We start from the raw sequence: 57,671 nt of genomic DNA on the forward strand, positions 1-57,671 counted from the left end.
AAATTCGGTCGCCTGAACGAATGCCTGCAACTTTACTTGGACCACCTACAATAGGCCTAATGACCACAAGGCTATCTCTGTACATTCTAAAACTAATACCAACACCAACAAAATCACCTTTCATATTATCAGCAACTTGTTCTATTTGTTGTTTTGGTATGTAAACAGAATGTGGGTCGAGTTTTTCAAGTATATTGTTTACCGTAACATCAACAATACTATCTGTATTGACATCATCCACATATTCATACTCTATATAATCTATTAGACGATTAAGTTTATCTTTTTCTGAATTTGTAGAAAAGAGCTTCTCCCCTGTATCACTGTAATTTAAATTACCTCCAATATAAATACCAGCGGCTAAAGTTGCAGCTAAAATTAAGGGCAATAAATAACTTCTCTTTTTAAACATTTAGTCGTCTTCTATATCAGCCATATGCAGCAGTTCTACTCCTGCTTTTTCTAAAAAATCTAGGCCTTCACAATCTTTATATGCATTTAAATACACTACCCGTTTAATCCCAGCTTGATGGACAAGTTTACTACACTCCTTGCAGGGAGATAAGGTAATGTACAAGGTAGCTCCCACACAGGATTGCGTTGACGAGGCGACTTTTAAAATGGCATTAGCCTCGGCATGCAAAACATACCATTTTGTATACCCTGATTCATCTTCACAGTAATTTTCAAATCCAGTAGGTGTCCCATTATATCCATCTGATATAATCATTCTATCTTTTACAATAATCGCGCCAACTTGTTTGCGTTTACAATGTGAGAGTTTACCCCATTCTAAAGCCATTCGCAAATAAGCTCGATCATAACGTCTTTGTTTCTTATCAACCATAGATATTGAAGTCAAAAAAAGCAACGTACTTCGTTGCCACCTTATCTTAAGGCTAAGATAACGGCTTTATCCTTTAATCACAACAAGTTAAAGAGATAAGAAAATAATTTTAACACTTCAAGGGGTGTATAAAAAAATAAGATTGTCTTAACCCACAAGGCATGTTTCTAATAATAAAGGGATTACCACACCAATAACAATGGAGGCAACCACTAAAATCCAATCTCTTTTGTTAAACCTAAAAATGGTTTGTAGGATAAATGCTGCTAGAAGTACCAAGAAAACCACAATCAACTGTGCTGCTTCGATTCCTAACGCAAACTCCAAAAGCGGCACGATCTTATTGGAACTAGATTCTACTATTTGTTTAAAATAGGTAGAAAACCCAAGACCGTGAATCATCCCAAAAAATAAAGTGACAAAAAAATGCAGTCCAAATGATTCTTTATAGTTCTTCCTACCTGCAGTAAAAACATGAAATAAAGCCGTGATAAAAATGGTAATTGGAATTAGACATTCCACAAGGCTTGAATTTATATGAATCACACCGTAGGTCGCCAAAATAAGCGAAAGGGTATGTCCTATAGCAAACAAAATAACTAGCCAAAAGGCTCGTTTCCAATTCGCAAAAGTGTAGGGCACGATTAGTGCTATAAAAAATAACAGATGGTCGTACGCATTAAGGTTAAAAACGTGGTCAAAGCCAAGCTTAAAATAGAACCAAAATTGATCCATATTGATAGGTTTTTGGGTTTCTCAAACTTACAATTAATTTAATGCAATTCAAACTAAGGAATATCATTTAAGCCTTCATTTTCCCAATACAATTTCTTGAACACTATTTTAGATGATTCTAAGGTGTTTTTGGAAGTTTTACATCCCGCGCTCTTGTTGGATTTGTTCGTATGCCATTTGTACCTGCCTGAATTTTTCTTCGGCACCTTTTTTAATCGCTGGATCATCGGTAATCACCTTATCTGGGTGGTATTTTTTAACCATTTTACGATAAGCAGTCTTCACATCCGAATCACTAGATTCTGGTTCCACTTCAAGTATCTTATAAGCATTATTTGTACTCTTTACAAACATGGCCATAATGCTTTCAAAATCTCTTGGATACACCCTCAAATAGCCAGCGATTTCTTTAATTTTACTTAATTCTGCTTCAGAGATTGCACCGTCTGCATTGGCAATCCCAAAAAGGAAATGTAATAATTGAAGTCGAACTTCATAACGGGTTCGTTGGTTGAGGAAAGCGCAAATTCGTGGAGCAGAAACCACGCGCTCCTTCACGACTTCATTAAAAGTTCTAAAAATGGCATTCGCTTTATCTTTGCCATAGGTTGAAATAAAGTAATTCCTTACGTAGTGCAGTTCGTTTTGATTTACTGTCCCATCGGCTTTAATGACGATGGAACACAAAGAAAGTAGGTTCAACTCGAAATCTGCTGGTGATACCTGTCGCCTATCATTCATGATGGTTTGTACACGCACTCCCCCACCACTTATTCGATCGATAATACTCCCAAGAATAAATCCAGCAACAAGTCCAGGTAAGCCAATAAAAAAATATCCTCCTAGGGTGAAAATCAATTTAAACATCCAATCTTATTTTCAATTGCCAAATATAAGATTAAAAATTATCAGGGTAAAAAAACTAGGGATTCTCAAATCCATTACAAATATAATATCACCTTTGGATCTAAACCCTAGCCTTTTCGGTAAATTCTTAAGTGAAAAGTGTAGGTTTTTAATTATCTTTACGACCTATATTTTGAGACAATTTTTAATTTAAAATAAAACAACTATGTACCCAGCGGAATTAGTTAAACCAATGAAAGATGACCTGGTAAACGCAGGTTTTGAAGAGTTATTGACATCGGAGGCTGTCGATCAGGCAATGAAAAAACAGGGCACTACACTTGTAGTAGTAAATTCAGTTTGTGGTTGTGCTGCAGCTAATGCAAGGCCAGGTGCAAAAATGAGCTTGATCAACGGTAAAAAACCTGAAAATCTATATACAGTTTTCGCAGGATTTGATAAAGAAGCTACAGACAAAGCACGATCCTATATGGTTCCTTTCCCTCCTTCTTCACCATGCATGGCGCTTTTTAAAGATGGAGAATTAGTCCATATGTTAGAAAGACATCATATTGAAGGAAGACCAGCAGAGGTAATTGCAGATAATTTAGCTGAAGCGTATAACGACTTTTGCTAAACTCTAATAAGTAACGTTCTAAATCTAACCACGTATTATACGTGGTTTTTTTAATTCAACAATCATGAGCAGTAGAATCTTATTTGTTTGTACAGGGAACTATTACCGAAGCAGATTTGCTGAAATTTTATTCAACACCTTATCCGAAAAGCAGCAACTAAACTACCATGCTTTTTCAAAAGGTTTACGGCTTTCTAAAAACAATAAAGGTCCGATATCTAAACATTGTATTGCCTATTTCAAGGAGCAATACCCTGAGATGACATATGACTTAAGAATGCCTATGCCATTTGACAAAGGGGATTTTGATTATTACCACAAAATAATCCTTATGGATCGCACAGAGCACCATCCGATGATTGAAAAGCTATATCCCAACAAACAACACAAAGTCGAATACTGGGATATTGTTGATGATTATATAAAATCGCCAGAAGAGGTTCTTCCCATACTTGATAATGCAGTTATAGCACTGATAGATGAATTAAAAAACAACTAATATAAAAGTATACCATGAGAAAAATAGTAGCGTATCCACTCTCAGTTATCTATATAGTGTGTTTTGCACTGCTTCTTGTTATTTTCCACCCCATACAGGTAATCTGTCACAAAGTATTTGGCTATAATGCACACATGAGATCTGTTGAAATTCTCAACCTACTGCTCATGCGCAGTCTGCTAATCTTAGGAAACCGAGTTCACTTTAAAAACCCCTATAACATTTCAACAGAAAAGCCGTGTATTATTGTAGCCAACCACCAAAGTATGTATGATATCCCGCCATTGGTTTGGCATATGCGCAAGCACGATCCGAAGTTTATCAGTAAAAAGGAACTCGGTAAAGGCATCCCTAGTGTATCCTATAACCTTCGTCACGGAGGAGCGGCTTTAATAGATCGTAAGGATAAAGAGCAAGCTTTTAAAGAAATTCTAAAACTAGCAAAGAATGCCAGTAAAAGCGGGCGCTCAGTGGTTATCTTTCCAGAGGGCACTCGGTCCAGAAATGGTATGCCTAAAAAATTCCAACAAGGCGGCTTGAAGATCTTACTCAAGAAGATGCCAGAGGCTATACTAGTTCCAGTAAGTATTAACAATTCATGGAAGACACTTCGTTATGGAAAGTTTCCCTTTGGAATTGGCTATAACTTGGAATTCGAAGTTCACCAACCTATCTTAAATAGGGACATGCCCGCTGAAGAACTAATTAATAAATTAGAACAGACAATTTTTGCAGCCGTAAAGTCATAGATATGGACAATACACAAATCACAGAAAAAACCATCACTTTTGTCAAGCATACTCTTAAAGATGCCGAAGGTGGACACGACTGGTTCCATATTCAAAGAGTCTTTAAAAACGCCATGCTAATTGCTAAAGATTACTCCCAGGCATCTCCACTAATAGTAGCATTAGGCGCATTACTTCATGATATTGCAGATTCAAAATTTCACAACGCAGACGAGACTATCGGACCTAAAATGGCTGAAGAGTTTCTCAACTCCTTAGGAGTAGAATCAAAAGTGATTACTCAAGTAATTGCGATCATTAATAACATCTCATTTAAAGGAGGCAATTTTAAACAAAATTACCATTCTTTAGAGCTTGAAATCGTGCAAGATGCCGATCGTCTTGATGCGATAGGCGCTATCGGAATCGCTCGTTGTTTTAATTACGGTGGTTTTAAAAACAGAAAACTCTATGATCCACAGATCGCCCCCAACCTTCACATGACCAAGGAACAGTATAAGAATAGTACAGCTCCAACGATCAATCACTTTTACGAAAAGCTTTTGCTTTTAAAGGAAAGAATGAATACCGAAACTGGCAAAAAGCTTGCCCAGCAACGTCATGATTTTATGGAGTTATACTTAGAGCAGTTTTACGCAGAAATTGATGGTGAACGTTGAGTGAAAAACCTTTTTAATTTCCGGTAAAGTTAGCTTTTCTTTTTTCTAAAAATGCCTGAGTCCCTTCTTTAAAGTCCTGAGTAGCAAAGCAGGCTCCAAAGGTTTCTATTTCTTTAGGATAGCCTTGATCTGAGAAACCAGAGTTAACAGCAGAAATTGCCGCAGCCGCCGCTACAGGAGAATTGTTTAAAATTTTAGTTGCAATTTTTTCACACAAAGGAAGAAGTTGTTCTAAAGCTACCATATGGTTGATAAGTCCCCACATAAGGGCCTGTTCTGTGCCGATCATTCCGGCGGTGAGAATCATCTCTAGTGCTCTTCCTTTTCCAACAAGTTGTGGCAAGCGTTGGGTTCCACCATACCCTGGTATCAATCCGAGAGAAGTTTCTGGTAGCCCCATCCTAGCATTATCACTAGCTACCCTAATATGACACGCCATGGCTAGCTCCAAACCTCCTCCTAGAGCAAAACCATTGATCGCTGCAATAACAGGAGTGCTGAGATTTTCAATTAAATTAAATAACAATTCTTGTCCTTTTGCTGCCAATTGAGACCCCTGGTAAACAGAAAAATCAGCAAATTCTGAGATATCAGCTCCTGCTACAAAAGCTCTATCTCCAGCTCCTGTAACAATAATAACTCTCACTTCGGGGTCCTGATCCAAATCCACAAAGGCTTGGTGCAATTCCTCAATAGTTGCTTTGTTGAGGGCATTTAATTTTTTTGGTCGATTAATAGTTACCGTCCCAATATGTTGATTATGTTCAATAGTGATATTTTCAAAATTCATGCTAAAATCATTTAATTATCGTTTCGTTAGTTTCCTTAAATTTAGGAAAAGTAATTGTAAAAACCGTTCCTCTACCCTGCTCAGAATCCATTTCAAGCTTTCCACGGAAGGCTTCCACAATATTTTTTACCATCCCTAAGCCAAGTCCCATACCACTAGTTTTGGTGGTAAATTTCGGTTCAAAAATCTTTTTATGGTTTTCCTTTGCGATTCCTACTCCGTTATCCTCAACTGTAATTTTAATGTCATCCCCTTGAGTAAAAACTCGTACAGAAATTTTTGGCTGCTTATCCTCTGGAACGGATTGCAAAGCGTTCTTTACCAAATTAGTCATCACACGAATGAGCTGTGTACGATCTAATTTGGCAATAATTTCTTTTTGATCACTACTAAACTTAATGGATTCTTCATTAAAAATTTCAACCGAGAGATGAACAACCTCTACCACGTTAAGCATTTCATTTTGCTGGGCTGGCATATTGGCAAAACTACCAAAAGCAGAAGCGATATTACTCATTGTATCAATTTGCTGAATCATAATTTTGGCAAATTCATCAACCTTTTCATTGACATTAACGTCCTGAGGATCAAATTTTCTTTGAAAACTTTGAACACTTAAACGCATAGGTGTCAGCGGATTCTTGATTTCATGAGCTACTTGTTTGGCCATCTCTCGCCAGGCTTGTTCCCGTTCACTCTTGGCTAGCAGCGCAGCACTTTTATCCAACTCATCGATCATGCCATTATAAGCCTCCACTAAAGCGCCGATTTCTTCACTAGGTTGATCCAGGTATATCTTTTGATTTTGCTTTGTCAGCCGGATCTGATATAGTTTATCCCCAATGGCCTTTAGAGAACGAGTGATATAAGTAGATATCAGATAAGCTAACATCACTGCAATTACTAAAAGTATAACATAAACAGCCGATAGTCGCATTAAAAATTGCCCTAACTCCCCTTCATTAAAGGTGTCGTCCTCGTAATATGGGATGTTTAATACTCCTATTGGCTTGAACTTAGGGTCTAGAATATAACTATAAGAGGAACGGAAACGATCTCCTGCAGCCTTGGTCCTTTCCACATAGCGTTTGGTCAAACTGTTCGCCAGGCCATGAAGTACGCTTTTATCCAAATCCTTAACCCCATTATCATAAGCCATTCTGGGCTTAGAACTAATAAGGAGGTTCCCTTGGAGATCAAAAATATTAAAGTTAATATCCAACACATCAGAGGCTTCAAAAATGGCATTTTTGTACTCTAGTATATACCGTAGATTTTCAGTCTTTACTTCCCATGTTGTATTTTTTAGTATGTAATCTATCTGCGCATTAAGTTGCTCTTCTTTACGCTCTAGGTAGACTCTGTGATAATCTTCTGCCTGTCCTTTATATTGAAATATGGTAACTCCCGCAATCAACACCGATGCGAATACCACAATAAAGATCATTGTAATAAAGATGCGTGTTCGAAGCGATAGTTTATTGTACACCTTAAAATTGATTTTTATTCCTAAATATAACAATAATTAAGCCAGCTTAGCTATTCTTCTCTCGTATTCGTTTATACAAACGAATTCCCAACATCAAGGCAATGGCTAGTAGAAAAATACCAATCACTCCGAAGACCCAATTCAGACTATCCTTTAGGATAACAAGAAAGACCACCGAGAACAAAATAATCGTAGTAACCTCATTCCATATCCGCATAAATTTGGAACTATATTTAACTTGATCGTTTTGAAGCTGCTTAAAGATTTGGTGCGTTTTAAGATGATAAAGTATCAGTATAAAAACAAAAACTAACTTGATGTGCATCCATCCTTGAGTAAGCCATCCAGGGATAATTAGTAGTAGTAAAACTGCAAACAAAACAGCCAGCACCGCAGAAGGCCAGGTGATAATATACCAGAGCCGTTTGGCCATAATTTTAAGTTGATCCCCTAAAATTTCTTTCTCTGGTGAAGGTTTAACATAGGCCTCGATCTGATAGATAAACAAACGAGGAATATAAAATAATCCCGCAAACCAGGTAATAACAAAAATCAGGTGCAGCGCTTTAATATAGTTGTAATATTCAGCCATAAGTTTTATGGTTCTAAGGGTTTGGTCACTAGTTTATGTCGGATTTCTCGATTTAAAAAATAGGCTGTAACCACCGTGGAAAGCACATCCGAGAGTGGAAAAGAAATCCATACGCCTATCTCCCCATAATAGCTGGGTAATATGAGAATTAAAGGTATGAAAAAGATTCCTTGTCGTGTGAGGGTTAATAAAAAAGCAGGCAATGCTTTTCCTACTGCTTGAAAATAAGCCGAACCAATTAGTTGAATAACAACTATGGGAGTGGCGGCAAACACCCATCGCATGGCTTTGGGTGCATCATTTAGTACCGCAGAATCATCAGTAAATACCGATGTAATAGCCCCTGGAAACAACATAATTAACAAGAAAATACAAAAGCCCAGTAACATGGCGTATTTTATGGCTGTGTAAATTGTTTCTTTGACCCTATGATATTTATGCGCCCCATAATTAAATCCTGCAATAGGTAAAAATCCTTGTGTAATACCCAAAACAGGGAATAGTGCAAACATCAACATCCTTCCAATAATAGCATAAACGGTCACAGAAGAGGCACCTCCTAAGTTGTATAATATATTGTTTAATAGTAGATAGGTCACACTAACAATCGCTTGTCTAGCTAGGGTAACACCTCCAAGGGCAGCGATTTCAGAAACCGTATTTCTCCTTAAGGCAAAATCTGTAATTCTAAGTTTTAATTCAGAATTCTTCGATAGAAAATACCAAAGAATATAACCCAGACATAAAACATAAGAAGCTGTGGTTGCCCATCCCGCTCCTAACATCCCATAATCCAAAACATTTATAAAGAGATAATCCAACAAAAGGTTTCCAACAGAGGGAATTATCATGGCAATCATGGCAAATTTAGGTTTACCTTCCGCTCTTATAACTGTGTTGCCCATCATACAAAGAGCCAAAAAAGGAACACCGTATAAAACCACTGTATAATATTCCTTTGCTGGATCAAAAATAGCCCCTTTTCCTCCAAAACTTGGGATAATATCATCTATAAACCAGAGCCCAACAACTACTAACACAACAGTGAGCAGAACCGTTAGGGTAATTTGGTTCCCAAAAGTAATAAGAGCCTTGGAGCGATTATCTGCCCCAAGAGCACGCGAAATAATGGAAGACCCTCCAATACCAATGGCCATCCCGAGAGCAGCGATGAAAAAAGAAACTGGTAACACCACATTAATTGCAGCGATGGCAATAGAACCTATCCAATTCCCAACAAAAATGGTATCCACTAAAATATTCAAGGACATCACCAAAATACCGATGGAGGCTGGAACAGCTTGTTTAACTAGTAAACTACCGATACTCTCCTCCCCCAAAGCTTTCGATGAATTCCCACTCATACTGCTATGCGTTTTGCTCAGCTAATGCCCACTGATCAATCCAACGCCCTAGAACCTTAATCCAATCCTGGTCATCGTTTAAGCACGGAACCACATGAAGTTCCTCTCCGCCATGTGCTATAAAGTCTTCCTTAGCTTGGATCCCAATTTCTTCAAGGGTCTCAATACAATCGGAGACAAAGGCAGGAGTAACTACTGCTAGTTTTTTTATTCCTTGCTCAGGCATTTGGTCAATTGTTTTATTGGTTGCTGGCTTAAGCCAAGGATCAATCCCTAAACGTGACTGAAATGAGGTAGAATAACTTCCAGGTTTTAAGCCAAGATATTCTGCCACCTGTTTGGTGGTCTGATAACATTGATGCCTGTAACAAAACTGGTGAGCAGGTGAAGGCGTTTGACAACAACTACCATCAATTTTACAATGGGATTTAGTAATATCAGATTTACGGATATGTCGCTCTGGGACACCGTGATAGGAGAACAACAAGTGATCCCACTCTCGGGTCTGTAAATAGCGTTGTATCGAATTTGAAAGTACGCGTACATAATCAGGATGGCTATAGAAAGCTGGGATGCTCGTAAATTCCATTTCAGGAAAATGAGCTTGACGTAACTCCTCAGCTAAAACCAATATCGTTTCGGTAGTAGCCATGGCAAACTGTGGATAAAGCGGAATAAGCAACACCTCCGTAACGCCCTGATCCTTTAGCGCTTGAAGGCCAGATTTTATGGCAGGGTTTCCATAGCGCATTGCCAAAGCGCTTGGAATTGAGGTGAACTTATCTACCCCTTCCTTTAAACGCTCGGAAAGTACAATTAAAGGTGAACCTTCATCCCACCATATTTTTTCATAGGCCTCTGCCGACTTTTTAGGTCGAGTGTTAAGTATAATGCCTCTAACTATAAAACTGCGTAACCAATATGGAAAATCAAATACGCGTTCATCCATTAAAAACTCATCCAAATACCGTTTTACATCTTTGGGATCAGTAGAATCTGGTGATCCCAAGTTGATGAATAAAACTCCCTTCATATCTATTTTTCTAAAGAATTCTTTGCAAAAGTACACAATTGCAATTCATAAAAACCGTAGGTCAGCTTAACTTTGAAGATAATACTATTTAAAAAATCGATTGTACTTTTTTAAAATAAAAACTACCCCAATAAAAAGGACTCAATCTCTTTTTAAACAATAATTTATTCCCCCTAAAAGGTGAGCAACAAACAAGGGTTCGCTAAAAGACTCTTTAGTATGTCCACCCCCAGTATAGAAGACTCTTGCTCCCTCGAATTCATGATACCATGCAATAGGGTGGTGTGTTCCATTAGTTCCTCCTTCATAGGTTGATTCATCCAAATTAAGAAGCACCTGTATATCATCACTGATGTTTCTAAAATTATACCACTCATCTATCCGTTGCCACGTAGTGGTAGGAAGCATCTTAGTGGAGGCGTGATCGGAATCTATTACTTGCATTTCAGCTTTTCTAACATTTGGGTTGTTGGGATGCCCCATAAAATAGGCTCCAATCATTCTTCCATACCACGGCCAATTAAACTCAGTATCAGTGGCGGCATGAATCCCCATAAAGCTTCCTCCATTATGCATAAAATCTTGAAGTGCCTTTTGACCAGAAGGACCAAGGACATCATTGGTGGTGGATAAGAACAACACCATTTTATAGTTTTTTAGATTCTCGCTATTAAAGTCCAGAGAATCCTCTGTATGGGTGACTTTGAAATCATTTTGTCGGGCTAATTTTTCGAGCAGAGTGACTCCAGTTTCTATTGATTGGTGACGAAATCCACTAGTTTTAGTAAACACTAGCACCTGATCTTTTGTATTTGACTGAGTTTGCTGAGCGAACCCGACAAAGAAAAAGCATAAAGTAAGAGATAGTAAGAATGTTTTTTCCATAGATAAATTCATTTTAAGTAAGTGCCATTGTGTATTTTTTTGGCGTGGTTCCATATTTCTTTTTAAAAGCTGCAATAAAATGACTTGAGGTACTATAACCGACCTTTAACCCCACTTCATTGACATTCATCGTCCCTGCCTCTAACAGCTTTCTGGCGTAATCCATTTTATAATCGAACAAAAAGCTATAAACAGAATCACCATAAACCTGTTTAAACCCTTCCTTTAGTCGTTTTAAATTAAGTCCAATCTCATCGGCCAATTCTTGAAGCGATGGCGGTTCGGACATTCTTGAAAGTACAATATCTTTAGCCTTGCGTATACGCCGGACATTATCTTCGTCAGCTAAAAATGGACATTGTTCGAAATCAGTATCTTCTGGCTTATTAAAATACAAGGCCAATAATTCATATATTTTTCCTTTTAAATACAACCTTTCTATAGCACTATGCATGTTAAAATTTAGCATCTGGCTAAGGACAACAGACATAGCAGGATTAATCTGCATGGTTCCGTAATACTTCTTATCGATATTTTCTTGATCTAAAAAGTGAATGTAATCCGCCTCATCGGAGAATAAGGCATGGAATTTTTTGATTGGGATGACAATAGATAGTATCCAAGTTTTTGAGTTCACCTCTAAGTTAATTGGTAAATCTCGCTGTGGGTTATACAACAACAATGCCTCGTCTTCTTTGATGTCTATGGCATAATTCCCTTGGTTATAATGAAAAATAGCACGTCCTTTCAAGCAAAAATGAAACTGAATATAATTACTGTCAATTTGCTTGCTAATATGCTGAATATCATTAGATTCATTTTGTGTCTTTAGTACTAAAAACCCTTCTTCAATTCCAATTTCTTGCATAGTCCTTTTCGCGTTACTTTTTAATTTATTTCAGTTCGAATGTCGCGCTTTTTTATTTAGAATCGTTCTAAACTCAAAAAGCCTTCACACTCTACAACCCCTCAAATATAAGGTTATTAAGCAGAAAATAACCCAAAAAAACTATGTATTTCTTAAAACGACACAAAAAGTACTTAGAGCGTTACTTTGTTACTATCTTAAGGTTTACTTTTGTAATCGATTTTCGGAAAGTGAATGGAAGCTTACAATATTTCTAGACATAATACATTTTACGCTATAGGTATCAGTTATAAAAAAGCTGATGCTGCAATTCGAGGTAAATTTAGCCTGAACGAAACAGCCAAGATCGGTTTGCTTACCCAAGCCAAAAATGCTGGGATGGATGGGATAATGGCAACCTCTACTTGTAACAGAACAGAGATCTACGGATTCGCTCAACATCCGTTTCAACTCATTCAATTGCTATGCGATAATTCCAATGGAAGCCTTGAAGATTTTCAGCGTATTGGATTTGTGTATAAAAACAAAGAAGCCATAGACCATCTTTTTAAAGTTGGTACTGGGCTTGATAGTCAAATTCTGGGAGATTTTGAGATCATCAGTCAGATTAAACAAAGTTTCACGATTTCAAAGAAACTCGGACTTACAAACCATTTTTTAGAACGCCTTTGCAACTGTGTTATTCAGGCCAGCAAACGCATTAAAAATGAGACAGAACTTTCATCTGGTGCAACTTCTGTGGCATTTGCTTCAGTGCAATACATCCTGGCTCGAGTACCGGAGATTTCAGAAAAAAATATCTTGCTATTTGGTACAGGTAAAATTGGGAGAAACACCTGTGAAAACATGGTAAAGCATACCAGAAACAATCACATTGTTCTGATCAATAGAACCAAAGATAAGGCTGAGAAGATTGCAGGAAAGTTTAATTTGATTGTCAAAGATTATAGCAACCTTCAAGAAGAAATCAGCCAATGTGATATCCTAATTGTGGCCACAGGGGCTCAAAAACCTACCATAACCAAACAATTAATTCACTCTAAGAAAGAATTATTAATCTTGGACCTCTCTATTCCACAGAATGTGGACCCCAGTGTACAGGAGATGCCAAATGTTACTTTGGTGCATCTGGATCAATTGTCGCAAATGACCAATGAGACACTTAAACGAAGAGAGCAGTTTATCCCCCAGGCTGAAGAAATTATTAAGGAGGTCACCGAGGAGTTCCGCAGTTGGTTGGAAACCAGAAAATTTGCACCCACCATTAAGGCTTTAAAGAAAAAGCTTAACCACATGAGGGATGCAGAGATCGATTTCCAGCGTAAAAAAATTAATGGATTTAACGATCAACAAGCTGAAATTATCAGTGATCGTATTATTCAAAAAATAACTACGCAGTTCGCCAATCACCTAAAAGATAGCTCGGACACCTCAACAGAAAGCATTGAACTTATTAAAAAAGTGTTTCAATTAGAAACCCTATGAGAAAAACTATAAAAATTGGAACTCGCGATAGTGAATTAGCACTATGGCAAGCGAATCGTGTTAAATCATTATTAGAGGCGGATGGTTATCAGACTGAGATAGTTGCTGTAAAATCTCAAGGAGACCTCTTACTCGATAAGCCCATTCATCAATTGGGCATCACAGGCGTTTTCACAAAAACCCTAGACATAGCTATGTTAAACGGAACTGTGGATATCGTTGTACACAGTATGAAAGATGTGCCTACAGAGCTTCCTGATGGTATAGTAAAAGGAGCTGTTTTAAAACGAGCCAATCCTAAGGATTTATTGATTCAAAAAGAAAAATCTAAGTTACTTCCTAAAAAAGCTACCATTGCCACTGGAAGTTTAAGAAGAAAAGCTCAATGGCTTAATAAATACCCTGAACATAAGGTAGCTAACATTCGAGGGAATGTTCAAACACGTTTACAAAAACTGGAAGACAGTCCATGGAATGGAGCCATTTTCGCAGCCGCTGGACTTGAGCGGATCAACCTTCGTCCAGAGACAACCATAGAACTGGATTGGATGATTCCAGCGCCAGCTCAAGGAGCTATGTTGGTGGTCGCATTAGAACATGACGATTACTCCAGAAAAGCACTTGAGGGCTTAAACGATTATCAAACAGATATCTGTACTACAGTGGAGCGCGATTTTTTAAGAACCCTTGAGGGTGGTTGTTCAGCCCCTATCGGAGCCCTAGCTACAATAGACATCGATTACCTAACGCTTGTTGCAGGCTTGTTTTCAATTGATGGAAAACAAAAAGTTACCATCGAGAAAAAGGTATTGATCGAAAACTGTGATGGCTTAGGACATTTAAGCGCTTTAGAGGTTCTAAAACAAGGTGGAGAGGAAATTATGAAAGTGATCAGAAAAGATTTAAAACTCTAAAAACCTTTCAAGGCATCCATCAATTTAGGGATTAAGATTAAGGTGGCTACTATCTTAAAAACGTTAAGCAAAATTCTTAAAAAGTATCATGATAGAAATATTAAGCACAAAAGAACTCCATATTACGCAAAGGAATATTTTACAAGAAGCTGGTATTGTTTGTCATGAACACAACTTTATACAGATTGAACCAATTGACTTTAAGCCTGTCCCAACTATTGAAAATGCCATATTTACATCTCAAAATGCTGTAAGGTCCATTTTGGATAAAAACATACAAATCACCAATTGTTTTTGTGTAGGCGATAAAACAGAAGCGCTTTTAAAGCATCACAATTTTAACGTAGTTGAAAAAGCTTATCAGGCTAGTACATTGGCTAAGAATATTGTGACGAAATACAAAGAGCGTTCCTTTGAGTTGTTCTGTGGAAATCTTCGTCGTGAAGAACTCCCAGCCTTACTTAAAAAACATCAAGTGGAATTGCATGAAACTCAGGTATACCAAACTAAACTTACCTCAAAAAACATGCTTGGAAGCTTTGATGCTATTTTATTCTTCAGCCCAAGTGCTGTGGAAAGCTTTGCCCAAAGAAATTTATTTGACAACACCATTGTCTTTTGTTTAGGTAAGACCACAGAGGCTGAAGTAAGAAAGCATACCAATAATCTCATTACTGCAAACAGAACGACCATAGAAAATGTTCTAGTTCAGGTAATTAAACATTTTAATGGACTTTAAAAGTATACTATTATGATAAAAAACGATCTTTTCTTAAAAGCTTTAAAAGGCGAATCGGTAGAAAGACCGCCAGTTTGGATGATGAGACAAGCAGGAAGATACTTACCTGAGTTTATGGCTATAAAGGAGAAATACGACTTCTTTACCCGATGCAGAACCCCAGAATTAGCTGCAGAAATTACGGTGCAACCTATTCGGATCGTAAAGCCGGATGCAGCCATACTTTTTTCTGACATCCTAGTGATCCCTCAGGCGATGAATATAGATGTGGAGATGAAGCCTGGTTTTGGACCTTGGGTGCCAAATCCTATTCGATCTGCCAAAGATGTGGAGCAAGTTGTTATACCTGAGATCAATGAAGAATTGGGTTATGTAATGGATGCAATTAGGCTTACCAAAGAAATGTTAGACGATCAGGTTCCTTTGATCGGTTTTGCTGGATCTCCATGGACCATTTTATGTTATGCAGTAGAGGGACAGGGATCTAAGAATTTTGATACTGCCAAAGGATTTTGTTTCTCACAACCGGAGGCTGCCCACGCCTTACTTCAAAAAATAACAGACACCACCATCCTCTACCTAAAAGAGAAGGTTAAAAACGGTGTTAATGCAGTTCAAATATTTGACTCTTGGGGAGGTATGCTCTCTCCAGTAGATTACCAAGAATTTTCTTGGAAGTATATCAATCAAATCATTGAGGCCCTCTCTGAGGTTACTGAAGTTATTGTATTTGGGAAAGGCTGTTGGTATGCTTTAGGAGAGATGTCTAAGAGTAAGGCATCCGCCATCGGAGTAGATTGGACATGTTCACCTGAAAATGCGAGAAAGCTAACTGGAGGACAGATTACCTTACAAGGTAACTTTGACCCATCACGATTGTTATCTCCGATTCCAGATATCAAGAAAATGGTTCATCAAATGATTGATGCATTTGGTAAAGATAAATATATCGCCAATTTAGGCCATGGAATACTACCTAACATTCCTGTGGATCATGCAAAAGCATTTATAGACGCAGTAAAAGAATATCAAGCCAAATAAATGGATTTTGGTCGTATCATAAAGTCCCTCTCCCCAAGTCTAATAGCGGCCATTATAGGTAAGGTAATTACAAGCCCTGTGATGTTTTATTGTTTTGTTAGGGCTACAAAAAAATGCGTACAGTTGTGCGATAAGCAATTTGGCAAAGCACATCATAAAAACAACAAGGCCAATGCGTATCGCCATGCACTTTGGAATATGCTTATAGCGCATCATTGCCTTAAGGTAGGAAAAGGCCTTAATGTATCTTTAACATGGGCCAAAGATATTACCGATTGGCACGAAAAAGCTTTTGTCAACAATCCATTGGAAACACATATGGATTTACACAATAACAAAAAAGGTCGCCAGTGGTTTGAGGAGTTGCATACCAAGGAACCATCAGGTGTAAATTATGACCTTATGGATAAGTATCTGATGGAAAAATTACAATACGCTAAAAAACTAAGCAAGAACATACCTCAAGACGAGAATTTTGAACAGCAACTCATTTATATTGAAGATTATAAAGCTTAGCTTGTTTCAAGTAATACGGTTAAAAAAGCACTTATGAAAGATAAATTCTACCAATACATTGTAAAGCTTCAAGACACCATAACATCCAAATTGGAGCAAGTAGACACCCAAGCAAAATTTCGGGAAGATCTATGGGAGCGACCTGAGGGAGGTGGTGGAAAAACCAGGGTTATTGAAAACGGAAAAGTGTTCGAAAAAGGAGGTGTTAACATCTCTGCTGTACATGGTCCTTTACCCAAATCCATGCAAGCATATTTTAAGGTTGATGATTGTGATTTTTTTGCCTGCGGACTGTCACTGGTTTTACATCCTAGAAACCCCTTCACTCCTACAGTTCATGCTAATTGGCGTTATTTTGAGATGTATGACAAACAAGGAAACACTATTGATCAGTGGTTTGGAGGTGGTCAGGATTTAACGCCTTACTATCTTTTCGAGCAAGATGCAAAGCATTTTCACAACGTATGCAAACAAGCCTGTGACAAGCACGACGCTGAATTTTACAATGAATTTAAAACCAAATGTGATCAATACTTCTGGAATTCACATCGCAACGAAGCACGAGGGGTTGGAGGATTATTTTTCGATTATTGTAAAGCAGAGCATGGAAAAAGTATTGAAGATTGGTTTAATTTTGTAACTCAAGTAGGCGATAGTTTTTTAGATGCCTACATTCCAATTGTTGAAAAACGAAAAGACCTCGTTTATACACTACAAAATAGAGATTGGCAAGAAATTAGAAGAGGACGCTACGTTGAATTTAATCTAGTACATGACAAGGGAACCTTATTCGGATTGAAGACCAACGGAAGAATAGAAAGTATCCTTATGAGTTTACCTCCACACGTTCAATGGGTATATGACCATAACCCTGAGAAAGGAAGTGAGGAAGAAAAATTAATAGCAGTTTTAAAAAACCCTAAAACTTGGGTATAGGCTACTAATATCGTCCTAACCTAAAGGTAAGAATCATTAAAAAAAACACTGATGTATCCATTAAGAAGAAATAGAAGATTAAGAGCATCACAAGCCATAAGAAGCTTAGTTCAAGAGACGACTCTGAGTCCCAATGATTTCCAAGCACCACTGTTTGTGGTAGAAGGAAAAAATATTAAAGATGAAATTTCATCCATGCCTGGATATTACCGATTTAGTTTAGACCTCTTGGTAGAGGAAGTAAAACTAATTTGGTCTCTTGGGATTAAGTCTGTTTTGTTATTTGTTAAGGTTGAACAAAACCTAAAAGACAACAAAGGAACCGAGGCTATTAACCCAGATGGACTTATGCAGCGGGCTGTAAAAACAGTCAAAGACGCAATCCCTGAAATGCTAGTTATGACTGATGTTGCTCTTGACCCCTATTCTATTTTTGGACATGATGGTATTGTAGAAAAAGGTAAAATACTCAATGATGCCTCAGTAGATGTACTTTCCCAAATGGCCTTATCACATGCCCAGGCTGGTGCTGACTTTGTGGCGCCAAGCGATATGATGGATGGTAGAATTTTGTCCATCCGCGAGGCTCTTGAGCATGAAGGGTTTTACGATACTGGGATTATGAGTTACAGCGCTAAATATGCTTCAGCCTTTTATGGCCCATTTAGAGATGCTCTTGATTCCGCCCCAGTAGATACAAAAGATATTCCCAAGGATAAAAAAACCTATCAAATGGATATCGCAAATAGAACAGAAGCTATTAGAGAAACACAAATGGATATCGATGAAGGTGCTGATATTGTTATGGTTAAACCAGGCCTCTGTTATTTAGACATCGTGCGCGATCTTAAAAACACCTTTGATGTACCCATTGCAGTTTATCAGGTTAGTGGTGAATACGCTATGATCAAAGCAGCAGCACAGCGAGGTTGGCTCGATGAAAATGCGGTGATCCTAGAGCAATCCATGGCTATTAAAAGAGCTGGGGCAGACCTTATATCCAGCTATTATTCCAAAGATGTTGCGAGGCTGATTTCTGACCTTTAATCTTTTAATTAAGATTCCTTAAAACCATTTTATACCAATTAGGAATTAGTAAGATAATGCCTTACTAATTCCTAAATGTTAGTCTTTTAAGAATTTTGCAGTAGCTCCTTTGGTTCCATCTGCGATAGCGACCACATACAGTCCAGGAGGAAAAGTAGAAACATCTATAGCTTTATTATACCCATTACCATAGGCTACTCTATTACCTGAGGCATTAAAAATTTGGTAGCCATCACTCTCAGCGGTAAGCCCTTTAATTTTAATGGATGAAATAGCTGGGTTTGGATACACTAAAATACGATCAGACTGTTTCTCAAAGCTGCTATCGTTATCAAATCCAATTTCTTGTTGTTTTTTAAGAGTTTTGACTGGGTAAACAGCACTTTCTAAAGAGCGATTGCCAGCTGCATCTAGAGCCACAACTACAAAGTCATAAGAATGTTCAGGCAAAAGTCCCGTAACAAATGCTTGGTTAGTATCGAAAGAGCCAATTTTAGTTCCATCCTGATAAAGCTCATAAGAAATGGTAGCCACATTATCTTGTGAAGCTTCCCAGTTAAGAATTAATGATTCGTAAGTGACTTCATTAGCATCAAGACCTAAAGGAGTAGTCGGAGCCATGGTATCTACAAACTTTGTTCTAAAGTTCACCACTTTACTAAAATCAGACTCAGCAAGCTCTGAACATAAGGTTCTTACCTTCCACTGATACACAGTGTTTTGCTGAAGACTAGTTAATTCAAGGCTATTTTCAGTTACTAATACGGTATTCCACTCTTGAAGACTTCCTTTTTTATTGGATTGTGTTCTATAAGCAACCTCATAAATAGCATCATCTACAGATTCCCATACCAAATTTACTTTTTCATTTTGGATAGATCCTGTTTTAAGTTCAGCTGGTGTTTTCAAAACACAATCACTACCCTTGATTCCAGTAACGATCAATGAGAAATCCTGACGGCTTTTTAATAATGTCCCTTTGTGGCTTACCTGAATTATATAGGTTCCTGAAGCGTTTGAAACTTCCACTTTTTCAAATGGGTCCACATTATTCACACCTTTAATTGCTGCTTTGTATCCATTAGAAGCGGTAAGCTTCCACGGTAAAAATTCACCATCCTCACCTTCTTTAAACACCACAATATCCAAATCATTAACCAGCACAGAAGTAGCATCGTTAAGATTTCCTTTATTTTCACCGCTAAAGGCAGGGTCAGTCCAAGAAATTGAAGCCATTAAAGTTTCACCCTCTTCTACTTGGAAAGTATATTGTAACATCTCACCATTGGCCAATGAAGTCTCCTCAATAGAACTGCTAAGGCCTACATTTGAAATAGCATTGGCTGCTTTTTTAGTATTGACAATTCCCCAACCAAATCGCGCATCAGGACCAGGAAACTCTCCAGCCTCATCGGCTGTGTGTAAACTCAGCCCTTTCAAGGTAGCAGCTTTCATAAAATCACCGTGGGTTTCTTTGTAATATTGTTGCAGCAAAAGTAAAGCGCCTGTAACACCAGGTGCAGCCATAGAAGTACCTGATTGGGCGAGGTAACTCGTTTCGCTATCGCTGTAAGCCGAGTAAACATTAACTCCTTCTCCTGTTAAATCCGGCTTTATACGGCCGTCATCAGTAGGTCCAAAATTACTAAAAGAAGCAATTTGAGCGTTAACTACATTTTGATCTTGATCAAATTCTACCTTATCCGCAGCTGCCACAGTAAGACCGTTCTTAGACACTGCATAACCCAATAAAAGATCGTAAGCATCTGAAGCAGTACCTGTGATTGGTTGTTCGTTATATTGATATTGCTGTGTATTTCCGGCAGCAGTAACCATTAAGTAATAGGGAGCATTGTACATAATTTCATCCCAATCTTTGGATTGGTAGATATAGGCTCCAAAATACCAATCTGGAATAGTTTTAGCACTGATCCCGTAAGAGTGATTAGAAAGTAATAAACCTTCAGCAGCGGCTTGTGCTACCTCAGCCTCATCATTGGACCAATCATAACTAACACCCTCTGAATTAAAGGCTACTCCCTTTGCTTTAGGATCAACACCCGCAGCTAGAATAGTACCTAAAACATGCGTAGCATGTCCACTTACTCTTTTAGCATCATCCCCATTTTGAACACGACCATTTAACTCTTGATGAGACAGTAAAGCTTTACCACTATCCCATACCCCTACATACATTCCCAACCCATCAACATCCAAATGCAAATCTCCATTTTGATAGAGCGCATTGGACCTTGATGTATAAACTACGTTGTCATTATAAGTAGTATAGTAAATTGGGGCGCCATCAGGTCCAAGTTGCTCTAATTCTTCATAACCTCCATTGGAAAGTTCAGTTGATAAAGTCCAACCTTTTGTCAGGGCCACACGTCGCGCCTCGGCCTTTTTACGTTGACTTACATCTTTATATCTATGAGAAAGACTTTTTAATTGTTCCGAATGCTTAAGCTTATAATATGCTCTACCGTGATGTTGCTGAGCAACTAAACTTGAAGGATTAAAAAATAACCCTGTTATCATAACTAAAAGAGAAATCGATTTAAGTAGTAGTGCTTTCATAACATTTGGGACTGTTTTGCATTATAAATGTATATTGAATACAAAACTTTCCCGATGAAATGCACTATTTATTCGATGAAATACACGGTGTTATTCGATGAACAGCATAAAATTACTGATTATGTAAGAATTACCACATTTTTATAGTAGGATTATTCTTTAGCCTAAAGTGTATTTCATCGGTGATTATTGCACTTAACAGATAAAGTGGCTCCTAAATCTTAAAATTTAATAAGATTTACAACATTAGGAAGTTTTCAGTACTATATAAACGGGGAAATGATCGCTATATCCTCCTATATATTTACGACCTGCGTAGGTTCGAAATGGAAATCCTTCGTATCGTTCATTCCAATCCTCAAGGAATCGTTCGCTAAGAATTTCGGCGCGATCAAATTTTAATCCTTTACCTTGGGTGGCAAAAAAGTTTGTAGAAATAATAATTTGATCAAATAGATTCCATCGTCCTCTATAGGTCACACTACCCTGCTGAGTTGGTATTAGCATAGGGGTCATCGGATTAAATAAACCGTCAATGAGAAGGTGGTCCTTAATACTTTCAGAATCGGGGTTATCATTAAAGTCACCCATAATAATAAATTTTCCTTGGGGATAGGTCTGTTTAACCTCTTCTAAATGTTTAATAAGAGTCTTGGCCGCGGTGATACGCTTGTAATCTGTCTTCTCACCTCCATCCCTACGAGAAGGCCAATGATTTACATAAACATGGACCATCTCTCCATGGAGATTCCCCCTTACATAGAGAATGTCCCTTGTGAAATCCCGTTCGTTTTCTGGATTATAAACCATAACGGTGACCGTAGCTGATTCCAAAGGTTCAAAATGCCCTTTTTTAAATAATAGGCCTGTATCAATACCGCGTTCATCGGGTGAGTTATGGTGAACAAAATCGTATTCCAGATCCTTTAAGCCATTATAACTTATAAGATCATTCAATACCTTTTTATTTTCCACCTCTGCCACACCTACAATAGAAGGAGGTCGATTAATGGTCTCATAGCCGATTTCAGAGATCGCTCTACTTAATTTAAACAGCTTATTCTCATAGCGCTCTTTTGTCCATTGCAATGTTCCTTCTGCTGTAAAGTCGTCATCTAGGATGTGAGGATCGTCTACGGTATCAAAAAGATTCTCCAAATTGTAAAAAGCCACGGAGATCGTACTGCTGTCTGTCATATTATTTATTTAAAAAATCATTTTGTTTACCTTTGCAAAATACAAATAATATATGCTAGAGAGAAAACAAATAGATTATGAGAAGGTTGTGCTAGTTGGGATTATCACCAAGGAGCAAGATGAGGAAAAATCTCAAGAATACCTAGATGAGTTAGAGTTTTTAGCTTTTACCGCTGGAGGCACCGTTGAGGGTAGGTTCACACAAAAGATAGACTTGCCAAATCCGAAAACATTTATCGGAAGTGGTAAAATGGAAGAGATCTTAACCTTTGTGGATGAAAACGACATTGGGACGGTCATATTTGATGATGAACTGACCCCAGCGCAACAAAAAAATATAGAACGAGTTTTAAAGGTAAAGGTCTTAGACCGTACCAGCTTAATTCTAGATATATTCGCGCAACGTGCTCAAACGAGTTATGCTAGAACCCAGGTTGAATTGGCACAATACCAATATTTACTGCCACGTTTAACAGGGTTATGGACTCACCTTGAGCGGCAACGAGGTGGTATTGGAATGCGCGGTCCAGGGGAGACCGAAATTGAAACTGATAGACGTATTGTCAGAGATCGAATAGCTTTACTTAAAAAGAAGCTCACAAAGATCGACAAGCAGATGGAAACTCAAAGAGGAAACAGAGGGGCACTTGTTCGAGTAGCTTTAATTGGGTATACCAACGTAGGGAAGTCAACCCTTATGAACGTGATTAGTAAAAGTGACGTATTTGCAGAGAACAAATTATTCGCCACACTAGACACTACAGTTAGAAAAGTTGTTATAGGTAATTTACCTTTCCTACTTACCGACACAGTAGGATTCATCAGAAAACTTCCTACCCAATTAGTAGAATCATTTAAAAGTACTTTGGATGAGGTAAGAGAAGCTGATTTGCTATTACACGTTGTAGATATCTCTCATCCAACCTTTGAGGATCACATCAATTCTGTGAATCAAATTTTGGATGAAATCAAAAGTGCTGATAAACCAACGATCATGGTCTTTAACAAAATTGATAACTACGAGCATCTAACTATTGAGGAAGATGACCTAGTTACCGAGCGTACCACCAAGCACTTTACTCTAGAGGAGTGGAAGAATACTTGGATGAATCGAATGGGTGACAATGTCCTATTTATATCAGCTTTAGAGCGAGAAAATCTTGAAGAATTCAGAAAAAGGGTTTATGAAGAAGTACGACGGATTCACGTCACTCGCTTTCCTTATAACAGCTTCTTATATCCAGAATACAACGAGGACCTTTAAAAGCCTACAAACTCTGGATAGATAAAATTTAAAAGCCTTTGAATCTCAATAAAAGATCAAAGGCTTTTAAATTTTATGGCCTTTATAGTTTAATACTACTCAAGTTTCAAATCCTATTAAAATCCAACGTTTACTCCTAAACCGAACACTTCACGAAGCTGTAATGCACTCACGGCATTATCGTCATATACGGTTTGGACGGTAAAGTTTGTTGAAAGATATTCGTTGATTTTCATAACTACATTAAGAGTGTAGTCCAAGTCAACATTTTGTGGATCTTCTAAATAATTTGAATACAGGTTTAAGATATTCTCTACTGTAACGTTCTCCATCAAGTTAAATTTATAATATCCAGATGCGTAAAAACCTAACTCATAACGGGTTTGATCACCTGGGTCAATAACATAAGCACTAAGGACATTATTAGGATCTGAGTGTTGAATAAAGGTACCTGCAGCACTATCATAGATCCATAAATCATCCGAAATAAAGGTGATTTTAGAAGTAGCTGGCGCTAGGTTAAACTTCAAGTTTTCACTTTCCTTCCACTCTAGACCTGGACCGAAGGTTAAATATCCAGGATTAAAAAATCCAGAGGTATGGAAATCAGTTTCCTCATCATTACTGTAATCAAAACCTTTGGTCATTTGGGTTTTTAGGTTCAAAAAGAAAGAATAATTCCAATTGCCGAAGGCCGTTTTTCCAACAAGGGAGTTAAATTCAAATCGGTCATCCGATTTACGAGTCCCTTGATCTTTAGTTTTGGTAAGCCCATAAGACAATAAAAGTTTATTGTCCCATGACCAATCTCCTTTTAAATAGTTAAAGTCATAATTGATGTTTCCAGTACCAGATATATTGTTCTGACCTCCTGCTACCCAATTGCTAAAAGCAGCTTGGTTTAACAAGAATGTGAAAGTTCCACCTCTAGTCCACCCTTCTGTTGGTGGCTCCTCATCTTGAGCATAAGTAAATGAAATTCCGAATAACAGTGCTCCTAGCACAACTAATTTTCTCATTAAGTTTAAATTTAAATTCACTAATTAAAAATATTAATAACTCATTTTCAATAGTAGATAAATTGGGGGAAATTAGGATTCGGTAATAATTATATTTTTCTTTTATAAAGAGGGACTGAAGAACAAGCCTCTCCATACATCACACTTTTAGCAACTTCTTGCAGTCGGGAAGTAATAAAAAGATAGGCATCCTCAGGTACTGGCTTTTTAGAACATCCTTTTACAATCACTGGTTTATCCTTATACTGAGAAAGATCAAGCTTTTGGATTACCTCACGATACACTACAGTTTCTAGGGTATCTAACGTTCCTAAGACAACTTTCTTACAATATGGATTAAGTTTTGTGGTAATAAGCATATAAGCCCAAGTCGGCACTATGGCGTCAGAGGAACAATACAAGGCGATATAAGTATCTTGGTATTGCTCCCAATTATGGCTATTAGCTATGGCTCTAAACTCCTTTTCTTTAAGAATAAAGCCCTGATCCAGCCAATCTTTTATGTCAAAAACAACGCGCCTTCCTTCAGGATAAACTTCCTCTAAATTGAAAGTCTGAAGTATGCTCTCGGCTACTCTATTTCTAATTTCTTGTTGCATAGAATTCACTACTGTGTAGTTAACAATGCTAAAATCTATTTATAACAAACCTAATTCTAGCTTGGCTTCTTCACTCATTAGTTCTTGGCTCCAAGGTGGATCAAAGGTGATCTCTACCTCGGCGTCCTTGACCTCTTCAATGGTTTTTACTTTCTCTTCCACTTCAACAGGCAGCGTCTCCGCAACAGGACAGTTCGGTGTCGTTAGTGTCATTAGGATCTTAACCTCGTAATGATCATTTACAAACACATCATATATCAGTCCAAGCTCATAGATGTCAACTGGAATTTCTGGATCGTATACTGTTTTGAGAACTCTGACTATTTTTTCTCCAAGTTCCACGGTATTAATAGTTTCACTCATAACTTTTTAATTTAATTGGGTTTGATAAGCCACCGCATACAATTTCAATTGTTTAATCATACTCACTAGACCATTGGCCCTGGTTGGTGACAAATGTTCTTTTAATCCGATTTCATCAATGAATTTTGTATCGGCATCAATTATTGCTTGGGGGCTTTGATTGGAAAAAGCGCGTACTAAAATAGCGATGATTCCTTTTGTAATAATGGCATCACTATCGGCCGTAAACACTAATTTATCATCCTGAAGTTCAGCGTGAACCCAAACTTTACTCTGACAACCTTTAATTATATTGGCTTGTGTTTTATATCTATCCTCAATCAGCGGTAAGGATTTTCCTAGTTCTATCATATACTCATACCGCTGCATCCAGTCGTCAAACATAGAAAACTCATCAACGATCTCGTTTTGGATTTCTTGTATTGTCATTGTTTATAATTTATTAGGCAAAAATACAACAACTAAATTGCCTATTCAACTGTTTTTCACTCTGTTTTATAACCTAAATGCTATCAAGACAACATTTTCTGAGCTAATTTTACAGCAGATACTAAGGTATCTATTTCTTGCTTAGTGTTATAAAAAGCAAAGCTTGCTCGCACCGTTCCAGGAATTTTAAAGTAATCCATTATCGGCTGCGCACAATGATGCCCTGTTCTAACTGCAACTCCTAATTTATCAACTATAGAGCCTACATCGTATGGATGTATCCCCTGGAGGTTAAACGAAATAACGGCAGCCTTATGGGCTGTTTCACCGTAAATTTTTAATCCAGGAATCTTTTTAAGCTCTGAGGTACCATAGTCAAGCAGCTCTTTCTCATAGTCGTGAATCTCAGCAAAACCTATCTCATTCATATAATCAATTGCAGCTCCAAAAGCTATACCTCCGCATATATTAGGGGTTCCTGCTTCAAACTTATGTGGTAAATCCGCATAGGTGGTTTTTTCAAAGGTCACCTCCGCAATCATTTCTCCCCCTCCTTGGTATGGTGGAAGTTTGCTAAGCCATTGTTCTTTACCGTATAACATTCCCACTCCAGTTGGTCCGCACATTTTATGTGCTGATGCCACATAGAAATCAACATCTAATTCTTGAACATTTGGTTTAATATGTGGGGTTGCCTGGGCACCATCAACCAACACCGCTGCACCGACATGGTGTGCTTTTTTAATAATTTCTGATATAGGGTTGATTACACCTAGGGCATTGGAAACATGATTACAAAACACTAATTTAGTGCGATCTGTAAGAAGCTCATTATACGCCTGCATATCCAATATCCCTTGGTCATTCATAGGAATGACCTTTAGATTAGCTCCTGTAGATTCACACAACATCTGCCAAGGAACAATGTTGGAATGGTGTTCAAGAGCAGAGACAATTAATTCATCACCCTTTTTTAAAAGGCCAGAGAACCCATGGGCTACTAAATTGATTCCATCGGTAGTTCCAGAGGTAAATATAATTTCACGTGTGAATTTTGCATTAAAATGTGCTCGTATCGTCTCGCGAGCCTGCTCGTATTTGTCAGTCGCCTCTTGAGATAAGCTGTGCACCCCTCTGTGGATATTTGCGTTGTAATTTGAATAATAGTCTACAATACAATCGATGACCACCTGAGGCGTTTGAGAAGTGGCTGCATTATCGAAATACACCAAGGGGTGATCATTAACCTTCCGATTTAAAATAGGAAAGTCAGAACGTATTTTTTGTATATCCATCATAACAATTCTTTACTACAAAAATACGCAACTCCTTGCTAAGATTAAAGGCTAATAGGTTTAATTTAAATATCTTTTGCCATTACCTAAATAACCCATTTCTATTGATCGCGTTTACAAGTTGTAAAACCTAACAAAGTAATTTGTAGCATTAAAATTATTAAATTAGTCAGCAAACTAAAACTTAAAACCTTGTGAAGAATCTAAAACGTATCCTCCTGCCAGCCCTATTGATTTGTCTTTTAATTTTTGCTTATTTATTCTACAGCCAATATCCTAGACTTGAACTCATCAGTGGATTCGCTGCTAAAAATATCTGTTCTTGTATGTTTTTGGATGGTAGAGGACAAGAATTTACACAAAATAATGACAACAATTTCTCGCCCATTAACAAGGCGCAGAGCAGTGTTGATTTGGAGTTAAAAACTGCCACAGCAACGGTATATGGATTTAAAGCTCGAACCGCGATTTATAGAGATGGCTTAGGATGTGTTCTGATTCCACCCCATATGTCAATTGAAGATTTTGTGGAGGCAGAAAAACCTGTACGCACCCCCGCGCCTAAAACCTTAGCATACCCTTATGGCAATGCCCCACAAAAAGATACCGTATTCTCCACTGTTGATTACCAGCAAATAAATCAGGTTGTGGACAATGCTTTTAAAAATAATGCAATACAAAAAACCAGGTCTGTCCTAGTAATTTATAAAGATCAAATCATTGCAGAGCGCTATGGAGATTCTATTGATCGTAATAGTAGACTATTAGGATGGTCTATGACTAAAACCGTGTTGGCAACGCTCTATGGAATTATATCATTCGAGCGTGGTTTTGAAATAAATCAAGCCGTTAAAATTGATGCTTGGAAAAATGATCAACGAGCAGAGATCACCTATGCAGATTTACTTCACATGGGTAGTGGATTACAATGGGACGAAAATTACAACCAGATATCGGATGTGACTAAAATGCTCTTTCAAGCCGATGATATGACCAAACCGCAAATAAAAAAACAGCCAGAATACCCTCCCAACACTCACTTTAGTTATTCTTCAGGAACTACCAATTTACTCTCTGGTTTACTTTATAAAGAATTAGATTCCTATAGTGAATATTTGAATTTCCCCTATAAAAAACTAATAGATCGAATCGGTATGGAGAGTATGGTTATAGAGACCGATGCCGCAGGAAACTTTATAGGTTCTTCCTACGGATGGGCTACCACTAGAGACTGGGGGAAATTTGGCTTGCTTTATTTGCACGAAGGTAATTGGAATGGTGATCAACTATTCGATAAGAAATGGGTCGATTTTGTCACCACTCCGGCTCCAGGATCCAACAATGAATACGGAGGCCATTTATGGCTAAATACTCCCACCAAACTCCCTGATGCGCCTCAAGACACCTATTACGCAGATGGTTTCCAAGGACAACGAGTGTACATGGTACCTTCTAAAGATTTAGTCGTGGTTCGTCTAGGCCTCGCATCAACAGAAGCTTTTGATTTTAATGCCTTTTTAAGTGGTATTACACAGGCAATTGGAAACTAAACGACCGTATCCAATAGATTTTCTATACCTTGATATATCCGATAAAGTTGCTCATCGGTAATCACATAGGAAGATGCGATATAAACTGTATTTCCTAAGGGGCGCATAAAGAGATAATTGGCTAGAAAATAATCAAGCATTTTTTTTCGTAAATCTCCATAACGCTCCATATTAACAGCTAAATCAATCGCATAAATTGTTCCACACTGCCTTGTGCTTGCAACTTTTGGATGATTTTTGATTCTTTGATCGAACGCCTTATGGGATGCAATTACTCTTTGAATATTTTGTTGCATCTCTTGACTCTTTAAAAGATCGATCCCTGCGATTGCAGCAGCACAAGCTATGGGGTTTGCGCTATAGGTATGCCCATGGAATAGCCCCTTACTCATATCATCGCTATAGAATGCGTTGTACACATTCAAGGTGCAGCTTGTTATAGCCATGGGAACCATCCCACCTGTGAGAGCCTTGCTCAGACACATGATATCAGGCTGGTTTTGTAAATGCAATGAAGCAAAGTGTTTCCCCGTTTTCCCAAATCCCGTCATAACCTCATCGGCTATGGTCAGAATTCCTTGTCTTTGGCACTCACCTATAAGTGAATCTAGACCCTTGGGATCATGCATCTTCATAGCCGCTGCTCCTTGAACTAATGGCTCATATATAAAGGCGGCTACACTGTGCTGATCCAATATGGTTTTTAACTGATTTAAAACCTCTTGCCTATTATCAACAGTAGGTACTGGAATTCGTTTCACATTTAAAAAGAAATCTTCGAATGGCCCGTTGTATACCGATAGTCCAGAGACGGACATCGCCCCGAAAGTATCTCCGTGAAAACCTTCCTCAAGAGCAATCAGCACTTGCCTCTTTTCTCCACGGTTAAAGTAATACTGCAGTGCCATTTTTATAGCAACATCAACTGCTGTGGATCCATTGTCTGAGAAGAATAACTTTTGCTGGTTACTTGGCAAAATCCCCACCAACTTTTCCGAAAGTTCAACCGCTGGCTCATGAGTAAGTCCTGCAAAAACAACCTGATCTAGTGTTTCTACTTGTTTTTTCACTCTTTCGACAATCACTGGGTTACAGTGACCATATGCAGATGTATACCAAGAAGCAATACCATCGATGTATTCTTGGCCCTTGTCATCGTATAACAATGCCCCTTTGGCTCGCGAAATAGCCAGGCTGTCAGGAGTTGTTTTATGTTGGGTTAAAGGATGCCAAAGGTGTTTTTTATCACGTTGAGAAAGTGTCATTTTTTAATTCAATTAAAGGGAATGTTATACAAAGAAAAGAATTAGTCTGCGTATTAAAAACTAAATAATCAATTAATAAAAGGGATCTGTAACTGCGATCCAGCTGACTGAAAACGTTCAAAATTTATTTTACGCACTTCAAACCTCAGAACTTGTCCTTTTTAGAAAACTGTATTAGATTTTCTCTAAAACGATCTGCGTATTTTAAGATAACTTCTGGGGTAAATTCCTTCTCCTGCTCGATCCTCCCTATTACGGGAACCTTCGTCATCTTAGAAATTATCTCCTCAGTAGTCGGATGTTTATCTCCACTAAAAATAAGTGCAACATCAAATCCTTGCTGCTTGAGTAAGTTCACCGTCAATAAGGTGTGATTGATACTTCCTAAGTAATGCCTTGAGACCACGATCGTTTTATAATCTTTAGACATAATATCCAATATTGTATGCTGGTCGTTTAGTGGCACTAAAAGCCCTCCGGCTCCTTCAGCAACTAAATAATTTTCAGTTTTAGGGGGATGAATGTGGTCAATATCGATTCGAACACCATCAATATCCGCAGAGGCATGAGGACTCATAGGTACGGTTAACGAATAACTATTTGGATGAAATTTAGTTACATTATTGGTAATTAATGCTTTTACTTTATGGGTGTCAGAATTATCCAAATCCCCCGACTGAATGGGCTTCCAATAATCTGCTTCTAAGGATTCTGTAATAATGGCTGATGCAATGGTTTTCCCAACCTCAGTGGAAATTCCAGTTACAAAAAATATGGGTTTCATGGGTTATCGGTTACTAGATAGGCCGTTTACTTAAACAGCGCAAATTATTAATAAATAAGATGTTTTAAAACATCCGTTATCTGGTCAAAAGTATTAAAACTATGTAAACAAAAACGAATTCTTTCGTGATCTTTTGGGACCGTTGGGGATAGAATGGGCCTCACATCGAAACCTGCTTCTTGTAGAGTGCTAGCCACAGATTTTACTTCTTCATTTCCTGGAACAATGATACACTGAATAGCAGAATCACTGTGCACATAATTTTCCTTATCCAGACCTAAGGAGTTTAATTCAGCTTTAAAAAATTCAATATTGCGAAGTAATTGGGCTCGCTGCTGTTTATAAAAAGAGTCTAGACTATTTTGATTTAAAAGGCTATAGCGATCCTCAATAACCATAATACTATGCGGGGAAAGAGCCGTAGTAAAAATAAAACTACGGGCAAAATTATATAGGTAAACTTTCAAAAGTTCACTTCCTAGCACAGCAGCACCATGACATCCAAGTGCTTTTCCAAAGGTGACAATTCTGGCAAAAACGCGATGCTGTAAATTCAAAGATTGAACAAGGCCTTCCCCCTTTTCTCCAAAAACTCCCACTCCGTGGGCCTCATCTACTATCAAATATGCCCCATAACGTTCAGTTAATTCGACCATGGCTTGTAAATCGGGAGAATCCCCATCCATAGAGAATACTGATTCGGTAACCACATATAAATTCCCAAGATGAAATTTATGGGTGTTGAGCACATTTTTTAGATCCTCTAAATCGTTGTGTTTGAATTTATAACTCTTTGCAAGGCAAAGCTGAATTCCATCTCGAATGCTGGCATGAGAAAAGGCATCATAAATAACAATATCACCTCTTTGAGGAATCGCACTAAAAAACCCAAGATTGGCATCATAACCTGAGTTAAAAACAAGGGCAGCTTCAACTCTATGAAATTCAGATAATAATCCCTCAAGACTGAAAAAACCATCGTGATTCCCTGTTAAAAGTCGGGACCCTGTAGACCCATTGGACACTTCAAAGTCCTTCTGAATTAAAGGAACGTTCGAAAATCCTAAGTAATCATTGGAAGAAAAGTCCACTCTAGTATGATCGCTATCCAAAGATCGAAGTGCGTTTTCCTGCTTTCTTTTTAGAATTTTGGAAATGAGATTTTCTGGAAAAGCAGTCATGACTCTTTAAATTTAACACTGTAAATGTACATTACAATTCGTTAAATTTGGTAACTTCAACCCTAAATCTAACTTAGAAAAATTATTTGTTTTGAAGAAAATCATTTGTTTTTACACCCTGCTACTAAGTGCTAGCATTGCATTTGCACAAAACAAGGTTCTCTACACTATTTCATTTGAGAATGCCAACCATCATTTGGCAAATGTGAGTGTAACCTTCCCACAGACCGACTCCGACACCCTTTATATTCGCATGAGTCGAAGTTCACCAGGACGTTATGCCTTACATGAATTTGCTAAAAATGTAAACAATCTCAGCGCTGTAAATCAGCAAGGTGACACCATAGAGGTGATAAGAAAAGATCCGCATCAATGGATGATACCAAACCCAAAGGGAACCACAAGAGTTAATTATACCCTTTTTGCCAACAGAGGCGATGGAACATACGCACAAATTGATCTAAGTCACGCTCATTTAAATATCCCGGCTACCTTTATGTATGCCCAGGAGTTTTTCAACAACCCTGTAGAGGTCACCTTTATACCTAGAAAGGATCTCAATTGGAAGATCGCTACACAGTTACCACTAAAGGAAGGAACGACCTATACAGCTCCTAATTTTCAGTATTTCTTTGATAGCCCTACAGAACTAAGCAACTTTAAAAAACGTTCCTTTGATGTAGAATCAAAAGGAAAGACCTATACCATTGAATTTGTATTACACGACCATAGTCCAGAGGATCTACTTAACGACTACTTTGAAAAGGTTAAAGGAATTGTATTATCTCAAAAACAGGTTTACAAAGAACTTCCAGAATTCGATTACCAAAGGTATACCTTTATCGCATGCTATATAGAGAATGCTAGTGGCGATGGTATGGAGCACCGGAATTCCACTATACTAACCGATAAAGAAGGACTTGCCAATGGCGGTATGCATAACAATATAGGAACTGTAGCTCATGAATTTTTCCACGCTTGGAATGTAGAGAGACTCAGGCCAAAGGATCTTGAACCTTTTGATTATTCAAAAGCCAATATGACGGGTACATTATGGTTTGCAGAAGGCTTTACCAGCTATTATACCAACTTAACTTTAGTCCGTGCTAAAATTATAGACCAACAGGAATATGTCAAACGTTTAAATGGTACCTTCAATTATGTATGGAACTCCCCCGCAAGGCAGCTCTACAACCCGATTGAGATGAGTTATCAAGCTCCATTTGTGGACGCGGCCACAGCGGTGGATGAGATTGATCGTAGCAATACCTTTGTCTCATATTACTCCTATGGAAGCATGCTTGGTTTGGCTTTAGACCTATCGCTTCGACAAAACGGTTTAACACTAGATGATTTTATGAGGAAAATGTGGGATGCACAAGGGAAAAGTGAAGATCCATATACCATCGATGATTTGCATTTTAATCTGAGTCTTTATGCAGGAAAAGATTTTGCAGATAACTATTTCAACAATTACATTTACAAAGGAGGAATGCCTGATTTTAAAACCCTATTTGAAAGTGTAGGCATTTCGATGGAACGTCAAGAAGACAAACCATACATTGGAATTCGTTTAAGACAAAATCAGGTGGTTGCATATCCACTTAATGACAGTCCCGCGTATATTTCAGGTCTCACTAAAGGAGATAAAATTCTAGCCATTAATGAGATCGAGCTTACCCAAGACACGGACTTCGATGAGATCCTTTCCAGCTTTAAGGTAGGTGAATCTTTAAACATTAGTTACCTACGCTTTGGAGAGCAGCAAAACACCCAACTTATTCTAAAGAGCGACCCAACTTATCATATAAGCTTAGATCCTCGTGCCAAACGCAGAGTAGAAAAGCATCGTGATCATTGGTTAACGAATTAAATAACATACACAAAAGTAAAAAGCGTCAACTCTATTAAATAGGTTGACGCTTTTTTATATGTAATGTATGGCATTGCTTAGTCCGCCAATACAATAACTTTATTATTATTCATCTCCACAGCACCACTGTTTATTGGTAAAAGGGTAACTCCTTTTTCGTTTTTTGAAAATCTAGAGGAAACTGCTTTGTCTAATTTGATCTCCCCATGAATTTTCACATTACCCTTACCTAACAAAGAAACAATAGGTGCGTGATTGTCTAACATCTGAAATTCACCATCCACTCCAGGAACAGCAACCGAGGTTACTTCTCCCTTAAATAAGGTGGCTTCTGGTGTTACGATTTCTAATTGCATACTTCTCAATTCTTAAGGCAGAAGGTTAAAGTTAACCTATGCCTAGGTTCATATTAGGCTTCAGCTAACATTTTTTCTCCAGCCTCGATAGCTTCCTCAATCGACCCTTTTAGGTTAAATGCCGCTTCTGGAAGATGATCTAATTCACCATCCATAATCATATTAAACCCTTTAATGGTTTCTTTAATGTCTACTAATACACCTGGGATACCTGTAAATTGTTCAGCAACGTGGAAAGGTTGTGACAAGAAACGTTGAACTCTTCTAGCTCTGTAAACCGCTTGCTTATCATCTTCAGAAAGCTCTTCCATCCCTAGAATTGCAATAATATCTTGTAATTCTTTATAGTGTTGTAATAACTCTTTTACACGTTGTGCACATGCGTAGTGTTCTTTACCTAAAACATCCTCAGATAAAATTCTAGAAGAAGATTCTAATGGATCTACCGCAGGGTAAATACCAAGCTCGGCAATTTTTCTAGATAGTACTGTAGTTGCATCAAGGTGAGCAAAGGTTGTTGCTGGAGCTGGATCCGTTAAGTCATCCGCAGGTACATAAACTGCTTGTACGGAAGTAATTGATCCTCTTTTTGTTGAAGTAATACGCTCTTGCATCGCACCCATCTCAGTTGCCAGTGTTGGTTGGTATCCAACCGCTGAAGGCATACGTCCTAAAAGTGCTGACACCTCGGAACCTGCTTGAGTAAAACGGAAAATGTTATCGACAAAGAAAAGAACGTCTTTTCCTTGCCCTTCACCTGCACCGTCACGGAAATATTCCGCAATAGTTAATCCAGATAGTGCCACACGAGCACGTGCTCCAGGAGGCTCATTCATCTGACCGAATACAAAGGTAGCTTTAGAGTCTTTCATCGCAGACTTGTCTACTTTAGACAAATCCCATCCACCAGCCTCCATAGACTTAGTAAACTCCTCACCATACTTAATAATTCCTGACTCTAACATCTCTCTTAGAAGGTCATTCCCTTCACGAGTTCTTTCTCCTACACCAGCAAACACAGATAAACCACCGTGTCCTTTTGCAATATTGTTAATCAACTCCTGAATAAGTACTGTTTTACCTACACCAGCACCTCCGAAAAGACCAATTTTACCTCCTTTTGCATAAGGCTCAATTAAGTCAATTACTTTAATTCCAGTATAGAGTACTTCAGTAGAAGTTGTAAGATCTTCAAATTTTGGCGCTTCTCTGTGAATTGGTAAACCGTCTTTCCCTTCTTTAGGAAGTTCACCTAATCCATCAATTGCATCTCCAATAACATTAAACAATCGACCGTAAACATCATCTCCAATTGGCATTTGTATAGGATTACCAGTGGCTAGCACATCTACTCCTCTACTTAAACCATCAGTAGAATCCATTGAAATCGTTCTTACTGTATCCTCTCCAATATGAGACTGTACCTCAAGTACTAATTTAGACCCATCTTTTCTTGTGATTTCCAAAGAATCATAAATCTTTGGCAATTCAGAACCCGATTCAAATGCTACGTCTACAACCGGACCAATAATTTGTGCAACTTTACCTGTAATTTTTGACATTACTCAAGTGTTTAATGTTAAGCTTATTACTTACGAAACAGAAGTTTAAAATTAATGTGTTTCAAACATGCTTTTTTCGCGGTGCAAAGATATATTTTTAATTGAAATTAAACCCTAATTTATAAAAAAAAATTGTAGTTATAGTTGCTTGTAAATTTGAATGTTAGCAATGATAGAACCAAAAAGTCAACCCACTGCACCTAAATTGGTTCGAAACCTTCAAAAATTGTTAGATTTTTTGATCGGTGATTTTACAATCAACTACCTTTTGCGGCTTAATTTAATTTTTCAGTGAGCTTACTAAAGGTCTTCTTTGGATCTTTGCCCTGGTATAAAATGGCGTATACGGCATCAATAATAGGCGTTTTGCTTTTACCTTTTTGATTTGCGGTAATTAGGTGAGCACTCTTGGTAGCATAATATCCTTCGGCCACCATATTCATTTCCATCATAGCACTTTTTACCGTGTACCCTTTTCCTATCATATTACCAAACATACGGTTACGACTAAAAATCGAGTAACCTGTAACAAGGAGATCTCCCAAATAGGCCAAATCATCAATGTTGCGCTTCATTTTATGGATACGTTTGATAAAACGTTTCATCTCACGAATGGAATTGCTCATCAGAACCGCTTGAAAATTATCTCCATAGCCTAATCCATGGGCAATACCTGCAGCTACGGCATAAATATTTTTTAACATCGCGGCATATTCCGTACCGATGATGTCATCACTAATTTTCGTGTTTATATAACTGCTCGATAAACGCTCAGCTAACTCAGTTGCTTTATATTCATCAGAGGAAGCAACGGTAAGATAAGATAATCGCTCTAGAGCAACTTCTTCCGCATGACACGGGCCAGTAATCACCCCTATATTATCAAAAGGAATCTGATAGATGTCGTGAAAGTATTCTCCGACGATCAAACCATACTCTGGAACAATTCCTTTAATGGCAGAAAATACAACTTTATCGTTTAAAGGAAGGGTGAGCTTTTGAAGTTCTTGATGCAAAAATGCCGAAGGAATAGCAAAGATTAAATAATCCGCATAATCCACTATTTCATTAATATCATCACTTAAATGAAGCTGATCCACTCGAAACTCAACAGAACTCAAATAATTAGGATTATGTTGATGCTCTTTAATATGTTTTATCGCGGAGGCACTTCTCATATACCAGCCAACCTCATTTAAATTTTCACAAAGCATTTTCACCAAAGCTGTAGCCCAACTTCCTCCTCCTAATACAGCTACCTTTATAGAATCTTCCATTTTTAAATCACTTTTATTTGCAGAGCCAAAAGTAACCAAAATTTAAAACAATTATTCTTCCATTCTTACCTCAGATCCCCATTTTGTTTAACTTAAAAATTAGGCAAGACAATTTTAACACTAGATTATGAAATACAGAGCAATCTAGGTTACAAGACAGCGTTATTAAATTAAAGAACAAGAAAACGTATTAAGTTAGGTTAATTGATTTTTTTGGTTGGTTATTTGTAAAAACCGCTTTTTGATTCTTATCAAAGGGCGGTTTTTTTATACACTAAATGTAGGTAAAACCATTATCAAGATGACGTTTAAGAGCTAACATTTAAATTTAAGATGTTTTTTTTCGGGAATTAAATTCTTTCACTTTGTAGAAAAACGTTTATTGCTTACCTTGTTGCTTGAACTTTAAAATAGTAAAACCATGGGATTATTTTCATTTATCAAAGATGCTGGCGCTAAAATATTTGGCGGAAAGACATCGGCAGAAGAAGCAGCTGAGGCTGCGGCCAACAAAGAGGCTGCCATAAAAGAAGCGAATGATCAAGCAGCTTCAAAACTCAAAGAAACCATCAGCGATCTAGATTTAAAGGCAGAAAATCTACAAATTTCTATCACTGGGGACACTGCTACTGTAAGTGGTAAAGCTTATGATCAAACCACCAAAGAAAAAATCATTTTAGTAGTAGGTAACAGCACTGGAATTGGTGTAGTGAACGATCAAATGGAAGTTGAAAACAACGAGCCAGAAGCGCAGTTTCACACGGTAGTATCTGGAGATACTTTAAGCAAGATAGCTAAGAAGTATTATGGCAATGCCATGAAGTACCCTGAAATATTTGAAGCTAATAAGCCCATGCTGAGTGATCCAGATAAAATATATCCAGGACAAGTGCTTCGTATTCCAGCATTAGACTCTTAAGTAAGATCTTTATCGGTAAAAATTCATCAAGTCTACATATTCCCATACTTTGGGTAGGAGTAGAGGTTTTATGTTTTTACCCTGGGAAATTGCTTTACGTATAAAGGTAGATGATATCTCCATAATAGGAGCATCTACCTTCTTTACCCTTGGATGGTCACTGTATTTTCCAGGATTATCATTTGACTGCTGAACCCTGGGGTACACGTAAATATCGTGTTTCTCTATGATCATCTCCACGTTTTTCCATTTGTGCAAGGAGCGTAAATTATCTTCTCCCATTATCAAACAAAACTCATTTTTAGGGTATTTCTCTTTAAGATAAACAAGGGTCTTTATGGTATAATTTGGTTGAGGCAATCCAAACTCTATATCACTTGGTTTTAATTTCTCATAATCCTCGGTAGCGCGGTAGACAAGTTCCAAACGATGATGATCCTCTAGCAGACTGCTTTTTTTCTTAAGTGGATTGTGAGGGGTAACCACAAGCCAGATCTCCTGAAGATCCGTGAATTCAGCCATATGATTAGCAATCACCAAGTGTCCTAAATGAATTGGATTAAAGGTACCGAAAAAGAGACCTATCTTTTTCCCTTTCATGCGTTTGATTTTTTAGAAACACCAACAAAATCCGCCACCAAATTATATGCCTCATGCTTAGCGGTATCCAAATCATAATTTTTAATCACTGTGTCAAACTGAGGGGCGGTAGCAAGTTCAACAGAAGCTTTGGCAATTCGCATGTTGATTTTATCATCGCTCTCCGTCTTGCGCTTTTTGAGTCTGATTTTTAATTCATCCACACTGGGCGGTTTTACAAATACAGCCAATGTTTGATCAGGGAATTTACGCTTAATTCGGAGTCCTCCAGCTACATCAATGTCAAAAATTACATTTTTACCCATTTTCCACAACCGCTCAACTTCTGACTTTAATGTGCCGTAAAAGTTATCACGATACACTTCCTCCCACTCTAAAAAATCATTATTCTTGATGTGGTCTTTAAAGGTTCTTGCAGAAAGAAAATAATAGTTTTCACCATCCTTTTCGTCTCCTCTTGGATCTCTAGAGGTAGCGGATATAGAAAAGGCAAGATTTAATTCTGGATGCTCCAATAGATGCCTTACAATAGTCGTTTTTCCACTCCCAGAAGGAGCCGAGAAAATGATTAACTTTCCGTTATTCACACTGTTATTTTCTTCCATTAATAGTAATTAAACGCAGAAACCACGTCCTTTATAATACATTCAACAATTGCTCCTTGATTTTCTCCAACTCATCTTTCATTTGAACAACCAATTGCTGCATAGGTGCATAATTGGATTTGGATCCAATGGTATTGATTTCTCGACCAATTTCCTGACTAATAAAACCTAGCTTCTTTCCATTGGAATCTCCAGAGTTTAGAGATTCAATAAAATAATTTAAATGATTTGCTAGCCGAACTTTCTCTTCTGTAATGTCAAATTTCTCTATATAGTAGATCAATTCTTGTTCAAAACGATTTTCATCCACCTCCACTTTAAGATCCTCGACTGCTTTTTCCAATCGTGTGCGGACCACCTGCAGACGTTCGGGATCGATCTCCTTCACTTTTTCCAGTAAATCTGAAATCGTATTGATACGATCAATGAAGTCAGACTCTAATGCAGACCCTTCCTGAGTTCTAAAAGTATTGATTTCTTCAAGGGCTTTAATGACTGCATTTTTTATCGTTTGGTATTCCTTTGGATCTATTTCTTCTCGCTCTACTTTAAGTGCATCTGGCATGCGTACCGCCATTTTCATTAGCTCCACTTCATCATTATGCCCAATAGGTACTGTGCTAGCAGCTCTTAATTGATCCATATACCCTTTTAAAACCCCTATATTTAGTTGGGTGTTTGAGCTCTCTCCAGTGACTTCCACAAACAAACTAAAATCAATTTTACCCCGCACTAGACCAGAAGCAATAAGATTACGCAGCTCTAGCTCCTTCTCTCTATAAGACGAGGGAATCCTAGCATTAATATCCAAATTCTTACTATTTAGGGACTTTAACTCTACGGTTATTTTCTTGGCAGGCAGCTGTATAACATCCTTACCAAAACCAGTCATCGATTGTATCATCTTCTAATTTTAGAATGGCAAAAATACAAAATTGGCAGGGCAAACGTATAAAATACAAAACAAAAAAGCTGTACTTTGCTCAGTCCAGCTTTTTCAATCAGAAACCTAGGGTCCAATATCCCTAAAATAAAATGATTTTTATTGGTTCACTACAACCTTATTTGTTTGATTCCATGTCTTTACACTTGCAATTGCACTGTTTTGATAGGTTACTTCTTTTAAAGTATTACCATCGTAAAAGAACCAGTTTCCAGTTTTCTCACCCATGTTGTAATTGGCAATAGCTAAAGTATTTCCTTCAACATCATAAGACTTCCATTCTCCATGAAGCTTACCATCTAAGTAATTACCAGATTGAGCAACCTTCCCATTATCGTGATAATAGGTGGCCTTAACCATTCCGTTCTCAATTTCTAATTTTGGCTTTTTCTCTACCTCTTGAGCAAATAGCACTACTGAAAAAACAAGTGCAAGTGCAGTTAATATATTTTTCATATCGATTTTTTTTAATTTCCAATGATTCTTTCTCAAATATACGCTTTTTTATTTACAATTACAAAACGTTTACGTAACATTAAATTAACATTAAAGCTGCTTCACATTGATTATCAGTTTTTTAATTATAAACTCATATCGCTTTTTCATGGAAAACTTAACATTGGAAAATTCTTTTTTGAATTTTTTCATTTCACTCACAAACCTTATTAACTTTGCAGCCAATTAATTCCAATAGAATTCATGTATAGAAGTCATACTTGCGGAGCCCTGCGCTCAGAACATATAGGCAATCAAATCACCCTTTCTGGGTGGGTTCAAAAGGTAAGAGATAAAGGATTTATGATCTGGGTAGACCTTAGAGATAGATACGGTATTACCCAGCTTATATTTGATGAAAATAGAACTCCAAAAGATGTCTTCAAAGCTGCACAAGACCTCGGAAGGGAATTTGTGATCAAAGTTGAAGGGACTGTTATTGAAAGGGAGGCGAAAAACCCAAATTTAAACACTGGGGATATCGAAATTCTTGTAAGCAATATCACCGTACTCAACTCTTCGTTAACCCCTCCTTTTACCATAGAGAATGACACCGATGGTGGTGATGAACTCAGAATGAAATATCGTTATCTCGATATTAGAAGAAATCCAGTTAAGAACAATCTGATCTTCCGTCATAAAGTAAGTATGGAGGTCAGAAATTATTTATCCAAGGCTGATTTTATTGAGATAGAAACACCCTATTTGATTAAATCCACACCAGAGGGCGCTAGAGACTTTGTTGTGCCCTCACGCATGAATGAAGGTCAATTTTACGCCCTTCCACAATCTCCACAAACTTTCAAACAGCTATTGATGGTTGGAGGTATGGATAAGTATTTTCAAATTGTAAAATGTTTTAGAGACGAGGATCTTCGGGCTGATAGACAACCTGAGTTCACACAAATAGACTGTGAAATGGCCTTTGTTGAACAAGAAGATATTTTAAACATCTTCGAAGGACTTACCAGACATTTATTACAAGAAATAAACAATGTTACTGTTTCCGAATTTCCAAGAATGACCTATAACGAGGCCATGCGCACTTATGGAAATGACAAGCCCGATATCCGCTTCGACATGAAATTCGGGGAATTAAACCAAGTAGCTCAACACAAGGATTTCAACGTCTTTAATCAGGCTGAACTTGTAGTAGGAATTGCAGTTCCAGGTGGATCCTCTTATACTAGAAAAGAAATTGACAAACTTATCGATTGGGTAAAACGCCCTCAAGTAGGCGCCCTAGGTATGGTTTATGTTAAATATAATGAAGATGGTAGTTTTAAATCATCTGTAGATAAATTCTACGATCAAGAAGACTTAAAACAATGGGCGCAAGCTACAAATGCCAAGCCAGGTGATCTTATCTGCATTCTTTCAGGTCCAGCGGATAAAACTCGAGGGCAATTAAGTGCCCTTAGAATGGAGTTAGCAGAGCGATTGGGCTTAAGAAAAGCGGAAGAATTTGCACCACTCTGGGTGGTTGATTTCCCATTATTAGAATGGGACGAAGAAACCCAGCGATACCACGCAATGCATCATCCTTTTACTTCTCCAAAAACTGAAGACATCCATCTATTAGAAACTGAACCTGGAAAGGTTAGAGCAAATGCCTATGACCTTGTCCTAAACGGCAATGAAATTGGTGGAGGTTCTATTCGAATTTTCGACAAACAACTACAGGCAACTATGTTCAAACACTTGGGATTCACAGAAGAGGAAGCAAAAGCTCAGTTTGGATTTTTAATGGATGCCTTTCAATATGGAGCACCTCCGCATGGAGGCCTTGCCTTTGGTCTTGACCGTTTGGTAGCTATATTAGGAGGACAAGAAACCATTCGTGATTTTATTGCGTTTCCGAAGAATAATTCTGGTAGAGATGTCATGATTGATGCGCCGTCTTCAATAGATAAGGAGCAGCTCAAAGAGCTTAGTATCAAGCTAGATCTCTAGTGAGAATCAAAATTTTGCGCAGGTAAAATTAAATTTTGTAATTTTATAAAGCTCGAATTAATAGCTTTTAGGGTATGCCACAATCTAAAAAATCACTGTTAACACGCTTTCTAATTTGGCGTGCTAAGCATATTTCTCAGCGTGAATTCGTGTATATTCTTAGTATTATAGTTGGTTTTACCTCTGGTTTAGGAGCGGTTATTTTAAAGAATCTTACACATTACATCCAACTCTTATTAGAAGGTAGGCTAATTCAAAAATACTCCGAAGCGGTGTACTTTGCATACCCTCTAATTGGATTTGCTCTAGTATATTTGATGATAAGATATGTTATAGGCAACAAAGTAAATCACGGTATTCCTTCCACCTTATTCGCCATTTCAAAACGAAAAGGGCTTATGAAAAGGTATCAAATGGTGGGAAGCATCCTTACAGCGCCTTTAACTGTTGGATTTGGAGGGTCAGTAGGATTAGAAGGCCCCACAGTCTCTACAGGTGCAGCGATTAGCTCAAATATCTCTAGGCTATTCCATATGAACCAGGCCACTAGAACCCTATTAATAGGTGCGGCGGCAGCTGGTGCAATGTCTTCAATATTCAAAGCACCTATTGCTGCTATAATTTTTGCTATCGAAGTGATGAGTCTCGATTTGACCCTTGCCTCTTTGCTGCCCTTGTTATTGGCGTCCATTTCCGGGGTACTCACCTCCTATTTTTTCTTTGGCAGCGAAATACTACTGCCATTTGATTTACAAGATGACTTTATTATCAATGATGTTCCTTACTTTATTCTTTTAGGAGTCGTTGCAGCTGGGGTTTCTATTTATTTTACAAAAGTATACGGCAGCATTCAAAACCTATTTGATCGGATAAACGGTCCAATAAAGAGGTTATTAATTGGAGGTGTAGCCATTGGGGTAATTGTGTTTTTAGTACCTCCTTTATATGGAGAAGGGTACGAGGTAATGAACAACATGGTTCAAGGGAACCCAACAGCTGCACTAAAGAACAATATTTTAAATATTGATCTGAGTAATGTGTGGGGTGTAATAGTGCTTCTAATTGGATTACTTTTATTTAAAATTGTGGCCAGCGCTATAACATTTGGAGCAGGTGGTGTGGGTGGCATCTTTGCGCCTACGCTTTTTATGGGTTGTATAATGGGGAACTGCCTTGCTAAGATCTTGAACAATATTGGGATATTACAAAGCCCCGTATCTGAAAGCAATTTTACTCTTGTAGGGATGACTGGCCTCATGGCAGGCGTATTACATGCGCCTCTAACAGCAATCTTTTTAATCGCCGAACTCACCGGAGGTTACGAGCTCTTTTTACCCCTTATGATAACAGCCACCATATCATATGCCATTACAAGATACTTTGTACCCTACTCTGTTTATACCATGGAACTAGCTAAGAAAGGCGAACTCATTACCCACAATAAGGATAAAGCGGTGTTAACGCTCATGGATATGGATTCTGTAATTGAAACCAATTTTGTCAGCGTTTATCCAGATATGACCTTAGGGGAGATTATTGGCCAAGCAGTGGTAAAATCAAACAGAAATATCTTTCCAGTGCTCAATAGAAAAACCAATGAACTTATCGGCATAATACTACTTGATGACATTAGATCCATTATGTTTGATCAAAATTTGTACAAGGAAGTAAAGGCCACTGATGTGATGCAAAATCCTCCAGCTATTATAGAAATTGAGAAAGATCGGATGACACAGGTCATGCAAAAATTTCAAGATAGTGGAGCTTGGAATCTACCAGTGGTAAAAAACGACCAATATTATGGATTCATATCAAAATCAAAGCTACTAACCGCATACCGTAGAAAGTTGATATCATTCACAGAATAGCAATTTGAACTAATGTTTTGTACATTAAAAGCAGGAAAAAAACCTTAAAAAACAATTAAAACACATTCACATTAATGAAATATCTTATTCAAATATTATTTATCTGTATACTATTTGGTTTTGGATCAGGAATTTACGTAAAAAGCCAAATAAATGATCTCTCAGGAGATCAAATACTAGGAGTTACAGTACTTTTTACCGTTTTTATCCTTTTTCCTCTATTTATATACCATCGTTCCAAGGGAAAAAAGATGTCAGATTATATGTTTACCAAAGAAAATATTGATAAAATGAGCAACAAAGACAAGAAATACCCTGATAATCAATAAATTTTAAAATATTTATTTATTTTTTGAAAGCTACTTTCAATTATTTTGATACATTTGAATATTAATTTTTATAATAATTATAATGACTGGTACAGTAAAATTTTTCAATGAGTCCAAAGGTTACGGATTCATAACCAACGATGACACCGGAAAAGACATTTTTGTTCACGTAACAGCGTTGAATGGTGTTGAACTTAACGAAGGAGACAAAGTAGAATATTTAGAAGAAGAAGGCAGAAAAGGCGTGGTTGCTTCGCAAGTGCAAGTAATCGGATAAAAATATATTTTATTTTTGTAAGTACAAAAGTCGTCCAACTCGGGCGACTTTTTTTATTTCTTATGGTTAATTAAGGTTACGTTTCTCAATAAAGAATTTATTAAGAAGATCTTCGGCCTGGTCTTGAAGTACACCTCTAACCACAGCTGTTTTAGGATGTAGTTTTGTACCCATAACCTCGTATCCACGATGAGGGTCCGAAGCTGCGTACACTATTTTTGAAAGCTGACTCCAATAAAGCGCCCCTGCGCACATTTGACATGGTTCAAGGGTGACATATAACGTACAACCCCTAAGATATTTGCCTCCAAGATAATTAGCTGCAGCTGTAATTGCCTGCATCTCTGCATGGGCTGTCACATCAACCAAGGTCTCGGTTAAATTATGTGCCCTAGCAATGATTTTCTGATCTATAACAACCACTGCACCCACTGGTATTTCTCCCTTTTGGTAAGCTATCTCCGCTTCCTGAAGGGCTCTTTTCATAAAATAAGTGTCATCAAATGGATCCATCATAAAACAAAGATCGTTAGTTTGTTTTTAAAAGACTATATTACTTTTGTAAAGATTTTAAATAACTGAACATCGAGAAGCAAGAAACCCATAAAGTTCCCAACTTAGAATGCCCAATTCGCTTACAGGATTATGGGGTGGGTATATTTAAACATGCAGCGACGAAATCCGCGCTGAAAAAAGCCCTAAAAAAGCAACATATTACAATCGATAATATTCCTGTTAGTTCAGCTACATATATCTATGGAGGGGAAACCATTGTGTTAACCACTCCCTTAGCTCCTCAAAACATTAAAGATCCTAAAATCTCTTTTGATATAATTTACGAGGATCAATTTTTAGCAGCGATCGTAAAACCTTCTGGTGTCCTAGTAAGCGGAAACAAGTTTAAAACCATTGCCAACTCCCTTGCACATCGATTAACAAAAAGTGATCTTCCAGAGGCCTGTATTGCCCAACCTGTACACCGTTTAGACTTTGGCACCTCTGGAATTCTTCTATGCGGTAAGACCCGATCAAGTATTCGTGAGCTCAATAAAATGTTTGAACACAAACTCATGTCCAAGTCATATTATGCCATTACAGCAGGAGAAATGCCAGGTTCAGGCCATATTTCTACCCCAATCGATGGTAAAGAGGCCTTAAGCCTCTTCCAAGTTATAGAGCGAATTGATTCTAAGAAATATAACTGCCTTAATTTGGTGAAATTAAATCCCAAAACTGGAAGGCGCCACCAACTCAGAAAACACCTAGCTGGTATTAATCACCCCATTTTAGGGGATCGTGACTATGGCATAGACCATATAAGTAGTCAGGCCCAAGGCTTGTACCTACATAGCTACAGTCTAGAATTTATACACCCTTTTACAATGGAAAAACAATCGCTAATAGCGCCAATTCCAAAAAGATTTAAAAAATGGTTTAAAAAGGCACAGTATTAAAGGTCAAAACCTATCTTCACCCCAAGTTTCATAGCGATTAATTTGTTGACTCTCGCTTTCACCTCAGGTATTTTAACACTCTCAAGGACGTTATTTGCAAAGGCATACATTAACAAGGCGCGTGCTTCCTTTTTAGGAATACCTCTTGTTCTAAGATAGTACATTGCCTCTTCATCCAATTGACCAATTGTACAACCGTGAGAACACTTCACATCGTCCGCAAAGATTTCCAACTGAGGTTTGGCATTAATGGTAGCCTTATCACTAACTAAAATATTGTTGTTTTGTTGGAAACCATTGGTCTTTTGTGCTTCTTTATCTACGATAATTCTACCGTTGAAAACTCCAGTACTTCGATCACCGTAAATTCCTTTGTAGTCTTGATGACTTTCGCAGTTTGGCGTAGCGTGCTGAACCAGGGTACTGTGATCAACATGCTGCTTATCTTCTATGATAGTAACTCCTTTCAAAGTTGAATTGATATATTCCCCTTTGTGCAAGAATTGTAAATTGTTTCTAGTCAGCTTTCCTCCAAAGGAGAATGTGTGAACAGAAGCATGACTATTTTGCTGTTGAGAAATATAGGTATTGTCTATTAAAGAAGCGCTCTCTTGATCGTTTTGAATCTTGTAGTAATCTACAATTCCTCTTTTACTTGTATGAATTTCAGTAACTGCATTGGTAAGTACTGGGTTCAGATTAAGGCTTTGGTGACGCTCGATAATTTGAACATAAGCGTTCTCTCCAACAACTACTAAATTACGAGGTTGTACCATTTGAGCAGATTCTTTACCTGTTGAGAAATACAGTACTTGAATAGGTTTTTGAACAACCTTTCCCTTAGGAACATTAATAAAAGCACCTTCTCTAGAGAATGCGGTATTTAATGCAGTCAGACTATCTTCTTTATCGACAATCTTATTGAAATAATTTTCAATCACCAATTGGTACTTAGGCTTAGTTAAAGCAGCACCCATAGTGCATACATCGATACCCTCATGAGTAGTTTCAGATAAATGCGAACTGAAAACACCATCGATAAAAACAATTCTGTAACTATCGATATCATGAATAAAATATTTCTTTATATCGTTAAACTCAATAGAGGATTCCTGTTCAGGAAAAACGCTATAATCGTTTTTTAATAATGCATTTAGAGAGGTGTATTTCCATGCCTCATCTTTTTTGGTAGGAAATCCTTTTTCCTCAAAGACTTTTATGGCTTGGGTTCGAATATCATGTACAGCGTGATTGACATCTACACGATTCTCAAAAGCCATAAATGATGATATTAATTTATCTTTTAATTCCATGATCTTAATTCTAATCTGTTTGCTTTTTACCAAAAGCGCTATTTAACAACAGCCCAACTAATATCTCAAATAAAGAAGGATTAGGCTACTTCTTGGTGGTTGACTCAATTTAAAACTAACCTATAGAAATAGAGTAAGCTTAAACTAAACCTCAACTTCTTGTTTAATCCAATCGTATCCTTTTTCCTCTAATTCGAAAGCGAGTTCTTTACCCCCAGACTTCACAATTCTACCATTGAGCAATACGTGTACAAAATCAGGAACGATATATTCTAAAAGTCGTTGATAGTGTGTAATAACCACTACAGCATTATCTTTGCTTTTAAGTTTATTAACACCGTTTGCAACAATACGTAACGCATCAATATCCAATCCTGAATCGGTCTCATCCAAAATTGCCAGTTTTGGCTCTAACATTGCCATTTGGAAAATTTCATTTCGTTTCTTCTCTCCTCCTGAGAATCCTTCATTCAAGGAACGAGACAAAAATTTACGATCAATTTCCAAAAGCTCAGACTTCTCACGAATCATTTTCAACATCTCATTAGCCGGCATATCTTCTAAGCCTTTGGCACGTCTGGTTTCGTTGATTGCTGTTTTTATAAAGTTGGTCACAGATACTCCTGGAATTTCAACAGGGTATTGGAAGGAAAGGAATAATCCTTTGTGTGCACGGTCTTCAGGTGCAAGCTCTCCTATATCTTCTCCTAGAAATTCGATATTGCCTTTAGTGACTTCAAAATCTTCATTCCCTGCAATTACCGATGACAATGTACTTTTACCAGAACCATTAGGTCCCATGATAGCGTGGATTTCACCTGGTTTAACATCCAAGTTAATTCCTTTCAAAATCTCTTTATCCTCTACGCTAGCGTGTAAATTTTCAATTCTTAACATTTCTTTCTTGTTATATGCTGTTATCTCATTAAGCTCCCCTACTACTTTTTGTCTTTGGGAACCGAATTACCAATTTTTATTTATCCTACAGATCCCTCTAATGAGATTTCTAGTAACTTTTGAGCCTCTACGGCAAATTCCATAGGAAGCTTATTCAATACTTCTTTACTAAAACCGTTCACGATCAAAGCAATAGCCTTCTCTGTATCAATACCACGTTGGTTACAGTAAAATATTTGGTCTTCACCAATTTTACTGGTTGTTGCCTCATGTTCTATTTGAGCGGTTTTATTTTTTGTTTCAATGTACGGGAAGGTATGAGCTCCACATTGGTTACCCATCAACAAAGAATCACATTGGGAGAAATTCCTAGCGTTTTCAGCCCTACCGTGGACTTGAACAAGTCCTCTATAACTGTTCTGAGACCTTCCTGCAGAGATCCCCTTAGAGATAATAGTACTCTTAGTATTCTTCCCTAAGTGAATCATTTTGGTTCCAGTATCTGCCTGCTGATAGTTATTGGTAACTGCGATAGAATAAAACTCTCCTACCGAATTATCACCTTTAAGCACACAGGATGGGTATTTCCAAGTAACTGCTGAACCTGTTTCAACTTGCGTCCAACTAATCTTTGCTCGATTTTCACATAGTCCTCTTTTGGTAACAAAGTTAAATACCCCACCTTTTCCTTCCTTATCTCCAGGGAACCAGTTTTGAACAGTAGAATATTTAATTTCAGCATCATCCATGGCAATGAGCTCAACAACTGCTGCGTGCAGCTGGTTCTCATCTCGCGTGGGTGCTGTACAACCCTCTAAGTAACTTACATAACTCGATTCGTCAGCAATAACCAAGGTGCGTTCAAATTGTCCAGTACCTGCTTGGTTAATCCTAAAGTAAGTTGAAAGCTCCATTGGACAACGTACTCCCTTAGGTATGTAGCAGAAAGAACCATCGGAGAATACTGCGGAGTTTAAAGCAGCGTAGAAGTTATCCTTCTGAGGAACTACTGTACCCAAATATTTCTTCACCAATTCAGGATGATTTTGAATTGCCTCGGAAATTGAGCAGAAAATAATTCCTTTTTCTCCTAGAGTCTTTTTAAAAGAAGTTGCTACGGAAACTGAATCCATCACAACGTCTACTGCAACCCCAGCAAGTTTTTTTTGTTCATCTAATGAAATACCAAGTCTTTTAAAGGTATCCAACAACTCTGGATCCACCTCATCTAAACTATCGTACTTTGGCTTTGATACAGGAGCTGAATAATATGATATAGCCTGAAAATCTGGTTTCTTATATGTCACATTAGCCCATTCTGGCTCCTCCATCTGCTTCCAATGACTGAAAGCTTCTAATCGCCAATCCGTCATCCATTGTGGTTCGTTCTTCTTTTTTGAAATCGCACGAACTATATCCTCATTTAAACCAATGGGCAGGGTATCCGATTCTATATCTGTATAAAACCCGTACTCGTATTCTTTGGTTTCGAGTTCCTTTTTTAATTCTTCCTCTGTATATGCCATCTTACTATTAAAGTTGTTACGTAGAAACACTATTGTCCTCTACCTAAAAATTAACTATAAAATTCGTTTTCTATAACGAAAAACTTTCACCGCACCCGCAGGTTCTTTGTGCATTCGGGTTGTTAAAGACAAACCCCTTCCCATTTAGTCCGCCAGAATACTCTAAAACGGTACCAATGAGATACAGAAAGCTTTTTTTGTCGACAATGATTTTAACAGCATTGTCTTCAAAAACCTTATCTTCCTGTTCTTTGTTTTTGTCAAATCTAAGATCATAAGATAATCCACTACAACCGCCACTCTTAACTCCAACACGCACAAAATCTTGCGTGACGTTAAATCCATCGTCCGCCATTAATTCGGCAATTTTCTTTTTCGCTGATTCAGAAACTTTTATCATTATATTTTAGTTATTTCCAAATGGTTTACAAAAGTAAGGTATTCATTATGATTTACCATGCGTATATGCATTAATATATCAAATCCTCCTATAACCTTTTGTTATGCCATTTCATTATTCCTTACAAAAATTATAAAATAACTAATTATCAAGGATTTCAGGGATAGATACCCTTTAATAGGTGGGCTGAACTTTTGGGATTAAAAGCTTATAAAACATGTAAACTCTCTTTATATTTGCACCTATGATAGAAGATAAAAATCCACAACGCACCTCCATATCAGAAATGGGAGAATTTGGTTTAATTGACCACCTAACCAACACTTTTGACATTAAACAAAAAAGCACCGTAAAAGCTATTGGAGACGATGCCGCTGTACTCGACTTTAAAAGCAAACAAGCTGTTGTAACTACGGATCTTTTGGTAGAAGGTGTTCATTTTGATTTAGGGTACATGCCTTTAAAGCATTTAGGATACAAATCTATCATTGTTAATCTCTCAGATGTGTACGCTATGAATGCCAAGGCTACACAAGTGACCGTTTCCATAGCGCTCTCAAATCGCTTTCCGTTGGAGGCTGTGGAGGAGCTATACCAGGGGATAAAACTCGCCTGTGATTTATATAAGGTCGATTTAATTGGAGGAGACACTACCTCATCGGATAAAGGATTACTAATTTCTGTGACTGCGATAGGGGAAATTAACCCAAATGATGTGGTGTATAGAAGTGGCGCCCAATCTAATGACTTATTAGTAGTTACTGGCGATGTTGGCGGAGCCTATCTTGGCCTTCAGGTTCTTGAACGCGAAAAGCAAGTCTTCCAAGTGAATCCTCAGAATCAACCAGATTTGGACCAATACAGTTATATTATTGAACGTCAATTGAAACCTGAAGCGAGAAAGGATATACCTGAGCTTTTAAAGGAACTTAACGTAAAACCTACTTCCATGATTGATGTCAGCGACGGATTATCCTCTGAGATCATCCATATCTGCAAACAATCTAAGGTAGGCTGTAATTTATACGAAGACAAAATTCCTTTGGATCCACAGACCATTTCCACCTGTGAAGAATTCAACATTAGTAGCACAACAGTAGCACTAAGTGGCGGAGAGGATTATGAATTGCTTTTTACGATTTCCCAAGAGGATTATCCAAAAATCAAAGCAAATCCTAACCTTACCATCATTGGTCACATGACTCAGGAGTCAGAAGGCATGCACCTTGTTACCAGAGCAAATACCAAAATACCATTACAAGCAAGAGGATGGAATTCATTCGACAAACAGGCATAAGAATCCTAAGACCTAATGACTAACTTCAATGGCCGGGGGAAAAAATTTCGTGATTGAGGAAATCTAGGCGACAGACTGAACTTGGTGCCTTTTACGATAAAACTTAGCTAAAGATTCATTGATTTCCTTTAATTCCGGAGTCAACACATCCAATGTACCTGATTCTGTTGTGGTCAATTCGCACTTACAATGTTTACAAGTGTATTCTGCAACATGAGAAGTGATTTTTTTCGATACCACATAGCGATGACCGAATACAGCGCACAGGGCTCTTTTGAATGTAGATTTTGAGGATTTCATATTAATAAGAATTTTGGGTAAAACAAATATATAATAATCTGTAAACCAATCAAGTATTTTTTAAAAAAATATTGATTTCTTCGATAAACTCCACTTTGTTCTCTATGAAACTCATATGTCCATCAGCAAATTCTATCAATTTCACTGATGTATTCTGAAGTTGATCGATAACTTCAACATATTTAAGAACAGGGTCTTTTTTGCCTAGGATCATCATTTTAGCAAAGGGTGTAAAGTGCAGTAATATTTCTCTATCTTCCCTTGTTTTCATACCCTCTAAGGCGGCAACAATACCTTGTAAAGGAGTTTTTAACGCCTCTTTTTTCAAGATTTTAATCTCCTGAGAGAACAATTTTCTGTTCTTTGGACGAAAGAGATTTGAAATACCCATTCGAACAAAGGTTTTGTGATCTTTTTTTACCATTTCTATGGCGCGGTCGCGATTGGCTTTCCGTTCTGGAGAATCTGCTCTTGCTGTAGAATTTGCAAGCACAAGTGCTTTGACTTGGTCTGGATAAGCTTCCGCAAAAGCTAGTGCTACATACCCACCCATGGAATGTCCTATAATGGAGACTCGGCGCAATTTCAACCATTGTAATACTGCTTTAACAGCTTCAGCCATTTGCTCCATGGTGTGAACATAACCAATGCATCCCGTATTGCCATGTCCTAAAAGATCAATACTTACTACCCTGTAGCGACCAACTAAAGACTCTATCACAGCATCCCAAATTGTGGAATTCTCTAAAAACCCATGCAGTAACACCACTGTAGAACCTTGACCTTGGTCCGTAAAATACACCGATGTTCCTTTATATGTAATGGTCATTGTTTGCGTTACTGCATTGTGATAAATCAAGTAGCAGTGATTTAAAAAAACCCCTGCTACTTGATTGAAAGTCAATTTATCGGTTCATCCAATCTTCAATCTCCTCGATTTCCAGTGGAATTCCCGCCATAAGATTAAATGGTTCTCCATTTTCTTGAATCACCATATCATCTTCTAATCTAATACCAAATCCTTCTTCTGGAATATAAATTCCTGGCTCCACGGTAAAGACCATATTAGCCTGCATTGGTTTTTTTAATGGACCGTAATCATGCGTATCCAATCCCATGTGGTGACTGGTCCCATGCATAAAATACTTTTTATAAGCTGGCCAAGAAGGATCCTCGTTCTGAACATCTGCTTTATCTAAAAGTCCAAGACCTATAAGTTCACTTGTCATAAGCCTTCCAACCTCTTCATGGTACTCTTTCCACATAGTCCCTGGAACTAGCATTTTAGTGGCTAGTTTTTTGACATTTAAAACGGCGGAATACACCTCTTTTTGACGGGCGGTAAAGCGGCCGCTAACAGGGATAGTTCGCGTCATATCACTGGCGTAATTTGCATACTCTGCCCCAACATCTAAAAGTAACAAATCCCCTTCTTTACACTGTTGGTTATTCACCACATAGTGCAATACATTGGCATTATTTCCAGAGGCAACTATTGGTGTATAAGCAAATCCTCTTGAGCGATTACGCAAGAATTCGTGCATAAACTCAGCCTCGATCTCATATTCCCAAACACCTGGCTTAACAAAACCGAGTATACGTTTAAATCCTTTCTCGGTGATTTTACAGGCTTGTTGTATCAAATCAATTTCCTGCTGTTCTTTAGTCCCCCTTAAATCCTGTAGTATAGGGTTACTTTTTTCCCATTTATGAGCAGGGAACTTTGCTTTACAGCTCAATATAAAACGATCCTCTCTGGTTTGTGTCTCCACAGATTGTCTGTAGTGTTCGTTGGTATTAAAATAAACGGTATCCACCTCGGTCATCAATTCATAAAAAATACGGTCAAAATCCTGTAACCAATAGGTGGTTCCTATTCCACTTACCTCTAATGCTCTCTCTTTACTTAGCTTTTCTCCTTCCCAAACTGCGATATGAGGATTGGTCTCCCTGACAAAAAGAACCTCACGGTGCTTTTTCTCATAGGCATCAGGAAACAATACCAAAATACTTTCCTCTTGATCTACTCCACTTAAATAAAATAAATCTCTTGCTTGCTGAAAAGGCATTGTACTATCCGCTCCAATAGGATAGACATCATTAGAATTAAAAACTGCAATACTTTTTGGCTTCATTCTCGCCATAAATTTTTGGCGATTTTTAATGAATAAATTGCTGTCGATCAAATCGTATTTCATGTTGTCTTTTTTGAATTTCCACAAAATTAATAAGAATCCTAAGGACAGCTGTTAAACTTCGATTAAAGTTTAGATGTTTTTAGCAGATATATAGTAACATTTTCACTTTACTAAAACCTTGGAGTACAACAAACCAAAACCTAATCACTTTACTTTAAACTCATTCTAAATTGGGATTAAAACCGAAATGAAAGCTTGTTAATCATCCCTTGGTGCAGTATTTTTGTGCATATCTTATAAACTTTTACTAATGAGCGGAATGTTAAATTCAACAATAGCTAGAAAAGTTGCCATGGCACTTTCGGCTATCTTTTTGTTAATTTTCCTTTTACAGCATTTTATAATCAACTTCACATCTGTAATCAGCGAAACCACATTTAATGAATTATCCCATTTCATGGGAGGCAATTTCTTAGTGCAGTTCTTGATGCAGCCGATATTGATATTTGCAGTTGTTTTTCACTTTGTTATGGGGTTTTACCTAGAAGTAAAAAATAAAAGCGCACGAAGTATAAAATATGTAAACTTCAAAGGAAGCGCCAACTCAAGTTGGTTTTCAAGAAACATGATTTATAGTGGGCTTGTCATTCTAGCCTTTCTAGTACTTCACTTTATTGACTTTTGGTTCCCTGAAATGAATTACAAGTACATTGCAGTAAATCCAGAAGACCCTACTCGCTATTACCACGAAACGGTTGAGAAATTCCACAATCCAATCCGAGTAATCGCCTATGTCGTGTCTTTTATCTTACTCTCAATGCACCTTTTACACGGGTTCCAGTCTGCGTTTCAGTCTATCGGGTTTAACAACAAGTTTACTCCAGGGCTTAAAGCTTTCGGTAAGGCCTTTGCGATCTTGATTCCCTTAGGGTTCATATTTATCGCACTTTTTCACTTTTTCAATCAATAAAGACGTAAGATTATGGCAGTATTAGATTCAAAAACTCCCCAAGGCGATATCGCCAAACAGTGGGAAAACTATAAAAACAACATCAACCTTGTCAACCCAGCTAATAAACGTAATATTGATGTTATAGTAGTGGGGACAGGTCTTGCGGGAGGAGCTGCCGCAGCTACCCTTGCAGAACTAGGTTATAACGTAAAGACTTTTTGTTATCAAGATTCTCCAAGACGTGCACACTCCATTGCAGCACAAGGAGGAATTAATGCAGCAAAAAATTATCAAGGAGACGGTGACTCTATCTACAGATTATTCTATGACACTGTAAAAGGAGGTGACTACCGATCAAGGGAATCCAATGTATATCGTTTAGCTGAAGTATCAGCGAACATTATTGATCAATGTGTTGCTCAAGGAGTCCCTTTCGCAAGGGAATACGGCGGTTTACTAGACAACCGATCCTTTGGAGGGGTTTTGGTTTCACGTACCTTTTATGCAAAAGGCCAAACTGGACAACAATTATTACTTGGGGCTTATGCGGCGATGAATCGTCAAATCAACAGAGGAAAAATACAATCATACACCCGACATGAAATGTTGGATTTAGTGATTGTTGACGGTAAAGCAAGAGGAATTATCGCAAGAGACCTTATTAGTGGAAAAATTGAAAGGCATGCTGCACACGCTGTTGTTATCGCATCAGGTGGTTATGGAAATGTGTTTTTCTTATCCACAAACGCCATGGGAAGTAATGTAACTGCTTCGTGGAAAATCCATAAAAAGGGCGCTTACTTTGCAAACCCATGCTTTACGCAAATTCACCCAACCTGTATTCCTGTCTCAGGAGATCATCAGTCTAAATTAACTCTGATGTCTGAATCACTTAGAAATGACGGGAGAATTTGGGTTCCTAAGAAAAAAGAAGATGCTATTGCAATCCGCGAAGGAAGGTTAAAACCAACTGAACTATCAGAGCAGGAAAGAGATTATTACTTGGAACGAAGATACCCTTCATTTGGTAACTTAGTCCCTAGAGACGTTGCTTCAAGAGCCGCTAAAGAACGATGTGACGCAGGGTTCGGTGTAAATAAAACAGGTGAAGCTGTATTTTTAGACTTCGCATCTGCTATTGAACGTTATGGTAAAGAGCAAGCTGCAATTCATGGTAATAACAACCCAAGTGCAGATGAAATCAGAAAATTAGGAGAAGAAGTAATCGCTAATAAATACGGTAACCTTTTCCAGATGTACGAGAAAATCGTAGATGAAAATCCATATAAAACTCCAATGAAGATTTACCCAGCGGTGCATTATACCATGGGTGGTGTTTGGGTAGATTACAATTTAATGACAACCATTCCTGGATGTTATGCCGCTGGTGAGGCGAATTTCTCGGATCACGGTGCTAACCGCCTTGGAGCTTCAGCGCTTATGCAAGGATTAGCAGATGGCTACTTTGTACTTCCTTACACTATTGGAGATTACCTATCCCAAGACATTAGAACCGGTAAAATATCCACCGATACTCCTGAATTTGAAGCTGCAGAAAAAGCGGTTGTCGATCAAATTGACAAGCTTGTCAACAACAAGGGGAAATATTCAGTGGACCATTACCACAAAAAATTAGGTAAGATCATGTGGAATAAATGTGGGATGGCTAGAAATGCAAAAGACTTAGCCGATGCTGCAGTTGAAATACGTGAACTACGCGAAGATTTCCATAAAAATGTTCTAATTCCTGGTTCCGCACAAAGCAAAAACAGTGAGCTTGAAAAAGCATTACGTGTTGCTGACTTTTTGGAACTAGGTGAATTATTCGCCAAAGATGCCTTGCACAGAAATGAGTCTTGTGGAGGTCACTTTAGAGAAGAATATCAAACCGAAGAAGGGGAAGCCCAAAGGGATGATGAAAACTTCAAATATGTAGCTGCTTGGGAATATACTGGGGATCCTAGTAAATCTGAGCTGCACAAAGAAGAATTAGAATATAAAAATATCGAGCTAAAAACACGCTCGTACAAATAGATATAAGATAGAGTTGTTTTCTATTTAATGAACACTCTTTCTTAGGTCAAACTAAATTCTTGAGACTATGAATTTAAAATTAAAAATATGGCGTCAAAGTGATGCCAAC

The 57,671-nt window shown here is 37.7% G+C and carries 59 protein-coding genes (2 of these 59 running past the window's edge); 24 read left to right on the top strand and 35 right to left on the bottom strand.

Annotated features, from left to right (window positions below):
• The 4 genes from I215_RS00520 to I215_RS00535 all read right to left on the bottom strand — a co-directional run.
• On the bottom strand, positions 1-412 hold the 5' end (the start) of the coding sequence (locus tag I215_RS00520) for a S41 family peptidase (RefSeq protein WP_008989981.1). It extends 1,205 nt beyond the left edge of the window; the window shows 412 of its 1,617 coding nt (coding positions 1-412); its start codon is at positions 410-412; its stop codon lies off the left edge, out of view.
• Complete coding sequence (locus tag I215_RS00525) at positions 413-847, bottom strand: deoxycytidylate deaminase (protein WP_008989982.1); 435 nt, start codon at positions 845-847, stop codon at positions 413-415. It abuts the gene before it with no gap.
• Positions 848-994: 147 nt separating this feature from the next.
• A complete protein-coding gene (locus I215_RS00530; RefSeq protein WP_008989983.1) occupies positions 995-1,582 on the bottom strand; it encodes a HupE/UreJ family protein in 588 nt (195 codons plus the stop codon).
• 138 nt (positions 1,583-1,720) lie between these two features.
• The gene (locus I215_RS00535) at positions 1,721-2,449 is read right to left on the bottom strand and encodes a TerB family tellurite resistance protein (protein WP_008989984.1); all 729 of its coding nucleotides are present in this window, start codon (positions 2,447-2,449) and stop codon (positions 1,721-1,723) included.
• Between the two features lie 205 nt (positions 2,450-2,654).
• On the opposite strand from I215_RS00535, the gene I215_RS00540 reads away from it, so the two are divergent.
• The 4 genes from I215_RS00540 (at position 2,655) to I215_RS00555 (ending at position 4,972) form a co-directional block, all read left to right on the top strand.
• Positions 2,655-3,065, top strand: a complete 411-nt coding sequence (locus tag I215_RS00540; protein ID WP_008989985.1) for a BrxA/BrxB family bacilliredoxin — start codon at positions 2,655-2,657, stop codon at positions 3,063-3,065.
• Between the two features lie 64 nt (positions 3,066-3,129).
• The gene (locus tag I215_RS00545) at positions 3,130-3,564 is read left to right on the top strand and encodes an arsenate-mycothiol transferase ArsC (protein WP_008989986.1); all 435 of its coding nucleotides are present in this window, start codon (positions 3,130-3,132) and stop codon (positions 3,562-3,564) included.
• A 14-nt stretch (positions 3,565-3,578) separates the two neighbouring features.
• Positions 3,579-4,313, top strand: a complete 735-nt coding sequence (locus I215_RS00550; protein ID WP_008989987.1) for a lysophospholipid acyltransferase family protein — start codon at positions 3,579-3,581, stop codon at positions 4,311-4,313.
• A 2-nt stretch (positions 4,314-4,315) separates the two neighbouring features.
• Positions 4,316-4,972: an HD domain-containing protein gene (locus I215_RS00555; protein ID WP_008989988.1), complete on the top strand. Its 657-nt coding sequence runs from the start codon at positions 4,316-4,318 to the stop codon at positions 4,970-4,972.
• Between the two features lie 13 nt (positions 4,973-4,985).
• On the opposite strand, the gene I215_RS00560 is transcribed toward I215_RS00555, so the two are convergent.
• The 7 genes from I215_RS00560 to I215_RS00590 form a co-directional block, all read right to left on the bottom strand.
• Entirely contained in the window at positions 4,986-5,762 is a 777-nt protein-coding gene (locus I215_RS00560) for an enoyl-CoA hydratase/isomerase family protein (protein ID WP_008989989.1), read from the bottom strand.
• Between the two features lie 7 nt (positions 5,763-5,769).
• On the bottom strand, positions 5,770-7,209 hold the full coding sequence (locus I215_RS00565) for a sensor histidine kinase (RefSeq protein WP_008989990.1): 1,440 nt from the start codon (positions 7,207-7,209) through the stop codon (positions 5,770-5,772).
• An 88-nt stretch (positions 7,210-7,297) separates the two neighbouring features.
• Positions 7,298-7,843: a CopD family protein gene (locus tag I215_RS00570; protein WP_008989991.1), complete on the bottom strand. Its 546-nt coding sequence runs from the start codon at positions 7,841-7,843 to the stop codon at positions 7,298-7,300.
• Positions 7,844-7,848: 5 nt separating this feature from the next.
• Positions 7,849-9,207 carry an MATE family efflux transporter gene (locus I215_RS00575; RefSeq protein ID WP_008989992.1) on the bottom strand — a complete coding sequence of 453 codons (1,359 nt, stop codon included), beginning with the start codon at positions 9,205-9,207 and terminating at the stop codon, positions 7,849-7,851.
• 4 nt (positions 9,208-9,211) lie between these two features.
• Complete coding sequence (gene hemH, locus I215_RS00580; RefSeq protein WP_008989993.1) at positions 9,212-10,240, bottom strand: ferrochelatase; 1,029 nt, start codon at positions 10,238-10,240, stop codon at positions 9,212-9,214.
• A gap of 141 nt (positions 10,241-10,381) precedes the next feature.
• Entirely contained in the window at positions 10,382-11,125 is a 744-nt protein-coding gene (locus I215_RS00585; RefSeq protein ID WP_040459680.1) for a ThuA domain-containing protein, read from the bottom strand.
• Positions 11,126-11,138: 13 nt separating this feature from the next.
• Positions 11,139-11,993, bottom strand: a complete 855-nt coding sequence (locus tag I215_RS00590) for an AraC family transcriptional regulator (RefSeq protein WP_008989995.1) — start codon at positions 11,991-11,993, stop codon at positions 11,139-11,141.
• A gap of 234 nt (positions 11,994-12,227) precedes the next feature.
• Here I215_RS00590 and hemA point away from each other — a divergent pair, with 234 nt between their 5' ends.
• The 7 genes from hemA (at position 12,228) to hemB (ending at position 18,671) form a co-directional block, all read left to right on the top strand.
• Positions 12,228-13,478 (top strand): glutamyl-tRNA reductase, encoded by a 1,251-nt coding sequence (gene hemA / locus I215_RS00595; RefSeq protein ID WP_008989996.1) that lies wholly within the window; start codon positions 12,228-12,230, stop codon positions 13,476-13,478.
• Positions 13,475-14,392, top strand: a complete 918-nt coding sequence (hemC, locus tag I215_RS00600) for a hydroxymethylbilane synthase (protein WP_008989997.1) — start codon at positions 13,475-13,477, stop codon at positions 14,390-14,392. Before hemA ends, hemC begins: the two co-directional genes overlap by 4 nt.
• A gap of 88 nt (positions 14,393-14,480) precedes the next feature.
• Entirely contained in the window at positions 14,481-15,131 is a 651-nt protein-coding gene (locus tag I215_RS00605; protein ID WP_008989998.1) for a uroporphyrinogen-III synthase, read from the top strand.
• A gap of 12 nt (positions 15,132-15,143) precedes the next feature.
• Positions 15,144-16,172, top strand: a complete 1,029-nt coding sequence (gene hemE, locus I215_RS00610) for a uroporphyrinogen decarboxylase (RefSeq protein ID WP_008989999.1) — start codon at positions 15,144-15,146, stop codon at positions 16,170-16,172.
• Positions 16,173-16,688 (top strand): DUF6973 domain-containing protein, encoded by a 516-nt coding sequence (locus I215_RS00615; protein WP_008990000.1) that lies wholly within the window; start codon positions 16,173-16,175, stop codon positions 16,686-16,688.
• Positions 16,689-16,721: 33 nt separating this feature from the next.
• Positions 16,722-17,624: an oxygen-dependent coproporphyrinogen oxidase gene (hemF, locus tag I215_RS00620; RefSeq protein WP_008990001.1), complete on the top strand. Its 903-nt coding sequence runs from the start codon at positions 16,722-16,724 to the stop codon at positions 17,622-17,624.
• A gap of 51 nt (positions 17,625-17,675) precedes the next feature.
• On the top strand, positions 17,676-18,671 hold the full coding sequence (gene hemB, locus I215_RS00625) for a porphobilinogen synthase (RefSeq protein WP_008990002.1): 996 nt from the start codon (positions 17,676-17,678) through the stop codon (positions 18,669-18,671).
• Between the two features lie 78 nt (positions 18,672-18,749).
• On the opposite strand, the gene I215_RS00630 is transcribed toward hemB, so the two are convergent.
• Together I215_RS00630 and I215_RS00635 are read right to left on the bottom strand one after the other, a co-directional pair.
• A complete protein-coding gene (locus I215_RS00630) occupies positions 18,750-21,248 on the bottom strand; it encodes a S8 family serine peptidase (protein WP_008990003.1) in 2,499 nt (832 codons plus the stop codon).
• Between the two features lie 246 nt (positions 21,249-21,494).
• Positions 21,495-22,445: an endonuclease/exonuclease/phosphatase family protein gene (locus tag I215_RS00635; protein ID WP_008990004.1), complete on the bottom strand. Its 951-nt coding sequence runs from the start codon at positions 22,443-22,445 to the stop codon at positions 21,495-21,497.
• 52 nt (positions 22,446-22,497) lie between these two features.
• On the opposite strand from I215_RS00635, the gene hflX reads away from it, so the two are divergent.
• Positions 22,498-23,709: a GTPase HflX gene (hflX, locus tag I215_RS00640; protein WP_008990005.1), complete on the top strand. Its 1,212-nt coding sequence runs from the start codon at positions 22,498-22,500 to the stop codon at positions 23,707-23,709.
• Positions 23,710-23,825: 116 nt separating this feature from the next.
• On the opposite strand, the gene I215_RS00645 is transcribed toward hflX, so the two are convergent.
• From I215_RS00645 to I215_RS00665, 5 genes are all read right to left on the bottom strand, one after another.
• The gene (locus tag I215_RS00645) at positions 23,826-24,728 is read right to left on the bottom strand and encodes a DUF3078 domain-containing protein (RefSeq protein WP_008990006.1); all 903 of its coding nucleotides are present in this window, start codon (positions 24,726-24,728) and stop codon (positions 23,826-23,828) included.
• 89 nt (positions 24,729-24,817) lie between these two features.
• Positions 24,818-25,327, bottom strand: a complete 510-nt coding sequence (locus tag I215_RS00650) for a DUF2480 family protein (protein ID WP_008990007.1) — start codon at positions 25,325-25,327, stop codon at positions 24,818-24,820.
• A gap of 39 nt (positions 25,328-25,366) precedes the next feature.
• Positions 25,367-25,690, bottom strand: a complete 324-nt coding sequence (locus I215_RS00655) for an SUF system Fe-S cluster assembly protein (RefSeq protein ID WP_008990008.1) — start codon at positions 25,688-25,690, stop codon at positions 25,367-25,369.
• Positions 25,691-25,696: 6 nt separating this feature from the next.
• Positions 25,697-26,119: a SufE family protein gene (locus I215_RS00660; protein ID WP_008990009.1), complete on the bottom strand. Its 423-nt coding sequence runs from the start codon at positions 26,117-26,119 to the stop codon at positions 25,697-25,699.
• An 83-nt stretch (positions 26,120-26,202) separates the two neighbouring features.
• Positions 26,203-27,417, bottom strand: a complete 1,215-nt coding sequence (locus tag I215_RS00665) for an aminotransferase class V-fold PLP-dependent enzyme (protein ID WP_008990010.1) — start codon at positions 27,415-27,417, stop codon at positions 26,203-26,205.
• Between the two features lie 191 nt (positions 27,418-27,608).
• Between I215_RS00665 and I215_RS00670 the strand changes: the two genes are divergently transcribed.
• Entirely contained in the window at positions 27,609-28,964 is a 1,356-nt protein-coding gene (locus tag I215_RS00670) for a serine hydrolase domain-containing protein (protein WP_040459645.1), read from the top strand.
• Here the strand turns inward: I215_RS00670 and bioA are convergent.
• From bioA to I215_RS00685, 3 genes are all read right to left on the bottom strand, one after another.
• Positions 28,961-30,229 (bottom strand): adenosylmethionine--8-amino-7-oxononanoate transaminase, encoded by a 1,269-nt coding sequence (gene bioA / locus I215_RS00675; RefSeq protein ID WP_008990012.1) that lies wholly within the window; start codon positions 30,227-30,229, stop codon positions 28,961-28,963. The genes I215_RS00670 and bioA overlap by 4 nt on opposite strands.
• 145 nt (positions 30,230-30,374) lie before the next feature.
• Positions 30,375-31,013, bottom strand: coding sequence for a dethiobiotin synthase (gene bioD / locus I215_RS00680; RefSeq protein WP_008990013.1), 639 nt, complete (start codon positions 31,011-31,013; stop codon positions 30,375-30,377).
• Positions 31,014-31,060: 47 nt separating this feature from the next.
• Positions 31,061-32,194 carry an aminotransferase class I/II-fold pyridoxal phosphate-dependent enzyme gene (locus I215_RS00685; RefSeq protein ID WP_008990014.1) on the bottom strand — a complete coding sequence of 378 codons (1,134 nt, stop codon included), beginning with the start codon at positions 32,192-32,194 and terminating at the stop codon, positions 31,061-31,063.
• Positions 32,195-32,285: 91 nt separating this feature from the next.
• Here I215_RS00685 and I215_RS00690 point away from each other — a divergent pair, with 91 nt between their 5' ends.
• Positions 32,286-34,067, top strand: a complete 1,782-nt coding sequence (locus I215_RS00690; protein ID WP_008990015.1) for a M61 family metallopeptidase — start codon at positions 32,286-32,288, stop codon at positions 34,065-34,067.
• A gap of 77 nt (positions 34,068-34,144) precedes the next feature.
• Here the strand turns inward: I215_RS00690 and I215_RS00695 are convergent, their stop codons facing one another.
• The 3 genes from I215_RS00695 to I215_RS00705 form a co-directional block, all read right to left on the bottom strand.
• Positions 34,145-34,423, bottom strand: a complete 279-nt coding sequence (locus I215_RS00695) for a F0F1 ATP synthase subunit epsilon (RefSeq protein ID WP_008990016.1) — start codon at positions 34,421-34,423, stop codon at positions 34,145-34,147.
• A gap of 53 nt (positions 34,424-34,476) precedes the next feature.
• On the bottom strand, positions 34,477-35,985 hold the full coding sequence (gene atpD, locus I215_RS00700; RefSeq protein WP_008990017.1) for a F0F1 ATP synthase subunit beta: 1,509 nt from the start codon (positions 35,983-35,985) through the stop codon (positions 34,477-34,479).
• Between the two features lie 275 nt (positions 35,986-36,260).
• Positions 36,261-37,262, bottom strand: coding sequence for an NAD(P)H-dependent glycerol-3-phosphate dehydrogenase (locus I215_RS00705; protein WP_008990018.1), 1,002 nt, complete (start codon positions 37,260-37,262; stop codon positions 36,261-36,263).
• A gap of 421 nt (positions 37,263-37,683) precedes the next feature.
• Here I215_RS00705 and lysM point away from each other — a divergent pair, with 421 nt between their 5' ends.
• Positions 37,684-38,181, top strand: coding sequence for a peptidoglycan-binding protein LysM (gene lysM / locus I215_RS00710; RefSeq protein ID WP_008990019.1), 498 nt, complete (start codon positions 37,684-37,686; stop codon positions 38,179-38,181).
• 9 nt (positions 38,182-38,190) lie between these two features.
• Here the strand turns inward: lysM and nadD are convergent, their stop codons facing one another.
• The 4 genes from nadD to I215_RS00730 form a co-directional block, all read right to left on the bottom strand.
• Positions 38,191-38,781, bottom strand: coding sequence for a nicotinate (nicotinamide) nucleotide adenylyltransferase (nadD, locus tag I215_RS00715; RefSeq protein WP_008990020.1), 591 nt, complete (start codon positions 38,779-38,781; stop codon positions 38,191-38,193).
• Positions 38,778-39,368: a guanylate kinase gene (gmk, locus tag I215_RS00720; RefSeq protein WP_040459683.1), complete on the bottom strand. Its 591-nt coding sequence runs from the start codon at positions 39,366-39,368 to the stop codon at positions 38,778-38,780. The genes nadD and gmk overlap by 4 nt, the downstream gene beginning before the upstream one ends.
• Positions 39,369-39,417: 49 nt before the next feature.
• Positions 39,418-40,290, bottom strand: coding sequence for a YicC/YloC family endoribonuclease (locus I215_RS00725; protein ID WP_008990022.1), 873 nt, complete (start codon positions 40,288-40,290; stop codon positions 39,418-39,420).
• A gap of 138 nt (positions 40,291-40,428) precedes the next feature.
• Positions 40,429-40,785 carry a toxin-antitoxin system YwqK family antitoxin gene (locus I215_RS00730; RefSeq protein WP_008990023.1) on the bottom strand — a complete coding sequence of 119 codons (357 nt, stop codon included), beginning with the start codon at positions 40,783-40,785 and terminating at the stop codon, positions 40,429-40,431.
• Positions 40,786-41,028: 243 nt separating this feature from the next.
• Here I215_RS00730 and aspS point away from each other — a divergent pair, with 243 nt between their 5' ends.
• The 4 genes from aspS to I215_RS00750 all read left to right on the top strand — a co-directional run bounded on the left by aspS (position 41,029) and on the right by I215_RS00750 (position 45,251).
• Positions 41,029-42,777, top strand: a complete 1,749-nt coding sequence (gene aspS, locus I215_RS00735; protein ID WP_008990024.1) for an aspartate--tRNA ligase — start codon at positions 41,029-41,031, stop codon at positions 42,775-42,777.
• Between the two features lie 74 nt (positions 42,778-42,851).
• Positions 42,852-44,645 (top strand): chloride channel protein, encoded by a 1,794-nt coding sequence (locus I215_RS00740; protein WP_008990025.1) that lies wholly within the window; start codon positions 42,852-42,854, stop codon positions 44,643-44,645.
• A 74-nt stretch (positions 44,646-44,719) separates the two neighbouring features.
• A complete protein-coding gene (locus tag I215_RS00745) occupies positions 44,720-44,974 on the top strand; it encodes a hypothetical protein (protein ID WP_008990026.1) in 255 nt (84 codons plus the stop codon).
• An 82-nt stretch (positions 44,975-45,056) separates the two neighbouring features.
• Positions 45,057-45,251 carry a cold-shock protein gene (locus I215_RS00750; protein ID WP_008990027.1) on the top strand — a complete coding sequence of 65 codons (195 nt, stop codon included), beginning with the start codon at positions 45,057-45,059 and terminating at the stop codon, positions 45,249-45,251.
• A gap of 66 nt (positions 45,252-45,317) precedes the next feature.
• Here the strand turns inward: I215_RS00750 and I215_RS00755 are convergent, their stop codons facing one another.
• Positions 45,318-45,767 carry a nucleoside deaminase gene (locus I215_RS00755; RefSeq protein WP_008990028.1) on the bottom strand — a complete coding sequence of 150 codons (450 nt, stop codon included), beginning with the start codon at positions 45,765-45,767 and terminating at the stop codon, positions 45,318-45,320.
• 134 nt (positions 45,768-45,901) lie between these two features.
• Here I215_RS00755 and I215_RS00760 point away from each other — a divergent pair, with 134 nt between their 5' ends.
• A complete protein-coding gene (locus tag I215_RS00760; protein WP_008990029.1) occupies positions 45,902-46,705 on the top strand; it encodes an RluA family pseudouridine synthase in 804 nt (267 codons plus the stop codon).
• Here the strand turns inward: I215_RS00760 and sufD are convergent.
• The 4 genes from sufD to I215_RS00780 form a co-directional block, all read right to left on the bottom strand.
• Entirely contained in the window at positions 46,702-48,018 is a 1,317-nt protein-coding gene (gene sufD / locus I215_RS00765; protein ID WP_008990030.1) for a Fe-S cluster assembly protein SufD, read from the bottom strand. The genes I215_RS00760 and sufD overlap by 4 nt on opposite strands.
• Before the next feature lie 144 nt (positions 48,019-48,162).
• A complete protein-coding gene (sufC, locus tag I215_RS00770) occupies positions 48,163-48,915 on the bottom strand; it encodes a Fe-S cluster assembly ATPase SufC (RefSeq protein WP_008990031.1) in 753 nt (250 codons plus the stop codon).
• 80 nt (positions 48,916-48,995) lie between these two features.
• Positions 48,996-50,441 carry a Fe-S cluster assembly protein SufB gene (gene sufB / locus I215_RS00775; protein WP_008990032.1) on the bottom strand — a complete coding sequence of 482 codons (1,446 nt, stop codon included), beginning with the start codon at positions 50,439-50,441 and terminating at the stop codon, positions 48,996-48,998.
• A 70-nt stretch (positions 50,442-50,511) separates the two neighbouring features.
• Positions 50,512-50,841 (bottom strand): HesB/IscA family protein, encoded by a 330-nt coding sequence (locus tag I215_RS00780; protein WP_008990033.1) that lies wholly within the window; start codon positions 50,839-50,841, stop codon positions 50,512-50,514.
• Positions 50,842-51,085: 244 nt separating this feature from the next.
• On the opposite strand from I215_RS00780, the gene thiL reads away from it, so the two are divergent.
• Positions 51,086-52,138: a thiamine-phosphate kinase gene (gene thiL / locus I215_RS00785; RefSeq protein ID WP_008990034.1), complete on the top strand. Its 1,053-nt coding sequence runs from the start codon at positions 51,086-51,088 to the stop codon at positions 52,136-52,138.
• Between the two features lie 349 nt (positions 52,139-52,487).
• Here the strand turns inward: thiL and I215_RS00790 are convergent, their stop codons facing one another.
• The gene (locus I215_RS00790; protein ID WP_008990036.1) at positions 52,488-53,267 is read right to left on the bottom strand and encodes an alpha/beta fold hydrolase; all 780 of its coding nucleotides are present in this window, start codon (positions 53,265-53,267) and stop codon (positions 52,488-52,490) included.
• A gap of 76 nt (positions 53,268-53,343) precedes the next feature.
• Complete coding sequence (locus tag I215_RS00795; protein ID WP_008990037.1) at positions 53,344-54,636, bottom strand: aminopeptidase P N-terminal domain-containing protein; 1,293 nt, start codon at positions 54,634-54,636, stop codon at positions 53,344-53,346.
• 250 nt (positions 54,637-54,886) lie between these two features.
• Here I215_RS00795 and I215_RS00800 point away from each other — a divergent pair, with 250 nt between their 5' ends.
• The 3 genes from I215_RS00800 to I215_RS00810 form a co-directional block, all read left to right on the top strand.
• Positions 54,887-55,546, top strand: coding sequence for a succinate dehydrogenase cytochrome b subunit (locus tag I215_RS00800; protein ID WP_040459648.1), 660 nt, complete (start codon positions 54,887-54,889; stop codon positions 55,544-55,546).
• Between the two features lie 12 nt (positions 55,547-55,558).
• Positions 55,559-57,562, top strand: a complete 2,004-nt coding sequence (locus I215_RS00805; RefSeq protein ID WP_008990039.1) for a fumarate reductase/succinate dehydrogenase flavoprotein subunit — start codon at positions 55,559-55,561, stop codon at positions 57,560-57,562.
• Between the two features lie 67 nt (positions 57,563-57,629).
• Positions 57,630-57,671 carry the 5' end (the start) of a succinate dehydrogenase/fumarate reductase iron-sulfur subunit gene (locus I215_RS00810; protein WP_008990040.1) on the top strand. It continues 705 nt past the right edge of the window, so only the first 42 of its 747 coding nucleotides appear in the window; the start codon lies at positions 57,630-57,632; its stop codon lies beyond the right edge, outside the window.

It is taken from the genome of Galbibacter marinus, from assembly GCF_000300875.1.
In the GTDB taxonomy this organism is placed as follows: domain Bacteria; phylum Bacteroidota; class Bacteroidia; order Flavobacteriales; family Flavobacteriaceae; genus Galbibacter; species Galbibacter marinus.

Excerpts from the sequence above, each read along its gene's own strand:
- I215_RS00525 (WP_008989982.1), bottom strand. The coding sequence starts at position 847 with ATGGTTGATAAGAAACAAAGACGTTATGATCGAGCTTATTTGCGAATG.
- I215_RS00530 (WP_008989983.1), bottom strand. The coding sequence starts at position 1,582 with ATGGATCAATTTTGGTTCTATTTTAAGCTTGGCTTTGACCACGTTTTT.
- I215_RS00535 (WP_008989984.1), bottom strand. The coding sequence starts at position 2,449 with ATGTTTAAATTGATTTTCACCCTAGGAGGATATTTTTTTATTGGCTTA.
- I215_RS00540 (WP_008989985.1), top strand. The coding sequence starts at position 2,655 with ATGTACCCAGCGGAATTAGTTAAACCAATGAAAGATGACCTGGTAAAC.
- I215_RS00545 (WP_008989986.1), top strand. The coding sequence starts at position 3,130 with ATGAGCAGTAGAATCTTATTTGTTTGTACAGGGAACTATTACCGAAGC.
- I215_RS00550 (WP_008989987.1), top strand. The coding sequence starts at position 3,579 with ATGAGAAAAATAGTAGCGTATCCACTCTCAGTTATCTATATAGTGTGT.
- I215_RS00555 (WP_008989988.1), top strand. The coding sequence starts at position 4,316 with ATGGACAATACACAAATCACAGAAAAAACCATCACTTTTGTCAAGCAT.
- I215_RS00560 (WP_008989989.1), bottom strand. The coding sequence starts at position 5,762 with ATGAATTTTGAAAATATCACTATTGAACATAATCAACATATTGGGACG.
- I215_RS00565 (WP_008989990.1), bottom strand. The coding sequence starts at position 7,209 with ATGATCTTTATTGTGGTATTCGCATCGGTGTTGATTGCGGGAGTTACC.
- I215_RS00570 (WP_008989991.1), bottom strand. The coding sequence starts at position 7,843 with ATGGCTGAATATTACAACTATATTAAAGCGCTGCACCTGATTTTTGTT.
- I215_RS00575 (WP_008989992.1), bottom strand. The coding sequence starts at position 9,207 with ATGAGTGGGAATTCATCGAAAGCTTTGGGGGAGGAGAGTATCGGTAGT.
- hemH (WP_008989993.1), bottom strand. The coding sequence starts at position 10,240 with ATGAAGGGAGTTTTATTCATCAACTTGGGATCACCAGATTCTACTGAT.
- I215_RS00585 (WP_040459680.1), bottom strand. The coding sequence starts at position 11,125 with ATGGAAAAAACATTCTTACTATCTCTTACTTTATGCTTTTTCTTTGTC.
- I215_RS00590 (WP_008989995.1), bottom strand. The coding sequence starts at position 11,993 with ATGCAAGAAATTGGAATTGAAGAAGGGTTTTTAGTACTAAAGACACAA.
- hemA (WP_008989996.1), top strand. The coding sequence starts at position 12,228 with ATGGAAGCTTACAATATTTCTAGACATAATACATTTTACGCTATAGGT.
- hemC (WP_008989997.1), top strand. The coding sequence starts at position 13,475 with ATGAGAAAAACTATAAAAATTGGAACTCGCGATAGTGAATTAGCACTA.
- I215_RS00605 (WP_008989998.1), top strand. The coding sequence starts at position 14,481 with ATGATAGAAATATTAAGCACAAAAGAACTCCATATTACGCAAAGGAAT.
- hemE (WP_008989999.1), top strand. The coding sequence starts at position 15,144 with ATGATAAAAAACGATCTTTTCTTAAAAGCTTTAAAAGGCGAATCGGTA.
- I215_RS00615 (WP_008990000.1), top strand. The coding sequence starts at position 16,173 with ATGGATTTTGGTCGTATCATAAAGTCCCTCTCCCCAAGTCTAATAGCG.
- hemF (WP_008990001.1), top strand. The coding sequence starts at position 16,722 with ATGAAAGATAAATTCTACCAATACATTGTAAAGCTTCAAGACACCATA.
- hemB (WP_008990002.1), top strand. The coding sequence starts at position 17,676 with ATGTATCCATTAAGAAGAAATAGAAGATTAAGAGCATCACAAGCCATA.
- I215_RS00630 (WP_008990003.1), bottom strand. The coding sequence starts at position 21,248 with ATGAAAGCACTACTACTTAAATCGATTTCTCTTTTAGTTATGATAACA.
- I215_RS00635 (WP_008990004.1), bottom strand. The coding sequence starts at position 22,445 with ATGACAGACAGCAGTACGATCTCCGTGGCTTTTTACAATTTGGAGAAT.
- hflX (WP_008990005.1), top strand. The coding sequence starts at position 22,498 with ATGCTAGAGAGAAAACAAATAGATTATGAGAAGGTTGTGCTAGTTGGG.
- I215_RS00645 (WP_008990006.1), bottom strand. The coding sequence starts at position 24,728 with ATGAGAAAATTAGTTGTGCTAGGAGCACTGTTATTCGGAATTTCATTT.
- I215_RS00650 (WP_008990007.1), bottom strand. The coding sequence starts at position 25,327 with ATGCAACAAGAAATTAGAAATAGAGTAGCCGAGAGCATACTTCAGACT.
- I215_RS00655 (WP_008990008.1), bottom strand. The coding sequence starts at position 25,690 with ATGAGTGAAACTATTAATACCGTGGAACTTGGAGAAAAAATAGTCAGA.
- I215_RS00660 (WP_008990009.1), bottom strand. The coding sequence starts at position 26,119 with ATGACAATACAAGAAATCCAAAACGAGATCGTTGATGAGTTTTCTATG.
- I215_RS00665 (WP_008990010.1), bottom strand. The coding sequence starts at position 27,417 with ATGATGGATATACAAAAAATACGTTCTGACTTTCCTATTTTAAATCGG.
- bioA (WP_008990012.1), bottom strand. The coding sequence starts at position 30,229 with ATGACACTTTCTCAACGTGATAAAAAACACCTTTGGCATCCTTTAACC.
- bioD (WP_008990013.1), bottom strand. The coding sequence starts at position 31,013 with ATGAAACCCATATTTTTTGTAACTGGAATTTCCACTGAGGTTGGGAAA.
- I215_RS00685 (WP_008990014.1), bottom strand. The coding sequence starts at position 32,194 with ATGACTGCTTTTCCAGAAAATCTCATTTCCAAAATTCTAAAAAGAAAG.
- I215_RS00695 (WP_008990016.1), bottom strand. The coding sequence starts at position 34,423 with ATGCAATTAGAAATCGTAACACCAGAAGCCACCTTATTTAAGGGAGAA.
- atpD (WP_008990017.1), bottom strand. The coding sequence starts at position 35,985 with ATGTCAAAAATTACAGGTAAAGTTGCACAAATTATTGGTCCGGTTGTA.
- I215_RS00705 (WP_008990018.1), bottom strand. The coding sequence starts at position 37,262 with ATGGAAGATTCTATAAAGGTAGCTGTATTAGGAGGAGGAAGTTGGGCT.
- lysM (WP_008990019.1), top strand. The coding sequence starts at position 37,684 with ATGGGATTATTTTCATTTATCAAAGATGCTGGCGCTAAAATATTTGGC.
- nadD (WP_008990020.1), bottom strand. The coding sequence starts at position 38,781 with ATGAAAGGGAAAAAGATAGGTCTCTTTTTCGGTACCTTTAATCCAATT.
- I215_RS00725 (WP_008990022.1), bottom strand. The coding sequence starts at position 40,290 with ATGATACAATCGATGACTGGTTTTGGTAAGGATGTTATACAGCTGCCT.
- I215_RS00730 (WP_008990023.1), bottom strand. The coding sequence starts at position 40,785 with ATGAAAAATATATTAACTGCACTTGCACTTGTTTTTTCAGTAGTGCTA.
- aspS (WP_008990024.1), top strand. The coding sequence starts at position 41,029 with ATGTATAGAAGTCATACTTGCGGAGCCCTGCGCTCAGAACATATAGGC.
- I215_RS00740 (WP_008990025.1), top strand. The coding sequence starts at position 42,852 with ATGCCACAATCTAAAAAATCACTGTTAACACGCTTTCTAATTTGGCGT.
- I215_RS00745 (WP_008990026.1), top strand. The coding sequence starts at position 44,720 with ATGAAATATCTTATTCAAATATTATTTATCTGTATACTATTTGGTTTT.
- I215_RS00750 (WP_008990027.1), top strand. The coding sequence starts at position 45,057 with ATGACTGGTACAGTAAAATTTTTCAATGAGTCCAAAGGTTACGGATTC.
- I215_RS00755 (WP_008990028.1), bottom strand. The coding sequence starts at position 45,767 with ATGATGGATCCATTTGATGACACTTATTTTATGAAAAGAGCCCTTCAG.
- sufD (WP_008990030.1), bottom strand. The coding sequence starts at position 48,018 with ATGGAATTAAAAGATAAATTAATATCATCATTTATGGCTTTTGAGAAT.
- sufC (WP_008990031.1), bottom strand. The coding sequence starts at position 48,915 with ATGTTAAGAATTGAAAATTTACACGCTAGCGTAGAGGATAAAGAGATT.
- sufB (WP_008990032.1), bottom strand. The coding sequence starts at position 50,441 with ATGGCATATACAGAGGAAGAATTAAAAAAGGAACTCGAAACCAAAGAA.
- I215_RS00780 (WP_008990033.1), bottom strand. The coding sequence starts at position 50,841 with ATGATAAAAGTTTCTGAATCAGCGAAAAAGAAAATTGCCGAATTAATG.
- thiL (WP_008990034.1), top strand. The coding sequence starts at position 51,086 with ATGATAGAAGATAAAAATCCACAACGCACCTCCATATCAGAAATGGGA.
- I215_RS00790 (WP_008990036.1), bottom strand. The coding sequence starts at position 53,267 with ATGACCATTACATATAAAGGAACATCGGTGTATTTTACGGACCAAGGT.
- I215_RS00795 (WP_008990037.1), bottom strand. The coding sequence starts at position 54,636 with ATGAAATACGATTTGATCGACAGCAATTTATTCATTAAAAATCGCCAA.
- I215_RS00800 (WP_040459648.1), top strand. The coding sequence starts at position 54,887 with ATGAGCGGAATGTTAAATTCAACAATAGCTAGAAAAGTTGCCATGGCA.
- I215_RS00805 (WP_008990039.1), top strand. The coding sequence starts at position 55,559 with ATGGCAGTATTAGATTCAAAAACTCCCCAAGGCGATATCGCCAAACAG.